The 44,328-nt window shown below is 68.1% G+C and carries 42 protein-coding genes and 1 pseudogene; 34 read left to right on the top strand and 9 right to left on the bottom strand.

All coding sequences use genetic code 11. The annotated features are described in order from the left end of the window. Positions 1-50: 50 nt before the first annotated feature. A complete protein-coding gene (locus A5624_RS12260) occupies positions 51-491 on the bottom strand; it encodes a nuclear transport factor 2 family protein (RefSeq protein ID WP_066866527.1) in 441 nt (146 codons plus the stop codon). Between the two features lie 148 nt (positions 492-639). Between A5624_RS12260 and A5624_RS12265 the strand changes: the two genes are divergently transcribed. The 5 genes from A5624_RS12265 (at position 640) to A5624_RS12285 (ending at position 5,399) form a co-directional block, all read left to right on the top strand. Then, positions 640-873 (top strand): general stress protein CsbD, encoded by a 234-nt coding sequence (locus A5624_RS12265; protein ID WP_066866528.1) that lies wholly within the window; start codon positions 640-642, stop codon positions 871-873. A gap of 97 nt (positions 874-970) precedes the next feature. Beyond that, positions 971-1,396, top strand: a complete 426-nt coding sequence (locus tag A5624_RS12270) for a PPOX class F420-dependent oxidoreductase (protein ID WP_066866456.1) — start codon at positions 971-973, stop codon at positions 1,394-1,396. Between the two features lie 52 nt (positions 1,397-1,448). Then, positions 1,449-3,680 (top strand): molybdopterin-dependent oxidoreductase, encoded by a 2,232-nt coding sequence (locus A5624_RS12275; RefSeq protein ID WP_066866458.1) that lies wholly within the window; start codon positions 1,449-1,451, stop codon positions 3,678-3,680. 97 nt (positions 3,681-3,777) lie between these two features. Beyond that, positions 3,778-4,881 (top strand): type III polyketide synthase, encoded by a 1,104-nt coding sequence (locus tag A5624_RS12280; protein ID WP_082990552.1) that lies wholly within the window; start codon positions 3,778-3,780, stop codon positions 4,879-4,881. Positions 4,882-4,895: 14 nt separating this feature from the next. Next, positions 4,896-5,399, top strand: coding sequence for an isoprenylcysteine carboxyl methyltransferase family protein (locus A5624_RS12285; RefSeq protein ID WP_066866530.1), 504 nt, complete (start codon positions 4,896-4,898; stop codon positions 5,397-5,399). A 24-nt stretch (positions 5,400-5,423) separates the two neighbouring features. Here A5624_RS12285 and A5624_RS12290 read toward each other — a convergent pair whose 3' ends face one another. Next, complete coding sequence (locus tag A5624_RS12290) at positions 5,424-6,269, bottom strand: SDR family NAD(P)-dependent oxidoreductase (RefSeq protein ID WP_066866460.1); 846 nt, start codon at positions 6,267-6,269, stop codon at positions 5,424-5,426. A gap of 206 nt (positions 6,270-6,475) precedes the next feature. Between A5624_RS12290 and A5624_RS12295 the strand changes: the two genes are divergently transcribed. Beyond that, positions 6,476-7,519, top strand: a complete 1,044-nt coding sequence (locus A5624_RS12295) for an alpha/beta hydrolase (RefSeq protein WP_082972047.1) — start codon at positions 6,476-6,478, stop codon at positions 7,517-7,519. A 161-nt stretch (positions 7,520-7,680) separates the two neighbouring features. After that, a complete protein-coding gene (locus A5624_RS12300; RefSeq protein WP_197518952.1) occupies positions 7,681-10,263 on the top strand; it encodes an ATP-binding cassette domain-containing protein in 2,583 nt (860 codons plus the stop codon). Positions 10,264-10,273: 10 nt separating this feature from the next. On the opposite strand, the gene A5624_RS28600 is transcribed toward A5624_RS12300, so the two are convergent. Then, a complete protein-coding gene (locus tag A5624_RS28600; RefSeq protein WP_165827963.1) occupies positions 10,274-10,438 on the bottom strand; it encodes a hypothetical protein in 165 nt (54 codons plus the stop codon). 261 nt (positions 10,439-10,699) lie between these two features. On the opposite strand from A5624_RS28600, the gene A5624_RS12305 reads away from it, so the two are divergent. From A5624_RS12305 to fadD1, 8 genes are read left to right on the top strand one after another with little or no spacing between them, the layout of a single operon-like run. After that, positions 10,700-11,878 carry an acyl-CoA dehydrogenase family protein gene (locus tag A5624_RS12305; RefSeq protein WP_066866464.1) on the top strand — a complete coding sequence of 393 codons (1,179 nt, stop codon included), beginning with the start codon at positions 10,700-10,702 and terminating at the stop codon, positions 11,876-11,878. Between the two features lie 21 nt (positions 11,879-11,899). After that, the gene (locus A5624_RS12310; protein ID WP_066866466.1) at positions 11,900-13,015 is read left to right on the top strand and encodes an acyl-CoA dehydrogenase family protein; all 1,116 of its coding nucleotides are present in this window, start codon (positions 11,900-11,902) and stop codon (positions 13,013-13,015) included. Further along, positions 13,012-13,512: a MaoC family dehydratase N-terminal domain-containing protein gene (locus tag A5624_RS12315; protein ID WP_066866532.1), complete on the top strand. Its 501-nt coding sequence runs from the start codon at positions 13,012-13,014 to the stop codon at positions 13,510-13,512. Before A5624_RS12310 ends, A5624_RS12315 begins: the two co-directional genes overlap by 4 nt. Before the next feature lie 17 nt (positions 13,513-13,529). Further along, positions 13,530-13,976, top strand: a complete 447-nt coding sequence (locus tag A5624_RS12320) for a MaoC/PaaZ C-terminal domain-containing protein (protein ID WP_066866468.1) — start codon at positions 13,530-13,532, stop codon at positions 13,974-13,976. After that, entirely contained in the window at positions 13,973-15,175 is a 1,203-nt protein-coding gene (locus tag A5624_RS12325; RefSeq protein ID WP_066866470.1) for a thiolase family protein, read from the top strand. Before A5624_RS12320 ends, A5624_RS12325 begins: the two co-directional genes overlap by 4 nt. A gap of 2 nt (positions 15,176-15,177) precedes the next feature. Further along, positions 15,178-15,579 (top strand): Zn-ribbon domain-containing OB-fold protein, encoded by a 402-nt coding sequence (locus A5624_RS12330; RefSeq protein WP_066866472.1) that lies wholly within the window; start codon positions 15,178-15,180, stop codon positions 15,577-15,579. Then, the gene (locus A5624_RS12335; protein WP_066866474.1) at positions 15,576-17,192 is read left to right on the top strand and encodes an NAD(P)/FAD-dependent oxidoreductase; all 1,617 of its coding nucleotides are present in this window, start codon (positions 15,576-15,578) and stop codon (positions 17,190-17,192) included. The genes A5624_RS12330 and A5624_RS12335 overlap by 4 nt, the downstream gene beginning before the upstream one ends. Before the next feature lie 24 nt (positions 17,193-17,216). Next, on the top strand, positions 17,217-18,836 hold the full coding sequence (fadD1, locus tag A5624_RS12340) for a fatty-acid--CoA ligase FadD1 (RefSeq protein WP_066866476.1): 1,620 nt from the start codon (positions 17,217-17,219) through the stop codon (positions 18,834-18,836). 8 nt (positions 18,837-18,844) lie between these two features. Here fadD1 and A5624_RS12345 read toward each other — a convergent pair whose 3' ends face one another. After that, positions 18,845-19,717, bottom strand: coding sequence for a DMT family transporter (locus tag A5624_RS12345; RefSeq protein ID WP_066866478.1), 873 nt, complete (start codon positions 19,715-19,717; stop codon positions 18,845-18,847). A 213-nt stretch (positions 19,718-19,930) separates the two neighbouring features. On the opposite strand from A5624_RS12345, the gene A5624_RS12350 reads away from it, so the two are divergent. From A5624_RS12350 to A5624_RS12395, 10 genes are all read left to right on the top strand, one after another. After that, positions 19,931-21,028 (top strand): ferredoxin reductase, encoded by a 1,098-nt coding sequence (locus A5624_RS12350; RefSeq protein WP_066866480.1) that lies wholly within the window; start codon positions 19,931-19,933, stop codon positions 21,026-21,028. A 28-nt stretch (positions 21,029-21,056) separates the two neighbouring features. Continuing rightward, positions 21,057-22,451 carry an acyl-CoA desaturase gene (locus A5624_RS12355; RefSeq protein ID WP_156748997.1) on the top strand — a complete coding sequence of 465 codons (1,395 nt, stop codon included), beginning with the start codon at positions 21,057-21,059 and terminating at the stop codon, positions 22,449-22,451. Between the two features lie 105 nt (positions 22,452-22,556). After that, the gene (locus tag A5624_RS12360) at positions 22,557-23,873 is read left to right on the top strand and encodes a molybdopterin-dependent oxidoreductase (protein ID WP_082990553.1); all 1,317 of its coding nucleotides are present in this window, start codon (positions 22,557-22,559) and stop codon (positions 23,871-23,873) included. Then, a complete protein-coding gene (locus A5624_RS12365) occupies positions 23,866-24,372 on the top strand; it encodes a hypothetical protein (protein ID WP_066866484.1) in 507 nt (168 codons plus the stop codon). Before A5624_RS12360 ends, A5624_RS12365 begins: the two co-directional genes overlap by 8 nt. A gap of 85 nt (positions 24,373-24,457) precedes the next feature. Continuing rightward, positions 24,458-24,757 (top strand): hypothetical protein, encoded by a 300-nt coding sequence (locus A5624_RS12370; protein WP_066866486.1) that lies wholly within the window; start codon positions 24,458-24,460, stop codon positions 24,755-24,757. A 36-nt stretch (positions 24,758-24,793) separates the two neighbouring features. Continuing rightward, complete coding sequence (locus A5624_RS12375) at positions 24,794-26,416, top strand: class I adenylate-forming enzyme family protein (protein WP_066866488.1); 1,623 nt, start codon at positions 24,794-24,796, stop codon at positions 26,414-26,416. Beyond that, the gene (locus A5624_RS12380; protein ID WP_066866490.1) at positions 26,403-27,176 is read left to right on the top strand and encodes a class II aldolase/adducin family protein; all 774 of its coding nucleotides are present in this window, start codon (positions 26,403-26,405) and stop codon (positions 27,174-27,176) included. The genes A5624_RS12375 and A5624_RS12380 overlap by 14 nt, the downstream gene beginning before the upstream one ends. A 110-nt stretch (positions 27,177-27,286) precedes the next feature. Continuing rightward, a complete protein-coding gene (locus tag A5624_RS12385) occupies positions 27,287-28,555 on the top strand; it encodes an amidohydrolase family protein (RefSeq protein WP_066866492.1) in 1,269 nt (422 codons plus the stop codon). 276 nt (positions 28,556-28,831) lie between these two features. Further along, on the top strand, positions 28,832-29,302 hold the full coding sequence (locus tag A5624_RS12390) for a GbsR/MarR family transcriptional regulator (RefSeq protein WP_066866496.1): 471 nt from the start codon (positions 28,832-28,834) through the stop codon (positions 29,300-29,302). Continuing rightward, positions 29,299-30,120, top strand: coding sequence for a class I SAM-dependent methyltransferase (locus tag A5624_RS12395; RefSeq protein ID WP_066866498.1), 822 nt, complete (start codon positions 29,299-29,301; stop codon positions 30,118-30,120). Before A5624_RS12390 ends, A5624_RS12395 begins: the two co-directional genes overlap by 4 nt. A gap of 4 nt (positions 30,121-30,124) precedes the next feature. Here the strand turns inward: A5624_RS12395 and A5624_RS12400 are convergent, their stop codons facing one another. Beyond that, the gene (locus A5624_RS12400) at positions 30,125-31,144 is read right to left on the bottom strand and encodes a nitronate monooxygenase family protein (RefSeq protein WP_197518953.1); all 1,020 of its coding nucleotides are present in this window, start codon (positions 31,142-31,144) and stop codon (positions 30,125-30,127) included. 116 nt (positions 31,145-31,260) lie between these two features. Between A5624_RS12400 and A5624_RS12405 the strand changes: the two genes are divergently transcribed. Continuing rightward, positions 31,261-32,862: an arylsulfatase gene (locus A5624_RS12405; protein ID WP_066866536.1), complete on the top strand. Its 1,602-nt coding sequence runs from the start codon at positions 31,261-31,263 to the stop codon at positions 32,860-32,862. A 28-nt stretch (positions 32,863-32,890) separates the two neighbouring features. On the opposite strand, the gene A5624_RS12410 is transcribed toward A5624_RS12405, so the two are convergent. Genes A5624_RS12410 through A5624_RS12420 form a run of 3 tightly spaced genes read right to left on the bottom strand, consistent with a single transcriptional unit; the run spans position 32,891 to position 35,039 of the window. Next, positions 32,891-33,556, bottom strand: a complete 666-nt coding sequence (locus A5624_RS12410) for a class I SAM-dependent methyltransferase (RefSeq protein WP_066866501.1) — start codon at positions 33,554-33,556, stop codon at positions 32,891-32,893. Between the two features lie 38 nt (positions 33,557-33,594). Then, positions 33,595-34,434 carry a sugar phosphate isomerase/epimerase gene (locus A5624_RS12415; RefSeq protein ID WP_066866503.1) on the bottom strand — a complete coding sequence of 280 codons (840 nt, stop codon included), beginning with the start codon at positions 34,432-34,434 and terminating at the stop codon, positions 33,595-33,597. Continuing rightward, positions 34,431-35,039 (bottom strand): preprotein translocase subunit SecD, encoded by a 609-nt coding sequence (locus A5624_RS12420; RefSeq protein ID WP_197497863.1) that lies wholly within the window; start codon positions 35,037-35,039, stop codon positions 34,431-34,433. The genes A5624_RS12415 and A5624_RS12420 overlap by 4 nt, the downstream gene beginning before the upstream one ends. Positions 35,040-35,256: 217 nt before the next feature. On the opposite strand from A5624_RS12420, the gene A5624_RS12425 reads away from it, so the two are divergent. From A5624_RS12425 to A5624_RS12460, 8 genes are all read left to right on the top strand, one after another. Further along, positions 35,257-35,940 carry a TetR/AcrR family transcriptional regulator gene (locus tag A5624_RS12425; RefSeq protein ID WP_066866513.1) on the top strand — a complete coding sequence of 228 codons (684 nt, stop codon included), beginning with the start codon at positions 35,257-35,259 and terminating at the stop codon, positions 35,938-35,940. 249 nt (positions 35,941-36,189) lie between these two features. Continuing rightward, positions 36,190-37,392 carry a cytochrome P450 gene (locus A5624_RS12430; protein ID WP_066866515.1) on the top strand — a complete coding sequence of 401 codons (1,203 nt, stop codon included), beginning with the start codon at positions 36,190-36,192 and terminating at the stop codon, positions 37,390-37,392. Beyond that, positions 37,392-38,228 (top strand): mycofactocin-coupled SDR family oxidoreductase, encoded by an 837-nt coding sequence (locus A5624_RS12435; RefSeq protein WP_066866517.1) that lies wholly within the window; start codon positions 37,392-37,394, stop codon positions 38,226-38,228. The genes A5624_RS12430 and A5624_RS12435 overlap by 1 nt, the downstream gene beginning before the upstream one ends. A gap of 29 nt (positions 38,229-38,257) precedes the next feature. Continuing rightward, a complete protein-coding gene (locus A5624_RS12440) occupies positions 38,258-39,226 on the top strand; it encodes an enoyl-CoA hydratase/isomerase family protein (RefSeq protein ID WP_066866519.1) in 969 nt (322 codons plus the stop codon). Positions 39,227-39,245: 19 nt separating this feature from the next. Further along, positions 39,246-41,597 (top strand): CaiB/BaiF CoA-transferase family protein, encoded by a 2,352-nt coding sequence (locus tag A5624_RS12445; protein ID WP_066866521.1) that lies wholly within the window; start codon positions 39,246-39,248, stop codon positions 41,595-41,597. Further along, complete coding sequence (locus A5624_RS12450) at positions 41,594-42,355, top strand: SDR family NAD(P)-dependent oxidoreductase (RefSeq protein WP_066866522.1); 762 nt, start codon at positions 41,594-41,596, stop codon at positions 42,353-42,355. Before A5624_RS12445 ends, A5624_RS12450 begins: the two co-directional genes overlap by 4 nt. Before the next feature lie 19 nt (positions 42,356-42,374). Beyond that, positions 42,375-43,652, top strand: a complete 1,278-nt coding sequence (locus A5624_RS12455) for a hypothetical protein (protein ID WP_082990554.1) — start codon at positions 42,375-42,377, stop codon at positions 43,650-43,652. 127 nt (positions 43,653-43,779) lie between these two features. Beyond that, positions 43,780-43,962: an excalibur calcium-binding domain-containing protein gene (locus A5624_RS12460; RefSeq protein ID WP_066866538.1), complete on the top strand. Its 183-nt coding sequence runs from the start codon at positions 43,780-43,782 to the stop codon at positions 43,960-43,962. 67 nt (positions 43,963-44,029) lie between these two features. On the opposite strand, the pseudogene A5624_RS12465 reads toward A5624_RS12460, so the two are convergent. Beyond that, positions 44,030-44,328 (bottom strand): annotated as a pseudogene (locus A5624_RS12465) (hypothetical protein); the annotation flags it as partial.

Here is a 44,328-nt window from a genome sequence, read left to right on the forward strand (position 1 = left end):
GGCCTACCTGCTGGTTCGGCTGACCATCGGGGCCAGCGATCGCGGTGCCGCTAGGGCCGGCGGGCCATTGCGGAGTCGGGAGCCGCCCAGTCGGTCGAGACCTTGCGGTGCTTGATCAGCCAGGCGCCACCGTCGGGAACCAGGATGTCGCGGTACCGGCCGTAGTGGTCCAGGCCGATGTGGGTGACCACGGTGAAGTAGCAGTCGACCCGGGCGCGGTCGGGTGTCACCTCGGTGAACAACACGTTTGCGACGTTATGGCGCACAATCGGTTTGACGTCGGTGTCGACGGCGATCCGGCCCGTGACGCCGCCCAGGAAGGCCGCGATGTCCGACCGCCCGTGCAGTGGCTCGAAACCCCGGATCTCGAGGACGCCGTCGGCGCAGAACGTCGCCGCCAGGTCGTCGAGGCGGCCGGCGTCGCCGGACCAGTTGTAGCGCGCCAGGGTATCCCGAATCCGCTCGCGGGCGACCAGTTCCCACATCTGCACCGTCACGACTCCTCGCCCCGCCGACCCTTCTGGGTCAACAGCGTAGGCGTATTGCACGGTCTGGCCGAAGTTTCGAGAATCCGCCCGTTGGGCAATAAGGGAGTCGATTGCACGACACGGGCGCGTGCACGCCATGGAGGGAGAACGCATGTCGGACAAGAGTGGTCCCGCGGAGGCCGTCGAGGGCATCGTCGAGGGCATCAAGGGCAAGGTCAAGGAAGTCGCCGGCGCGGTCGCCGGCCGTGACGACCTGAGGCGCGAGGGCCAGGCCCAGCAGGACAAGGCCGACGCGCAGCGTGAGGCGGCCCAGAAAGAGGCCGAGGCCGAGAGCGCCCGCAAGGCCGCCGATATCAACGAGGCTCGGCAAAAAGCCGAACAGTAGCAACGTCTGAGGGTGGCCCGGTCACAGGCGTGGCCGGGCCGCCGCGTGTGAGCAGCCGATTGGGAATGAAATTCCGCGCCTGGCTGTATAACCACGCATGAAGCTCAACGATGCCGCGCGCGGCCTCATCGGCAAGGGCGCCGATGCGACCCTGGTCACGATCAATCCGGATGGCAGCCCCCAGGTGAGCGTGGTCTGGGTGGCGCTGCGGTCGACACCGGACGGTGACGAACTCGTCAGCGCCCACCTTTCGGAACACAAGAAGGTCCGCAACGTGCGCAGGGATCCCCGGGTGGCCGTGACGATCGTGTCGCTGGACGCTGCGGGGCAGGGGATGCGGCCCTACCTGTCCATCGCGGGCACCGCCCGGATCACCGAGGGCGGCGCCCCCGAACTGCTGACGGAGCTCAACCCGGTGCTGGGTGATCCGAACGCGAAGTTTCCGCCGGACAACGCGCCGCCCGGCTACCTCACCCACATCCGCATCGACAGGGTCGGTGGCATCGGGCCCTGGACGGCCTGACCCCGCACATTCTCCACTTCCGCTACCCGCGGTAGCGGAATACAGTGGGTGAATGAAACCCGGCGAGGACGGTACCCACCTGCGCACGTGTCCGTTGTGTGAAGCCATGTGCGGCTTGGCGATTGACGTCAAGGACGGCCACGTCACCGGCATTCGCGGCAACCGTGACGACGTGTGGAGCCGCGGGCATCTGTGCCCGAAGGGCACCTCGCTTGCGGCGCTGCACGACGATCCGGACCGCATCCGCGCGCCGATGATCAAGGTCGACGGCCAGTGGCGGGAAGTCAGCTGGGACGCGGCGTTTCGCCGTTGCACCGAGTTGCTGACCCCGGTGATCGAGAAGTACGGCATCGGCGCGGTGACCGCCTACACCGGCAACCCGCTGGCGCACTCGTTCTCGCTGGCCCGCTATGCCGGCGTGCTGATGGGGATGTCGGGCATGCCGGTCACCTATTCGCCGGGGACGGTCGACCAATGGCCGAAGAACCTGTCGTCGCATCTGATGTACGGGCTGTGGTGGAACTTCCCGGTGCCCGACATCGAACGCACCGACCTGCTGGTGATCATGGGCGCCAACCCGGCGGCATCGCAGGGTTCACTGTTGGCCGCACCCAACGTGATGGGCCTGATCGATGGGATTCGCAAGCGCGGCAAGGTGATTGTGATCGACCCCGTGCGCACCCTGACCGCCGCGCGCGCCGACGAGTGGCTGCCCATCGTGCCCGGAACCGACGCGGCGCTGTTGTTGGCCGTCGTGCACACGCTCTTCGACGAGGGGCTGATCAATCCCGGTCCCCATGTCGACGGTGTCGACACCATGCGGGCGGCCGCGGCGGAGTGGGCGCCGGAGCGGGTCAGTGCCGTCACGGGCATCGGTGAGGACCGCATCCGCCGGCTGGCCCGCGAGCTCGCGGGTACGGAGAGATCGGTGGTCTACGGCCGAATCGGCCTGTGCAACCAAGAGTTCGGCAGCCTCGCCAGCTGGCTGGTCGACGTCATCAACATCCTCACCGGCCATTTCGACACCCCGGGCGGGGCGATGTTCCCCGCTCCGGCGGCCTGGTCCATCACCACCGCACCGCTGCCCGGATTGGAAGACGGCGCACCGGAATTCGGTCGCTGGCACACCCGGGTGCGCGGCGCCAAGGAGGTGCTCGGTCAGGCACCGGTGTCGTGCATGGCCGAGGAGATCGCCACACCGGGCGATGGGCAACTCAAGGCGCTGATCACGGTGGCGGGCAATCCGGTGTTGTCCACCCCCGCCGGCGACCAGCTCGACGAAGTGCTGCCGATGCTGGAAGCGATGATCTCCGTTGATCTTTGGCTGAACGAGACGACGCGGCACGCCGACGTGCTCCTGCCCGGGCTGTCCCCGCTCGAGCAGCCGCACCACGACGATCTGATCCTGCTCTTCGCCATCCACAGCATCGCGAATTATTCGGCCCCGGTGTTCGATCCGGGCGATCGCCCGCACGAGTGGGAGATTTTGATCCGGCTGACCGGCCTGTGTACCGGCACCCCGGCCGAGGACGTGGACGTCGCGGCGATCGACGACGGCTTCTTCGACTACCTGGCCTTCACCCGCGGCCTCGACGGGGCGCAGATCCGCAAGCTCTACGAGCACGGGGGACCCGAGCGAATGCTGGACCTCACCCTGCGAACGGGGCCGTTCGGCGACCAGTACGGCAAGAATCCGGGCGGACTCACGCTGGACCTGCTCAAGGCCAACCCAAACGGAATCGACTTCGGACCCATGGTGCCGCAGCTGCCCGACCTGCTCGCCACCTCCGACAAGAAGATCCGTCTCGCCCCGCAATACCTGCTCGACGACCTGCCGCGGCTGGCCGCCCGCATGCAGCGGCCCGCCGAACCGCTCGTCCTGGTGAGTCGCCGCCACCTGCGATCGAACAACACCTGGCTACACAACGTGCCGGCGCTGATGAAGGGAAAGGACCGGTGCACGTTGCTGATCCATCCCGACGACGCGGCCCGGTGCGGCATCGCCGACAGCGACATCGTGACGGTGAAATCGGAGGCCGGTGAGATCACGGTGCCCGTCGAGGTCACGGACTCCATCAAGCCCGGTGTCGTCTCGATGCCGCATGGCTGGGGGCACGGCAAGCCGGGCACCCGGATGTCGGTGGCCAACAACTCACCTGGCGCGAACACCAATGTGCTCTCCCCGCCGACGTTCATCGACGAGCCCTCCGGCAACGGTGTGCTCAACGGCATCCCGGTCACGATCATCGACGGTCAAGCGCGATTCCGGCCCGCGCCAACCTGACCGTCTCCTGGTTAACGGGCGATGTCGCGCTGTGGTTCACCTCACCCCGGCACCGATCCGGTGAACCATATGCGGGGTGGGCGTCGTCCGCATAGGCATGACTACAACAACGTATTCCACTTCCGCGCATCGGGACGCGGGCCGAGGGTGCGGCGCTCCCCGGATCGCCGGTACCGCGGTGGCTTTCACGCCGCACCGCTACAACCAAGACGAGGTGGCGCGCGAACTCACCGAGTTCACCGATCCGGCATTCGTGCGCTTCGCCCAGACCGCCGGCGTCGACCAGCGCAGCCTCGCGCTGCCGCTGGCGCGGTATCCGCGCCTGAGCGGATTCACCGAGGCCAACAACGCCTACCTCGAAGTCGCCGTCAATCTCGGTGAGCGGGCGGTCAATTCGGCGCTCGAGGACGCCGGCGTGGCTGCTCACGAGGTCGACTGCATCGTGGTGGTCTCCAGCACCGGAATCGCCGTGCCCACCATCGACGCGCGACTGATGACGCGAATCGGGCTGCGGCCCGACGTCAAGCGCGTCCCGCTGTTCGGGCTCGGCTGCGTGGCCGGCGCCGCCGGCATGGCGCGTGTGCACGACTACTTGCACGGTTACCCCGGCCATGTGGCGGTGCTGCTGTCGGTCGAATTATGCTCGCTCACTTTGCAGCGCGACGACACCTCGATTCCCGCCCTCATCGGCGTCTCGCTGTTCGGCGACGGCGCCGCCGCTGTCGTCGTGGCTGGGGGAGGCCGAATTCCGTTGGGGGACAGCGCTACCGGTCCGCACATTCTGGCGACCCGCAGCCGGGTCATCCCGGATTCCGTTGACGTGATGGGCTGGAACGTCGGTTCGAGCGGGTTTCAGCTGGTGATGTCGCGCGAGGTCCCGAAAATGGCCGACGACTACCTGCGCGACGAGGTCGACGCGTTCCTGGCCGGCCACGGGCTGACGGTCGCCGACATCTCGGCGTGGGTCTGTCATCCCGGGGGTCCAAAGGTCCTCGAATCGATCGAGAACGCGCTCGGCCTGCCGGCCGACGCGCTGGATGATAGCCGAAACTCCATGCGGGAGAACGGGAACGTATCGTCGGTCTCTGTGCTGGACGTGCTGCGCCGCACGGTCGCGCAGCCGCCGCGCGACGGCGCCTTCGGCGTGATGCTGGCGATGGTCCCGGGCTTCTGCTTCGAGCTGCTGCTGCTGCAGTGGTGACGGGGGGCAACGCGATGTACTACTACCTTTTCATCCTCGCAATAGCCGCCGAACGTCTGGGGGAGCTGGCGGTCGCCCGGCGAAACGCCAGGTGGTCAATGTCGCACGGCGGCAAGGAGTTCGGGCGCGATCACTACCCGGCGATGGTCAGCATGCATGCCCTGCTGCTGATTTCGTGCGTCGTCGAAACCTGGAGCCTGAGCCGGCCGTTCATCTGGTGGCTGGGCTGGCCGATGCTGGCCGTCGTCGCGTTCAGCACGGCCGTCCGCTGGCGCTGCGTCAGCGTGCTCGGCAAGCGCTGGAATCCGAGGTTGATCGTCATCGGTGATGCGCCGTTGGTTACCGTCGGGCCGTACCGCTGGATGCGTCACCCCAACTACGCCGCGGTCGCCGCCGAGGTGGCCGCGCTGCCGCTGGTGCATTCGGCGTGGCTGACCGCGATCGTGTTCAGCGCGGCCAACGCCGCGGTGCTGCGCGTGCGCATCCGCGCGGAGAACGCCGCGCTGGGCTATGCCTGATCATGGGCCTGATCATGGGCCTGATCATGGCGCGATGGGCCGATTGGTCCACTGGCGGTCGGGGCGGCGCGCCGAGCGGAACCATCCGCCGGCCGCGCCGGTGCCGCCGTCGGTGGGGATGGTGTGGCCGGTGACGAACGCCGAGAGGTCCGAGGCCAGGAACAGGATCGCCCGGGCCTGATCCTCGGGCTGGCCCATCCGCCCGACCGGCACCCACTGTGGCCACTGCGCCTGCTCCTCGGCCGTAAGCCATTGCGAATACGGCACTTGTAGGGACTCGGTGACGTCGGGGGCGATCGCGTTAACCCGCACCCCGTCGTTGCCGACCTGGACGGCCAGGCTGCGGGTGAATGCGATGACGGCGGCCTTGAAAGCGGCATAAACCGGATCCTCGGGATAGCCACGCAGCCCCTCGACCGACGAGACGTTCACGATCGCACCCGTGTGCCGCTCAACCATGGCCGGCAGGAACGCACGGCTGACCAGGAACACGTGGTGCAGGTTGATTCGGTAGAGGTCATCCCACAGCTGCGGGTCGGTGCCGGCGAAGCTGCCGGGGTGCCGCAGCCAGTGCCCCACGTTGTTGACCAGCACATCGACCCGGCCGAACCGATCGTGGACCGCCCGGGCCAAGCGAGTTACCTGATCGGGATCACGAACGTCGGTGCCGACCGCCAGGGCCGAGCCGCCGGATTCGCTGATCGAGGCGGCCGTCGCGCCGGCCAGGTCGGCGTCGATGTCGGCGATGATCACCTGCGCACCGTTTGCGGCGAACAGTCGCGAGGTCGCCGCGCCGATACCTCCCGCGCCGCCCGTAACGACCGCGACCCGGTCGGCCAGCAACGGCTCGGGGAGCTTCGCGTGTGTCATCGGTCATATCTTCGGCCATGCGATGGGCCGGGCAACAGCCGGTCCGGCCGGATCGAGCCCGCGCGAGAACCGCGCAAGAGTTAGCGCAGTGGTACCCATCTCCTGGCACAGCAAACGTGACGTACCCGACAATTGTCGTCTGTTCTTCTGCAATTAATCTGGCGCGGCGGCGGGTACCCGCCCTCCACTTAGGAGGTTGAAACCCAATGGTGAGTACAACCGAGCCGGCCCACATACTGCCGAGCGTGGCGATCACGCGGCGCGTGCATCACCGCCACAGCCCGCAGTCGGTCGCAGTAGGGCTCGCCAGCCGCCTGATCATCAAGAACACCGTTCGCGCGTGGGCCATGACGCCCAACCTGCGCTGGCCGTTCGAGTACGTCGACGGCGTCGCGGGGCTGGTCCCGCGCATCGGGTCCGGCGCAAAGATCGACTCGGTTCGGCTGGACAACTGCGCCGCCGAATGGGTTCGCGCGCCCGGCGTATCGGGGGAGCGGGCGATCCTGTATTTGCACGGGGGCGCCTTCCTCACCTGCGGCCTCAACACGCATCGCTCGATGGTGGCCCGCCTGTCGAAGGCGGCCGATGCCGCCGTGTTGACCGTCGCCTACCGGAAGCTGCCCACCCACCAGATCACCGATGCCATCGACGACGGGATCAGCGGCCTGCGCTGGCTGCAGGATCGCGGCTTCGATGGCGACCAGATCGTGGTGGCCGGCGACTCGGCCGGCGGCTACCTGGCGTTCATGACCACCCTGCTGGCGATCAGTGACGACATCATGGAGCCGGCCGGCGTGGCGACCATCTCGCCGTTCACCGACGCGGACCCGGTGCGCAAGCTCAAGCACCGTAACGCGCGCAAGTGCTCGATGTTCACCCGCCGGGCGTTCTCGATGTTCGCTCAATACCTCAGCAAGGCACAGGTTTTGGAAGGCCGGGGTGACAACACCGTCGCGTCGCCGGTGGACGCCGACCTGTCCTCGATGCCGCCGGTCACCATTCACGCCAGCTCGGACGAGTTGTTGCTCGCCGACGCCGAATTGATGGCGAAACGCCTGGAAGCCAGCGGAATCCACTGCGATCTGCACCTGTGGGATGGACAGATTCACGACTTCCCGATAGCGGCCGACGTCTTGCCCGAGGGCCGGCGGGCCCTCAAGTACATCGGCGATTTCGTCAAGGACGTCACCGCCGCCCGCACCAAGATTCCCAGCGTGCGCAGCCTGCGCAACGCCGCGGTAGCGGGTTGAAGGCTACGAAAGTAATTGCGCCGCAAGCCGGTTCGTCCGTCGTCTGCGATCTCTCGCTGCGGTGGGTCCGCAGGGTCGCGCTCGCCGGGAGCGGGTGCGAAACGGTGCCCGCCGGTGAACCCGGCGGATAAGCCCCGCCGCTGCCATTACAGTTGGTCTCGATGAGCCCACCAGCACCGCCCGCGCTGACCGTGCGGTACGAGGGAGCCGAGCGCACCTTCGCGCCGGGTAACGACGTCGTGATCGGGCGTGACCTGCGCGCGGACGTCCGCGTCGCCCACCCCCTGATCTCCCGCAACCACCTGATCGTGCGATACGAGCAGGGCCGCTGGATCGCCATCGACAACGGCAGCCTCAACGGCCTTTATGTGCACAACAGCCGCGTCCCGGTCGTCGACATCCAGGACGGCCTGCGGGTCAACGTCGGCAACCCGGACGGCCCGGCGCTGACCTTCGAGGTCGGCCGTCATCAGGGTTCGGCCGGGCGGCCGCCCCTGACCACGTCGATACCGATCGTCGGCAACCCCAGCGAACCGCTGGCGCGTGCTGCGCAGAGCCAGCAGCCGGCATCGGCCTCGTTCCGCCACCCCGTTCATCCGCCCACCGCCGCGCAGCCGCGATACCCGACCGGCGGCCTCCCGAGCGCGCCGCCCAGCGGATCCCAGCCCGCGCCGCAGATCTACCGGTCACCGTCGGCGCACGCGGCGCCGCCGACCACGGCGCAGCCGGCGGCGCCCGCAACGGGCCGCATCGGCGGCGACTCGTCGATCCTCGCGACGTCGATGATGAAAATCCTGCGGCCGGGCAGGGCCGGGCCGGACGTGCCGGGCGCGATCAAGATCGGACGCGCGAACGACAACGACATCGTCATTCCCGAGGTCCTGGCCTCGCGCCACCACGCCACCCTGATCCCGACGCCTTCCGGCACCGAGATCCAGGACAACCGCAGCATCAACGGCACCTTCGTCAACGGCGTCCGGGTCGATTCGGCCGTGCTGCACGACGGCGACGTGGTCACGATCGGCAACATCGACCTGGTCTTTCACGGCGGCAACCTGGCCCGCCGCGACCAGGCCGCCACCGCGACGCGCGGCGGCGGCCTCGACGTGCGCGGCGTGACCTGGACGATCGAGAACAACAAGACGCTGCTCGACAACATCTCGCTGACCGCCCTTCCCGGCACGCTGACGGCGATCATCGGACCCTCCGGCGCCGGCAAGTCCACCTTCGCCCGCTTGGTCGCCGGATACACGCACCCGACGACCGGAACCGTGTCGTTCGAGGGCCACAACATCCACGCGGAGTACGCCTCGTTGCGCAGCAGGATCGGGATGGTGCCCCAGGACGACGTGGTGCACGGGCAGCTGACCGTGCAGCAGGCGCTGATGTACGCCGCCGAACTGCGGCTGCCGCCGGACACCACCAAGGACGACCGTGCCCAGGTGGTGGCCCGCGTGCTCGAAGAACTCGAGATGACCCAGCACCTGCACACCCGGGTGGACAGGCTGTCCGGAGGACAGCGCAAGCGCGCGTCGGTGGCGCTGGAGTTGCTCACCGGGCCCTCGCTGCTGATCCTCGACGAGCCGACCTCCGGCCTGGACCCGGCGCTGGACCGGCAGGTGATGACCATGCTGCGGCAGCTGGCCGACGCCGGGCGCGTCGTGCTGGTGGTCACCCACTCCCTGACCTACCTGGACGTTTGCGATCAGGTGTTGCTGCTGGCCCCCGGCGGCAAGACGGCGTTCTGCGGGCCGCCCAGCCAGATCGGTGCCGCCATGGGCACCACCAACTGGGCCGACATCTTCAGCACCGTCGCCAGCGACCCCGACGGCTCCCGCGCCCGCTATCTGGCCCGCACGGGCCCGCCACCGGCCCCACCGCCCGCGGAGAAACCGGCCGAACTGGGCGATCCCGCGCACACCAGCCTGGTCCGGCAGTTCTCCACCATCGCCCGGCGCCAGATGCGGCTGATCGTCTCCGACCGCGGGTATTTCGTCTTCCTCGCGCTGCTGCCGTTCATCATGGGGTCGTTGTCCATGTCGGTGCCCGGCGATGTCGGGTTCGGCATCCCGAACCCGATGGGCGCCGCCCCCAACGAGCCCGGCCAGATCCTGGTGCTGCTCAATGTCGGCGCGGTGTTCATGGGGACCGCACTGACCATCCGCGACCTCATCGGTGAACGCGCCATCTTCCTGCGCGAACAGGCGGTCGGGCTGTCCACGTCGGCGTACCTGCTGGCCAAGGTCTGCGTGTACACCGTCTTCGCGATCGTCCAGTCGGCGATCGTCAGCGTCATCGCGGTGCTCGGCAAGGGCGCCCCGACGCAGGGCGCCGTGGCGCTGGGCAAGCCGGGCCTCGAGTTGTTCGCCGACGTCGCGCTGACGTGCGTCGCGTCGGCGATGCTCGGGCTGGCCCTGTCGGCCGTGGCCAAGTCCAACGAGCAGATCATGCCGCTGCTGGTGGTGGCGGTCATGTCGCAGCTGGTGTTCTCCGGCGGGATGATTCCGGTGACCGCGCGCATCGGGCTGGATCAGATGTCGTGGGCCACGCCGGCGCGGTGGGGCTTCGCGGCGTCGGCGTCGACCGCCGACCTGACCAAACTGGTGCCCGGCCCGCTGACCCCGAAGGATTCGCATTGGCGGCACACCCCGGCGACGTGGTGGTTCGACGTCGGCATGCTGTTCGCAATCAGCGCCGTGTACCTGGGGTTCGTGCGCTGGAAGATCCGCCTCCGCGGCGGCTGAGCGCGCCTGTTCAGGCGCCCTTGCGGACCATCTGGTCGGCCGCGGCTCGCATGCGGTCGGACAGTTGCAGCAGACCGTGCTCGCCCACGCCCATTGGCAGCGTGTACGCGAGCTGCCGCAATTCGACGGCGTAGTTGCGCAGGTCTTCGCGGAGGCGCATCTCAACAGTGGGCATGACTTCTCCCTCAGGCCGGAACTGGGCGGCGTCCCTGGTCCGCGTCGACCAGCCGATCCGAGAATCTTCGCAGCCCGCCCGCGTATCCGCGAGAGCGCCGATGTGTTTTAACGGGAGTTTGACAGCGCGTTTACAGCGGGGCCGTCGACCGGCGGGGGGCCGCCCAGCGTAACGCTACGGCGAAATCCCGGGCGCATTCTCGCCGTGGCGTTACGCTGGCGCTGCTTGGTGTAAGGCTGGCAGAAGGGCACAGGCGCCGGAATGGATTTCGAACTCGACGCGGGGCAGCGCGCCTGGCTCACCGAGATTCGCGAATTCCTGCGCGAGAACGTGACCCCCCAATTGCGGGCCGAGCTCGCCGAGCACGACCTGGAATATCCCCGGGGCGAGGTCGCCCGGTTCCGGCGCAAGATCGGCGAGCGGGGCTGGTTCGGGCTGAACTGGCCGCGTGAGTACGGCGGTCTGGGGCTGGGCGCGATGCACCTGCACCTGCTGATGAGCGAATTCGAATATTGGGGAGTGCCCGGCCCGGACCTGACGGTGACGTCGGTGGCGCCGATGATCATGCGGCACGGCACCGAGCGCAACAAGACCGAGTGGCTGCCCCCGATCGCCCGCGGCGAAATGATCTGCGCCGTCGGCTATTCCGAGCCCGAGGCGGGGACCGACCTGGCGGCCCTGCGGACCAGCGCCACCCGTGACGGCGACGAATGGGTGATCAACGGCACCAAGATCTGGAACAGCGGCGCCCAGCGCGCGACACACGAATGGCTCTGTGTCCGCACCGATCCCGGCGCCGCCCGGCATCGGGGCATCTCGGTCATCATCGTGCCGATCGACAGCCCGGGCGTCGAAATCCGCCCGCTCTACGCCTGGTCGGGATACCGCACCAACGAGGTGGGGTTCCGTAACGTGCGAGTGCCGGCCACCAACCTGATCGGCGAGGTCAATCACGGCTGGACCTACATCACCGGCGCGCTCGATCTCGAACGCGGCGCGCTGACCAACGCCGGCGACCTGCGTCGCGCCGTCGAGGAGTTGCGCGAGCTGGCGGGCAGCCCGCGCCGCGACGGCACCGTGCCCGCCGACGATCCGTCGCTGCGCCGCCGCCTGGCGCAGGCGGCGGCCGACGTCGCGGTGGCCACCCTGATGGGCTACGAGGCGGCGTCCATCCTCGACAGCGGCGTCATCCCCACCGTCGAAGTGAGCGTCGAGAAGGTGTTCACCAGCGAGCTGCGCCAGCGCATCGCCGACCTGGCGCTCGACCTCCTCGGCCCGGACGGCCTGTTGGCGCATCGCAGCCAACAGGCCCCGCTGGCCGGCAAATTCGAGCGGCTTTACCGGGCCGCCCCGCTGATGCGCTTCGGCGGCGGTACCAACGAGGTGCTGCGCGACATCATCGCGCAGCGCGGGCACGCGATGCCGTCCTACGGACGCTGATTTGGGCCTCGCGCAGCACCGATGAAGACGATCCCCACCGCCGAGCAGCGCGCGTTCGCCGCGGCGCTGCGCGCGCTGCTGGCCGCCGAAAACCCGATCACGCTGGTGCGCGCGCTCGGCGAACCCGGCGCCGAGCGCAGCACCCCGGCGCTGTGGAAGGCGCTGGCCGACGCGGGCGTCTTCGGCCTCGCCATCGGCGAGGAGTACGGCGGGGCCGGCGGCTCCCTCGACGATCTGGCCGTCTTCTCCACCGAGGCCGGCCGCGCCCTGTGCCCGACGACGGTGCACAGCAGCGTGCTCGCCGCGCTGGCCGTCGACCAACTCGGCTGCCCGGAACTCAAGGCGCGCTGGCTGCCGCCGCTGGCGTCCGGGAGCGTGCGGGGCACCACCGCGCTGCACAACGCCCGCGACGCCGCCGTCGTCACCCCGGTGCTGCGCGCCGATCCCGACGCGCACCGCTGGCGGCTCACCGGAACCGCGGACTACGTCCTCGATGCCGACGTCGCCGATGTCCTAGTGGTGTCCGCCGCGGCCGCCGCGCGCACGCTGGCCTTCGTCGTCGACGTCCGGGCCGGTGGTGTCGGCGTCGAACCGCTCGACATGGCCGGCGGCGTCCGCGCATTCACCGTGCGCTTCGACGACGTGCGGGCCGACGCGGCGCTCGACGGGATCACCGCGGCATCGCTGCGCCGGCTGGCCAACACCGCCGTGGCGCTGGGATCACTCGACCTGGTGGGCGTCGGACAGGCCGTGCTGGAGCGCACCGTCGACTACACCAAGCTGCGCCACCAATTCGGCCGGCCCATCGCGTCGTTTCAGGCCGCCCAGCATCTCGTCGCCGACATGCACATCGCCCTGGCGGCCGCGCGACTGGCCGCGCACGCGGCGGTGTTCTGGCTGGGGCGCGGACGCGTCGCGAGCCGTGAGACGGCCATCGCGCGCATGCACGCGGCCACCGCGGCGCGGCTGATCACGCTGGACGCCCACCAATTGCACGGCGGCATGGGCTATGTCACCGAGACCGACCTGCATCTGTTCAGCGAGCGGGCCAGGCTGGGCTCGACATTCGGCGGCGGGGCCGACGTCGCCGCGCGCTGGCTGCAGCGCAGCATGGACGACGAAGGGGAGTGCGGTTGAGCGAGGACAGTTTGATCGATGCGGAATCGGTGGCGCGGGTGGGCACCGTCGCGGCGTCGGCGACCGGTGAGGTGAACCGGCGCGACTGGCAGCGTTGGGCGGCGGCGGTCGGCGACCACAGCCCGCTGTATTTCGACCCGGATTACGCCCGGGCCAACGGATACCGCGACATCATCTGCCCTCCGTTGTTCCTGCAGTACGCCATCCTCGGCGTCTCGCCGCTGCAGTCGCTGCGTCCCGACGGGTCGTCCGGCGCGGTCTCCGGCAGCCTGGCGTTCCCGCGCGCCCCCAAGCGGATGGCCGGCGGCGAGAGCTTCACGTTCCACCTGCCCGCCTATCACCGCGACGAGATCGAAATGGTGCGCACCATCTCCTCGATCGTCGAAAAACAGGGCCGCTCCGGCAGATTCGTCCTCGTCACCTGGCACACGGTGTACCGCAACCAGGATCGCGACCTGCTGGCCGAAGCGTCGACCTCGATGATCGCCCGCCCGTAGAAAGGCCCCGGTGCGCCATGACCGATCAGCAACCGTTTTTCGACGACATCGCCGTGGGCGAACACATTCCCGCGCTGACCGTCACCGTCGACGAAACGCAGATGTTCTTCTTTTCCGCCGCCACCTACAACGGCCACCGCATTCACTACGACAAACAGTGGGCGCGCGACACCGAGGGCTACGACAACGTCCTGGTGCACGGCCCGCTGCAGGCGGCGCTGCTGGCCCGCGCCCTCGGCGACTGGATCGGCGGACGCGGCCGGCTGGTGTCCTTTTCGGTGCAGAACCGGGCGATCGCGTATCCCGGCGAATCGCTGAGCTTCGGCGGCGAGGTCACCGGTAAACGGCTGAGCGACACCGGGACCGGGCTGGTCGATCTCGTCATCGCCGGGCGCCGCGACGACACGATCCTGATGCCCGGCATGGCCACGGTCGAGTTGCCGATCCGGAGAACCGAGCCGTGACCGGGCTGCGCGGTGAGGCCGCCATCGTCGGCATCGCGGAGTTGCCGGCGCAGCGCCGCCCCACCCGGGCGCCGCTGTTCACCCTGGACCAGTACGCGGTGCTGGCCAAGCTGGCGATCGAGGACGCCGGGGTGGATCCCGGCCGTGTCAACGGCCTGCTGACCCACGGCATCGCCGAATCGGCCATGTTCGCGCCGGCCACGCTGTGCGAATACCTAGGCCTCGCACTAGATTTCGGCGAGCGAGTCGATCTGGGCGGGGCGACGTCCGCCGGGATGATCTGGCGCGCCGCGGCGGCCGTCGAACTCGGCATCTGCGAGGCGGTGCTGGCCGTGGTGCCCGGGTCGGCGGCGGTGCCGCGGTCCGAGCGGCGACCCGCGCCCGACCCGAATTGGTATGGGGCGTCGTCGAACAACTACGGCTCGCCGCAGGCCGAGTTCGAGATCCCCTACGGCAACGTGGGCCAGAACGCGCCGTACGCACAGATCGCTCAGCGCTACGCGGCCGAATTCGGCTACGACCCCGCCGCGGTCGCCAAGATCGCCGTCGACCAGCGCACCAACGCGGGCGCGCACCCCGGCGCGGTTTTTCACGGCACCCCCATCACGGTCGGCGACGTGCTGGACAGCCCGATGATCGCCGACCCCATTCACATGCTGGAGACGGTGATGCGGGTGCACGGGGGAGTGGGCGTGCTGATCGCCAACGCCGACCTCGCCCGCCGCGGCCGCCACCGCCCGGTGTGGATCAAGGGCTTTGGCGAACACATCGCCTTCAAGACCCCGACCTACGCCGAGGACCTCCTGTCCACCCCGATCGCGCGCGCCGCCGACCGGGCCTTCGAAATGGCCGGGCTCGACCGATCCGACGTCGACGTCGCGTCGATCTACGACTGCTACACCATCACGGTGCTGATGAGCCTCGAGGACGCCGGATTCTGCGCGAAAGGACAAGGCATGTCGTGGGTCAACGAGCACGACCTGACCTACCGCGGCGACTTCCCGCTCAACACCGCCGGCGGCCAGCTGTCCTTCGGGCAGGCCGGCATGGCCGGCGGCATGCACCACGTGGTCGACGGCGCGCGCCAGATCATGGGCCGGGCCGGCGACGCGCAGATACCCGACTGCCACACCGCGTTCGTCACCGGCAACGGCGGCATCATGAGCGAACAGGTCGCGCTGCTCCTGCGGGGGGACTGAAGATGAGCCGGCCCATCCCCGAGCCCACACCCGTCTCGCAGCCCTTCTGGGACGGCCTGGCCCAGCACCGGATCCTGGTGCAGTACTCGCCGTCGGCACGGCGCTACGTGTTCTATCCGCGCACCCTGGCCCCCGGAACCCTGGCCGACGACCTGGAATGGTGCGAAATCGACGGTGCCGCAACGCTGTACACGTTCACGATCGCCCGCCGGCCCACCGGCCCACCATGGGCCGACGCGCTCCCGCAGCTGCTCGCGGTGGTGCAATGGGATGCCGGACCGAAGTTCAGCACCGAGTTGGTCGACGTCGACCCGGGCGACATCCGCATCGGGATGCGGGTCCAGCCGGTGTTCTACGATCTGCCTGAAGGGGGCATCACCCTGCTGAAGTATCGGCCCGCATGACCTCGACGGTGAGGTCGGAGGTGCACATGGACGACGTCATCGTCATCGGCGCCGGGTTCGCCGGGCTCTACGCCGTGCACCGGGTCGCCTCCTCGGGCCTGTCGGTCACCGCCCTCGAGGCCGCCCCCGACGTGGGCGGCACCTGGTACTGGAACCGCTATCCGGGTGCGCGCTGCGACGTCGAAAGCGTGGACTACTCCTACTCATTCGACGAAGAACTGCAGCGGAGCTGGCAGTGGAGCGAACGCTTCGCCGCCCAGCCGGAGATCCTGGCCTACCTGCGCCACGTCGCCGACCGCTTCGATCTGCGCCGCCACTACCGATTCGGGGTCGACGTCATCGGTGCCACCTTCGACGGGGGCCGCTGGCACGTCGACACCGCGACCGGCGACAGTTACGCCGCACAGTTCCTGGTATGCGCGACCGGCTGCCTGTCGGCGCTGAATCGTCCCGATATCCCCCGCGCCGAGGACTTTTCGGGACAGGTTTACTTCACGGCCGCGTGGCCGCGCGAAGACCCGGAGCTGCGTGGCAAGCGGGTGGGCCTGATCGGCACCGGATCGTCCGGCATCCAGGTGGCCCCGATCATCGCCGCCAGCGCCGAAAACCTGGTGGTATTCCAGCGATCCGCGAATTACACCATCCCGATGCCGAACCGGCCGTGGTCGGCCGAGGAGCAGCGAGAAATCCAGGAGCGGTATCCCGAGCGCCGCCGGGCCTCGGCCTACGCGGCGGCGGGCACCCCGCACGGCACCTACCACAAGAACGCCCTCGACACCGAACCGCACGAGCGCAACGAAGCGCTGTGGCAGCGTTGGCGCGAAGGGGGCGTGCTGTTCGCCAAGACCTTCCCCGACCAGACCAGCGACCTGGCCGCCAACGACATCGCGAGGACGTTCGCCGAGCAGCGGATCCGCGAGATCGTCCACGATCCCACCGTCGCAACCGATCTCATCCCGGTCGATCACCCGATCGGAACGAAACGCATCTGCACCGACGACGGCTACTACGCCACCTTCAACCGCGACAACGTTCGGCTGGTGAACCTGCGCCGCGAGCCCATCGAGGCGATCACCGCCGAGGGCGTGCGCACCAGCGCGACGACCTACCCGTGCGACGTGCTGATCTTCGCGACCGGCTTCGACGCCATGACCGGCGCGCTGACCCGAATCGATCCGAAAGGCCCCCGGGGACAACGACTGCGCGACATCTGGGCCGACCGCCCGGTCACCTTCCTCGGCCTGATGGTGCCCGGTTTGCCCAACCTGTTCACCATCAGCGGGCCGGGCAGCCCGTCGGTGCTGGCCAACATGGTGCTGCACGCCGAGGTCCAGGTCGACTGGGTGGTCGATCTGGTGCGGGCCGCGCGGCGCCTCGGTGTGGCCGAGGTCGTGCCACGCCACGACGCGGCGATCGCCTGGACCGAACACGTGGCCCAAGCGGCCGAGCGCACGCTGTTCCCCAGGGCGGCATCGTCGTGGTACCTGGGCGCCAACATCGAGGGCAAGAAGCGGGTCTTCATGCCCTACATCGGCGGTTTCGGCACCTATCGGCGGCACTGCGACGAAGTGGCCCAAAACAACTACGCGGGGCTGGTGTTCACCAGCCGATGACGACGTCGAAGAGGAAGTGAACCCGTGGTCGAGACGGTCCAACAGCTACTGCGGCAACGTCGCCACGACGAAACCCCGGCGCTGGTTCACGGCGAGCGGACCTGGACCTGGCGCGAGCACCTCGCCGAAGCCGAGGCGGAGGCCGCCGCGCTGATCGCGCTCGCCGACACCGCACGGCCGCTGCATGTCGGCGCCGTACTGGGCAATTCCCCGGCCATGTTGCGCGCCATGGCCGCGGCCGCGCTGGGCGGCTACGTGTTGTGCGGGATCAACACCACGCGGCGCGGGCCGGGATTGCTGGCCGACATCCGGCGCTCCGACTGCCAGCTACTGCTCGCCGACCCGGAGCACCTGGAACTCCTGAACGGGTTGGACCTCAACGGCATTCAGGTGATCGATGTGGCCGGCGGCCGCTACGCCGACGCCGTCGCTTCCGCGCCACCGCTGGTTGCGCATCGCGAGGTGACCGCCGCCGACACCCTGATGATGATCTTCACCTCGGGCACCAGCGGTGACCCCAAGGTGGTGCGGTTCGCCCACGGCATGGCGATCATGTGCGGTGCCAGCCTGATCTTCCAGTACGACGTCACCGCCGACGACGTCTGCTACCTGTCGATGCCGCTGTTTCACTCCAACGGCGTCGCCGCCGGCTGGGCGGTCGCCATCGGCAGCGGGGCCACCATGGTGCCGGCGCGGTTTTCGCCGTCCCGCTTCCTCGACGACGTCCGTCGCTATCGCGTCACCTACCTGAACTACGTCGGCAAGCCGCTGGCGCTGATCCTGTCCACGCCCGAGCGCCCCGACGACGCCGACAACACCCTGCGGGTGGCCTTCGGCAACGAGGCCACCGACCGCGACATCGCCGAATTCGCAAGGCGTTTCGGGTGCCGGGTCGTCGACAGCTTCGGTTCGAGTGAATTCGCGGTGATCGTGGTGCGCGAAGACGGCACCCCACCCGGCTCCATCGGCAAGCCGTACCCGGGGGTAAGCATCTACAACTCGACGACACTGCGGGAATGCGAGCCCGCGAAGTTCGACGCGCACGGGGCGCTGACCAATTTCGACGAGGCCGTCGGTGAACTCGTCAACACCCATGGGGCGGGGCCCTTCGCCGGCTACTACAACGATCCGGGCGCCACCGCGGAGCGGATGCGGCACGGGATGTACTGGTCGGGCGACCTGGCCTATCGCGACGACGACGGCTGGATCTACCTGGCCGGGCGCACCGCCGACTGGATGCGGGTGGACGGGGAGAACCTGGCCGCCGGGCCGGTCGAGCGAATTCTGGCGCGACTGCCCGACGTCAGCCAGGTCGCCGTCTACGCCGTTCCCGACGACCGGGTCGGCGACCAGGTGATGGCCGCCCTGGTGCTGCGGCCCGGTGCCCAGCTCAGCCCCGACGACTTCGCGAAATTCCTTGCCGCGCAGCCGGATCTGTCACCGAAGGCGTGGCCGCGCTACGTGCGGATCAACGATCAGCTGCCCGCGACCGCGACCAACAAGATCCTCAAGCGGGCGCTGATCGCCGCGGGTGTCACCGCACAGGACGGGTTGTTGTGGACGCGCGCCGCACGCGGCACCAGTTATGCGCCGGTGAGCGAAAACGCCGTCGGTCGTGCGGCCCCCAGCGTCTCAGGCGCATGAACCGGGCCTCAGCCCGCTTCCTCGACGGGCGCGGGCTGGGGTGCCTCCCCGAACCGCGCCAGCACCAGCGTTGCGGACACGGCGACGGCGAACCCCGCGATCACCAGCCAGCCCAACCCGGCGCGCGCGGTGTCGCCCAACCACACCACCCCGACGAACGCCGGTGCCAGCGTTTCGCCGACCACCATGCCGGCGACGGCCGTTGTCACCGATCCGCGGTGCAACGCGGAGGTGAGCAACAGGAAACCCGCGGCCCCGCCGGCGGCCGCCGCGTACAGCGCCGGGTTGGTGTAGAAAGCCCGTTTGGTGGGATCGATCGCCTCGATCAGCCGCACACCCACCTCGACGACGCCGAAGCCGCTTCCGGCGGCCAACCCCAGCGCGAGGGCTCGCGCGCGGTCGGGCAATCGCCCGGCCGCCGCGCCGCCGATGAAGATCGCGGCCACCACCCCCAGCAGCGCCCAGCCGAGCCCGGCCGGGGCGTGCCGAAAGTGGCCCGGCCCGGCGGCCAGGGCGAGGACGACCAGGCTGAGGCAGACCACCCCGACGGCCGTCCATTCCGCCGGCGACAGCCGCGCCGACAACACCCAGGCGGCCACCACGCCGGTGACCGCGATCGAGGCGGCCAGCGCCGCCGCGACGACATAGATGGGCACCAAGCGCAGCGCGGCGACTTGGAGCGCAAACCCGGCGACGTCGAGCCCGACCCCGGCCAGATAGCGCCACTGCCGCACGGCGCGCAACAGCAGGACGGCGTCGACACCCGAGCCGCTGCCGGCTTCCACGGAGCGGGTTCCGGCCGCCTGCAGCACGGTCGCCGTCCCGTAACAGAGCGAGCAGCCCAGCGCGAGGAGGAAGCCGATCAGCACACCCACCGACACTAGGCGCCGCTGCACAGCCGAACAAACGTTTGGGCATCGCGCACCCGGGGCACCTCAGAGGTATCTGACACAACAGCCCTAACGCGAGTACACCGCAGCCAGTGAACGGCTATGTCTGGCCTATGCGCGCGTTTGGCACATGTTTAACCATGTGCAACAACAGAATTCAATTTGATGTTTGGTGTCGGTGTACAACTGTGTACTCTAGGGGACATGGCTGAACGCGGCGCGGAGCCCAACGTCCCATGGGGGCGGCGGTTGTTCCTGCGCGCGGTGCGACGGTTGTTCAGCCCGTTGCAGCCCGACGACTACCTCGAGATGATCAACCCGCTGTGGACCACCAAGGAGCTGCGCGGGAAGGTCGAAGGCATCGAGGCGCAGGGCTCGGAAGCGGCCAGCGTCCTGATCCGCCCCGGATACGAATGGCCCGGCCACAAGCCCGGTCAGTACGTGCGGCTCGGGGTGGTGATCGACGGCGTCTACCATTGGCGCGCCTACTCGCTGACCTCGGATCCCAGGCCGGAAGACGGCCTGATCAGCGTGACGCCGAAGAGGGTCGACGGCGGCGCCGTGTCGCCGTATCTCGTGCACAAGATTCAACCGGGCGACCTGGTGCGGCTGGGCGAAATCGAAGGCGTGTTCACGCTGCCCGAGCCCCTGCCGGACAAGATGCTGTTCATCAGCGCGGGCAGCGGTATCACGCCGATCATCAGCATGCTGCGCGACCTCGATCATCGCGACGAAATGCGCGACGTGCTGGTCATTCATTCCGCGCGGACCCGCGAGCAGGCGATGTTCCTACCGGCGCTGGAAGAGCTCGAGAAACGCCACGAGGGGATGCGGCTGGATCTGCGCCTCACCTCCGAGCAGGGCCGATTCACGCCCGGCGACCTGGACGAAGCGTGCCCAGACTGGCGTGAGCGCGAGGCATTCTGCTCGGGGCCCGGGGAAATGCTCGACGCTCTGATCGAACATTGGGAAGAGCACGGCGACTGCGACCGCCTGCACTTCGAGCGGTTCCAACCGAAGATCGGCGGCGACGCCAACGCCGGCGAGGGCGGCGTCGTCTGCTTCCTCGACAGCGACAAGGAAGTCGAATGTGACGGCGGCACATCGATTCTCGAGGCCGGCGAGAAGGCCGGTCTCAACCTTGCCTATGGCTGTCGCATCGGAATTTGCCATACCTGCGTCGGGACGCTGAAGTCGGGCAAGCTGCGTGACCTGCGCTCGGGTGACGTGATCGAACCGACCGGACAGGACGTCCGAATCTGCATCAACACCGCCGAGGGCGACGTCGAACTCGAACTCTGATCGAAAGGAGCGGCTCGTGACAACTGCCGTGAAGAATGCCGCTGACAATCCGCTCGGCCGCTTGAGCGAACAAGAACTGGAAAAGCTTGCCAAGGAATTCGACGCGATTCACGACGAAGTGTTCGCCGACCTCGGCGACCGCGACCGCCGCTACATCAAGAACGTCATCTCGGCGCAACGACAGATCGTGGTGGCCGGCCGGATCTTGTTGCTGGCATCCCGGTCGAAGACCGCGTGGCTGCTGGGCACCGCGTGTCTGTCCATGGCCAAGATCCTGGAGAACATGGAGATCGGCCACAACGTGATGCACGGCCAGTGGGATTGGATGAACGATCCCGACATCCACTCCTCGGTGTGGGACTGGGACACGGCGTCGACTGCGGAGTCGTGGAAGCACTCGCACAACTACATCCATCACACCTTCACGAACATCCTGGGCAAGGACAAAGATCTCGGCTACGAGATCATGCGGATCGACCCCAACCAGAAATGGGCGCCGCGGTATCTGGGCCAGCCGATCTACAACCTGCTCCTCACGCTGCTGTTCGAGTGGGGCGTGGCGGTCCACGACATGGACATCGATGCCATCCGCAAACGCGAGAAGCCGTGGTCGGAGGTGCGCAAGGACCTGAAAGGCATCGGGGTCAAAGCCCGGGCGCAGATCGTCAAGGACTACCTCGGCTGGCCGTTGATCAGCGCCGGGGCGTTCGGGCTCACCCAGTTGGCGTTGGGCGGCCGGCTCGAACAGCCGTCGCAGTCCCGCATCGCCAGGAGGCTTCGGCGGGTGTCCACGGGCGGCCGCGCCGGCGCCGCCGCGAGCTTCCTCGACAAAGTCGCACCCGGCGTCGAAAGCACCTACCTGCGCACGCTGGCCGCCGACGCCCTGGCCAATGTCATCCGCAACATTTGGGCACACGCGATCATCTTCTGCGGCCACTTTCCCGACCAGACCTACACGTTCACGCAGGAAGAGACCGAGAACGAGTCACGCGGCGGTTGGTATGTGCGCCAATTACTCGGCGCCGCGAACATCGACGGCAGCCCGCTGTTCCACCTCATCAGCGGTAACCTCGGCTACCAGGTCGAGCACCACCTCTACCCGGACATGCCGAGCAGTAGATACTCGGAGATCGCGCCGCAAGTCAAGGACATCTGCGAGCGCTACGAGCTGCCGTACAACTCCGGCCGTTTCTCGAAGCAGTGGGGGACGGTGCACCGCAGCATCTTCCGCCTGGCTTTCCCGGGCGGAAAGCCCCGGCCGAAGCCCGGTCCCTACCACGGGAATGTCCATCGGCCCGATCCCGAGCGGCAGAGCGAGGGCACCCGGTTCCGTGACCGGGTGCCCGCCGAGCATCCCTCCGCCGGTCCCGAACACGACTCCGGTGGCGTCGAGGTGCAGCCGCCGCCGCGGGGCAAGGACTGACCCGCACCCACCGCGCGCCGCCGAACTGAACCCAATGCGCTGCCCCGTCGTGGATCATCATCGATGGCACGGTAAACGCGGTCGGTGACCGCGGGTGAGGGGCGAATGAAGCCGACGCGCACGACCGGCACACCCGCCACCGATGACCTCGAAGCGACGAGAGATCCGGGCGGCCCATGCGCCCGGCTGTGGCGCAGCCCGCTGCGCGGACCCTGGCTGACCTCGGTGTTCGGTTCGGTGCTGTTGATGACGCTGCCGATCGTCATCCTGACCGGGCTCCTGTCCTACATCGCCTACGGGCCGCGGCTCGGCCAGGCCATCCCCGCCGACGTCGGCTGGCTCAAGCTGCCGACCTTCGATTGGCCTACCCGTCCGTCGTGGTTGTATCGCCTGACCCAGGGGCTGCACGTCGGGCTCGGGCTGGTTCTCATCCCGGTGGTGCTGGCCAAACTGTGGTCGGTGATCCCGCGGCTGTTCGTGTGGCCGCCCGCCCGGTCCATAGCCCAACTGCTGGAACGGGTTTCGCTGCTGATGCTGGTCGGCGGCATCCTGTTCGAAATCGTCACCGGCGTGCTGAACATCCAGTACGACTACATCTTCGGATTCAGCTTCTACACCGCGCACTATTTCGGTGCCTGGGTGTTCATCACCGGCTTCGTCATGCACGTCGCGATCAAGGGCCCGCGGATGTGGGCCGGCCTGCGCTCGATCTCACCGCGTGACGTCCTGCGCACCGGACGTGCCGGCACCAGAGCCCAGGCATTTGAACCGGACGGGCTGGTCGCCCCGGAACCGCGCCCCGCGACCATGAGCCGTCGGGGCGCTCTCGCGTTGGTGGGCGGTGGCGCGCTGTTCATGGCGGTCATCACGGCGGGCCAGACGCTGGGTGGCTATGCCCGGCCGGCCGCGCTGCTGCTGCCGCGAGGGCGCACCCGCGGGTCCGAGCCCAACGGCTTCGAGGTCAACCGGACGGCGGCCGCCGCCGGCATTTCCGCCCGGGACACGGGGGATGGCTGGCGGATAACCCTGACCGGCGGCCCCCGGCCGGTGGCGCTGGATCGCGCGGCCCTGCTGGCCATGCCGCAGCACACCGCCGTGCTGCCGATCGCCTGCGTCGAAGGCTGGTCGACCACCCAAACCTGGACCGGCGTGCGACTGGCCGACCTCGCCCGACTGGCCGGCGCGCCCGCACCGGACTCCGCGCGAGTGTCCTCGCTGGAACGATCCGGCGCCTTCGCCGCCGCCACACTGCAACGCAACCAGGTGCTGCACCCGGACGCGCTGCTGGCGCTGCGGGTGAACGGCGCCGACCTGTCCCCGGATCACGGCTTTCCCGCGCGCATCGTCGTGCCCGCGCTGCCCGGCGTGCACAACACGAAATGGGTGGCTTCCATCGCTTTCCGGGCGGCCGGGCATGCGTAGCGCGTTCACCAGGATCTACGGATCGCACCCGCTGCACCTGCTGACCATGATCGCCGGCTTTGCGCTGTTGGGCTACGTCGTCGTCGTCATCAGACCGGCCACCCTGTGGAACCCGCACGTCTGGTGGCAGTCGATCATCGTCTGGTTCGCCGCGGCGATCGTCGCCCACGATCTGGTGTTGTTTCCCGTCTACGCCTGCGCCGACCGGCTGCTGTCCCGCGGCCGCGCCCAGGCCTCACCGCAGCGTGCCGACGCCGGGGTGCCGGTGCTCAATCATCTGCGGGTACCGGCGCTCGGTGCGGGCCTGACGCTGCTGGTGTTCCTGCCCGGCATCCTCGGGCAGGGCGCCTCCACCTACCGGGCCGCCACCGGTCAGACCCAAGACCCGTTTTTCGGCCGGTGGCTGCTGTTGACCGCCGCGATGTTCGCGGTCAGCGCCGGGATCTACGCCGCGCGCCTGGCGATGGGCCGCCGGCGGACGCGGCCACGCCGCGTCTAGCCGCCGAGACGCTGCCCCGCCGGTTCCGCGCCGAGGTAGCCGCGCGACCTGCGCGATCACCGGCCGCCAACTACTGTTCTGCCCTGTGGGCACCCCGGGCGCCAAGACGCGAGCCGCGCTGTGCGGTTGTGTGACCGCGCTCGTCGTCGCGGTGGGTTTCTCGCCCGGCGCCGCGCCGGCCGCCAGCGCCTCGTCGTCGGTCGTGACGCCCGCGCCGCCGGCTCCCGGCGGCGCCCTGCCGGTGCACCCCATCGGGGGAGGCGGCGGCTGCATCATCGGCCTCAATTGCGGCTGCGCGCGCAACGCCACCTGCCCCTCCCCACACCCGCGCCGCCCGAGCGCCGACAAGAACCAGCACGCCGCGCCCGCCCCGCCGAATCCCTAGCGCCGAACCCGCGGGTGGCTTTCCTATCATTTGGTGATGAGCGCCGGTGGGCTGAAACCCGTGGGTTCGCCGGCATTTACCGACGAGGAGTCGGCCCGCTTTCATGCCGCCGGCTGGTGGAGCGGGTCGACACTTTCGGATGCGGTGCGGCGAAACGCCGAACGCACCCCGGAGCGCCACGCCTACGTCGACCATGGCGGTCCGGCGTTCACCTGGCGCGAATTCGACACTGCCGCAACCAGTTTGGCTGAGACGCTGGCCGGAATCGGCGTGGCCCGCGGCGTGCGCGTGGCGGTCTGGCACGGCGACTGCGCGGCTATCCACGCGCTGTTCGTCGCGATCGAACGATGTGGGGCGGTGGTCGTCGGCATCGGTGCGCGGGCCGGCACCCGGGAGGCGACGGCGATTCTGCGCACCGCCGGGCCGAAAATCCTCATCAGCGATCCGCCCCGCGCCGGGGCGGCCGCGGACGTGGCGAGCGAACTGCGGGTGCCCCGGCTGGTGTTGGGCCACGAGGGCGGGACGCTTCGCCTCGACGTCGACGCAGAACCCAGGGCGCTGGACCGAGACGCCCAACTCGGTCCCGACGACGTCTTCCTGATCAACTCGACGTCCGGCACTACCGGGCTGCCCAAGTGCGTCGTGCACACCCAGAACCGTTGGCACTACTTCCACCAGAAAGCCGTCGCCAATGGGCGACTGACGCCCGACGAGGTGTTCCTGCCCGTCATTCCCACCCCGTTCGGGTTCGGGCTGTGGACCAGCCACACCACCCCGATCCACCTCGGCGCCACCGCGGTGCTGCTGGACCGGTTCACCACCGCGGCCACCTGCGAGGCGATAGCCCGGCACCAGGTCACCGTATTGTGTTGCGTCAGTACCCAGTTGACGATGCTGATGGCCGATCCGGCCAGCCGCGGTTACGACCTCAGTTCCCTGCGCGTGGTGTACACCGGCGGGGAGGCGTTGCCGTACCGGCCCGCGGCCGAGTTCGAGGAACTCACCGGCGCCAAAATCCTGCAGTTCTACGGCTCCAACGAAACCGGGATGCTCAGCGCGACAACCCTCGACGATTCGCGCGAGCACCGGCTGCGCACCGCGGGCCGGCTCATCCCCGAAATGTCGGTCCGGTTGTTCGACGGGGACCGCGACGTCACCGCCACACGGCGCGGCCAGCCCGCCTGCCGGGGACCGGCGACGAGCCTGGGCTACCTCGGCGGCACCGACCACGACAAGCTGTTCACCCGCGACGGGTGGATGCGCATGGGGGACATCTGCGAGATCGACGCCGACGGTTACCTGCGGGTCACCGGGCGTACCTCCGATTTCATCGTGCGCGGCGGCAAGAACATCAGCGCGAGCCAGGTCGAAGACGTCGTCATGACCCATCCCGCCATCGCGATAGCGGCCGCGGTCGCCATGCCCGACCCGGTGTTCGGCGAAAAGGTCTGCCTCTACGCCGAACTCACCGACTCCGCGTCCGTCGACCTGCTGGGGCTCGTCGAACACCTGCTGGCGCTGGGGGTTTCCAAGGAACTGCTGCCCGAACGCCTGATCGTTCTGGGCGAACTGCCCCGCTCATCCGGCGGAAAGATAGCCAAAGGCCGCCTGCGCGAGGATATTGGAGCCAGAATGGAGGCCGGTCATGAACGCTCCTAACGCGCGGCGCGGCGGATTGGAAGTCTGGGCGCCGTCGGTGGTGCCGCCCATCGGCGTGGACCTGTCCAGCGAGCAGGCGTTGGCCATCGCCTTCCGCCACCTGGCCGGCATCGGGTTCGCCGAGAACATGGCCGGGCACATCACCTGGCAGCTCGACGGCCAAACGGAGATGTTCGTCAATCCATGGGGGCTGTGGTGGCAGGAGATCGCCGCGTCCGACATCTGCGTCGTCGACGCCGACGCGCGCGTGATCCGCGGACGCTGGGACGTCACCCCCGCCATCCACATCCACACCGAGCTGCACCGGGTGCGCGACGACGCCCGCGTGGTGATCCACAACCACCCGTACCACGCGTGCGTGCTCGCCGCGCTGGGCCGACTGCCCGAACTGGTGCACCAGACGGGGTCGCTGTTCCTCGACGACCTGTGCCTGGTCGACACCTACGACGGCGAAATCGACAGCCCCGCGCGCGCCGCGGAACTCGCGGCGCGGATCGGCGGCGCCAACCTGACCATCCTGGCCAATCACGGCGTCATCGCGACCGGCCGCAACCTGCCCGAAGCCGTCTACCGCGCGGCATCCATCGAACGCGTCTGCAAGCTGGCCTACGACGTCATGCTCACCGGCAACGAGACGGTGGCGATGAACTGGTCGGACATGGCGGGCATGCAGCGCTCGCTGATCGAACGGGCGGCCGATGTCTACTGGGCCGGGGCCGCGCGCATGACCATCAAGGCCGACCCGAGCGTGCTCACGTGACCGTCGAGTGTGCACTCACGGCGGCGACACGCCGGCACACGCCGCCCCCACCGCACGCTGAACACCGTCAGTTCACACTCAACAACGCCGCGCCGCAGGGGGATTGACGCGTGAAATCGATCGACGAGCTGGCCACCGACCTGAACTTCACCACGGCCAAAACCGGCGCCCAGCGCTCGGTCACCTTCCTGCCGGACCCGCCGCGGGCACCCCGGCGCTACACGGTGATCTCGGTGGACGATCACATCGTCGAACCCCCGGACACCTTCACCGGCCGGCTGCCCCGCAAGTTCGCCGACCGGGCGCCGAAAGTCGTCGAGACCGACAGCGGGGGACAGACGTGGGTCTATGACGGCAAGGAACTGCCCAACGTCGGCTTCAACGCCGTGGTTGGACGGCCGGTGGCGGAGTACGGCTTCGAACCGGTCCGGTTCGACGAAATGCGGCGGGGCGCATGGGATATCCACGCCCGCATCAAGGACATGGACCTCAACGGCATCTACGCCTCGCTGAACTTCCCGTCGTTTCTGCCGGGCTTCGCCGGGCAGCGGCTGCAGCAGGTGACCGGCGACCGCGACCTGGCGCTGGCCTCGGTGCGGGCTTGGAACGACTGGCATTTCGACGTCTGGGCGGGGTCGTATCCGGACCGGATCATCCCCTGCCAACTGCCGTGGCTGCTCGATCCCGAGCTCGGCGCGAAGATGATCCGCGAGAACGCCGAGCGCGGCTTTCACGCCGTGACGTTCAGCGAGAACCCGGCGATGCTGGGGCTGCCCAGCATCCACACCGACCACTGGGATCCGCTGATGGCGGCCTGCGCCGAGACCGGCACCGTGGTGAATCTGCACATCGGGTCGTCGGGGTCGTCACCGTCCACCACCGCCGATGCGCCGCCGGACGTGCAGGGCGTGCTGTTCTTCGCCTACGCCATCTCCGCGGCGGTCGACTGGCTGTACTCCGGGCTGCCCAGCCGGTTCCCCGACCTCAAGATCTGCCTGTCCGAGGGCGGCATCGGCTGGGTGGCGGGGCTGCTCGACCGCCTCGACCACATGCTCAGCTATCACGCCATGTACGGCACCTGGCAGGCGCTCGGCGAGACCCTGACCCCCGCCGAGGTGCTGACCCGCAACTTCTGGTTCTGCGCGGTCGAGGACAAGTCCTCGTTCGTGCAGCGCGACCGGATCGGCGTCGACAACATCATGCTGGAGGCCGACTACCCGCATTGCGACTCGACCTGGCCGCACACCCAGCAGACCATTCACGAACAAATCGGTGATCTGCCACCCGACGTCATCCGAAAGTTCAGCTGGGAGAACGCCTCTCGGTTGTACCGGCACCCGGTGCCGGCTGAGGTGCAACGGGATCCCGAAGCGTTCTGACCAGTCCGCGCGGGCGCCCGAGCACAATGCGCAAAAGCCGAAAATCGCCCGTTGCGTGGGTATCGCGCACAAGCGAGCCATCGCCCGTATCGCTTTCGTAACTTCGATCGTAACGAGGTGCCGGGACCTTAATCGGCATCGCCACCGGTCGCGATCGACAGCGTGCTGGGCATGCGGGCCGCCGCGGCCCAGGGGGCGGCCAGTTGACCTCACACTGGCCGACCCGACGCCGTATAAGCTACGTTTAGTACGTACTGAACGTGGTTGGGAGTTTTGATGGCGCCGGACGAGGCCGAGTTCGTCGACCGCCTCGGGCTCTTCTTCGAGCTCCTCGGCGCCACCCGGACCATGGGCCGGGTGTACGGGTGGCTGTTGATCTGCGATCCGCCGCAGCAGTCGTTGACCCAGCTGACCGAGGCGTTATCGGTGAGCAAGGCGTCGATCAGCACCGTCGCCCGGCAACTGCTGGATGGCGGCATGGTGGAGCGGTTGCCCAGCCCCAACCGTCAGCACGTCTACCGCGTCAGGCCTGGCGGCTTCACCAGCGTCCTGGCGACTCAGCTGTCGCTGATGCGGTTGGGCATCGAACCCGCCGAGTACGCGCTGTCGATGCTGGGCGAGGACCGCGCCGAACAGCGGCAGCGCGTCGAGGATTTCCGCGATTTCTGTGAGTTCTGCACCCAGGCCTACGGCGAGCAACTCATGCGCATGTGGACCGAATACCGGGCGAAAAGGAAACAACCATGACCGCGACGGACAAAGTCGACTTCAGTTCCGTGTCCTGGGGTTCGGTGGAGTGGACGAATCTCGTCACGCTCTACCTGCGTGCCCACGAAAGCCGTTCGGAGCGGCCGATTCTGGGGGACAAGGCGGCCGCCGAAGCCGTGGACCGCATCGACTACGACTTCAAGCGAATCCATCGGATGTCGTGGCCGGCGGCCAATCAGTACCTCGTCGCGCTGCGGGCCAAGCAGCTCGACAATTGGTGCGCCGACTTCCTCGGCCGCCATCCGGACGCGGTCGTCCTGCACCTGGGCTGTGGTTTGGACGGGCGCGCGTTTCGCCTCGGTGTGCCGCCGTCGGTGACCTGGTTCGACGTCGATCAGCCGAGCGTGATCGGGCTGCGCAGCAGGCTTTACGACGACACCGAGGGCTACCGGATGATCGGCTCGTCGGTGACCGAACTGCAGTGGCTCGATCAGGTCCCGACCGGCCGTCCGACGCTGATCGTTGCCGAGGGCCTGCTGATGTACCTGCCCGAGGACGACGTCCGGCGGCTCCTGCAGCGGCTGATCGACCGATTCGCCGGCGGCGAAATGCATTTCGACACGCTGTCTGCCCTGGCGCCGCTGATGTCGAGGATCTTCACCCGGGGAATCATCAAATGGGGAATCCGCGACGCGCGCGAGATCGCGACGTGGAATCCGCGGCTGCGCTTCCTCGGGCAGACACCCGTGCTGGCCGATTACCAGCGAATCCCTTCGGCCGCGGTGCGGTTGATCTACCGGGTGACGTGGCTGACCGCCGGCCGTCACTACGACGTGCTGAACCGCTTCGAGTACTGATCGGTCACAGGTCGGAGGCCAGCCGGCGCAGGATGTCGGCGGCGGGTTCCGCGGTCGCGTGCCGATATCCGGTGCCCGCCCAGAGGTGGACGTAGTCCGGCTTGCCCGCGGCCGCGGCGGCCTTGCGCAGCGGGCTGGTTAGGTAATGGATGGCGGGGTAGCCCGGTGGCGCCTCGGCTTCATGGGCCTCGATGAACGCGTTGCGCAGGCCGCGGGCGGGCCGGCCGGTGAAGGCCCGGGTCAGCACCGTCTCGGTGTACGCGGGATCGATCAGGGCCGCTTGATGAGTGGCCGAGGCGCCGCTCTCGGTGGCGCGCAGCAGCACGGTGCCCACCGCCGCTGCGGTCGCGCCGGCGCGGATCACCTCGGCCACCGCGGCGGGGGTGGCCAGCCCGCCGGTGGCCAGCACGGGCAGGGGCACCCGCGCGACGACCTGCCGGACCAGGTCGACGATCGGCACCGGCGTCAACGGCCGCTGCGGCGAGAGGGTGCCGGAGTGCCCACCGGCGTCGGCGGCCTGCACGGCGAGCATGTCGACGCCGGCGTCTAGCGCCTGCGCCGCCTCGTCGGCCGTGGTGACCGTCTGGACCACGACGCTGCCCGCCCGTCGCAGCGCGGCGATCACGTCGCGCGACGGTATGCCGAAAGTGAACGACACCATCGGAACGGGGTCGTCGAGCAACAGCGCGATCTTCTCGTCGAATTTGTCGTTGTCCTCGATGGGTTCGGGCGGCAGCGTCAGCCCGAACTGGTCGGCGTCGGCCTGCACGATCGCCGCGTAGGCGCGGTAGCGTTGCGGATCGACCGGCACCGGATTGGGCGCGAAGACGTTGACCCCGAACGGGATTCCTTCGGCGCGAACGGTTTTGATCTCGGCCTCGATGGCCTCGACGGTCTTGTATCCGGCCGCGAGCAAGCCCAGGGCGCCGGCGCGGTTGGCGGCCGAGACCATCGCCGGGGTGGTCGGGCCACCCGACATCGGAGCCGCCACCAGCGGGATGGACATTCCAAACTGCGTCAACATCTTCATGTCCCTTCGCTGTTCGCAGTGCGGGCGGATAGAGCCCGCCTCGACAGTATCGACGTCGAGCGGGTGCATATCATTCCGCCATGGCGACCGACCTGGCAGGATGCTTGAGCGTGACGCGCCCCAACTTCCTCGTCATCGTTGCAGACGACCTCGGGTTCTCCGATCTCGGCGCATTCGGCGGCGAAATCGAGACGCCCAATCTCGACCGGCTGGCCCACGCCGGTGTCCGGCTCACCGATTTCCACTCGGCCCCGGCCTGCTCGCCGACCCGGGCCATGCTGTTGACCGGGACCGACCACCACATCGCCGGCATCGGCACGATGCTCGAGGTCGCTTCCCCGGACTTCCGCGGCGCACCCGGGTACGAGGGCTACCTGAACGACCGGGTCGTCGCCCTGCCCGAACTGTTGCGCGACGCGGGATATCTGACGCTGATGTCGGGCAAATGGCACCTCGGCGCCACCATCGAGACCTCGCCGTGGGCGCGCGGCTTCGAGCGCTCGTTCGCCCTGCTGCCGGCCGGCGCCAGTCACTACGGCGGAGCGGGAGCGCGCGGATTCTCGCCCGTGCCAACGCTTTACACCGAAGACGACCGGTTCGTCACCGTCGGCGACGACTTCTATTCGTCGGACGCCTACACCGACACGCTGTTGCGGTATCTGGATGAGCGCGACGCAGACGACGACCGGCCGTTCTTCGCCTATCTGCCGTTCCAGGCTCCGCACTGGCCGCTGCAGGCGCCCGACGAATCCATCGCGAAATATCGGGGCCGCTACGACGCCGGGCCGGACGCGCTGCGCGAGGAGCGGCTGGCCGCACTCAAGCGGCTCGGCCTCTGTGCGCCCGACGTCGTCGCACACCCGGTGGTGGCCGACGGCGCGCCCGAGTGGGCCGACATGACCGACGAGCAGCGCGCGCGCTCGGCGCGCAGCATGGAGGTCTACGCCGGGATGGTCGACCGGATGGACCACAACGTCGGCCGGGTCATCGACTACCTCACGGCCAGCGGCGAACTCGACAACACCGTCGTCATCTTCCTGTCCGACAACGGCGCCGAGGGCGCGATCGTGGAGGCGATGCCACTGCGCGGCCCCCAAATCGCCGCACAGATCGAAAAGCATTGCGACAACAGCCTGGAGAACCTGGGCCGGCCCACGTCGTTCATCTGGTACGGCCCGCGCTGGGCGCAGGCCGCCACCGCGCCGTCGCGCCTGCACAAGGCGTTCACCACCCAGGGCGGGATCCGCGTGACCGGCTTCGTCACCTGGCCCGGCTTCGCCCGCCAGCAAGAGATCGGCACCGCGTTCAGCACGGTCATGGACATCGCGCCGACCCTGCTGGAATTGGCCGGCACCACGCACCCGGGCACGTCGTACGGCGGGCGCGAGGTGGCGCCCATGCGCGGCCGCTCACTGGTGGATTACCTGACGGGCGCCACCGAGACCGTGCACGACGCCGACACCGGCACCGGCTGGGAGTTGTTCGGCCGCCGCGCCATCCGCCAGGGCGACTGGAAGGCGCTGTACCTGCCCGCGCCGTACGGGCCGGGCGACTGGCAGCTCTACGATCTGTCCGCCGATCCCGGTGAGATCGACGATCTGGCCGCCTCCCGGCCCGACAAGCTGGCCGAGCTGCTGGCGCTGTGGGATCGCTACGTTGAGGAAACCGGCGTGATCCTCGACCCCATCTCGGTGTACGACCTGCAACTCTGAGGACGCTGACCGTAACGTTCGCTAGGGATCACCCGCTGGGTCTTCGGGCCTCGAACAGCTCGACCGCACCGCTGTGCCGTGCCGCCAAGACTTCGAGTCCCGCGTCCGCCAGCCAGCGTTGCACGTCACCGGCCCGGGGCGTATCGCCGAAAAAGCCCGCCGCCCGCAGCGCGGTCACAAAACGATCCTGGCGCCAGCCGCGACCGCGTACACAGGTGCTCCCGCGAAGAATCCCACCCGGCTTCAGCACGCGGGCGAGTTCGACGACCGCCGCTCGTGGGTCGGGAAGACAGTGCAGACCGTTGAACGTCAAGGCCAGGTCGAAGGTGTTGTCCGGGAAGGGCAGATCCGTGATATCGGCATCGGTGAACTCCATCAGGTCGGCCACGTCCAGCTGAGTTGCCCGACGGCGTGCCCGCCCGAGCATGTCCGAGGAAATGTCGGCGGCCACGTAGCGGCAATCCTGCCCGGGGCGCAGGCCGCGAAAGGCAAATCCGCCACCGCACGGGATGTCCAGCACACGGGCGCCGGCGGGAGCTTCACCGACGCGCCGAACCACTTCCAGCAGCTCATGTAACGCCAACCCCCACAACGCTTTTGCGCCCACCGCAGCGACGCTGTCATGCATTGCGGCCGTGTTGTACAACGCCGATGCCACCCGAGCCGCACGCCAGCGCTCCGTTACCTGCCCCATCCGCTGACCCTAACCGGAAACTCGGGGCTACCGCTGCGTTACCCGGCCTGAACCTCCGACAGCAAGCGGCGTGCGGCCTCGACGCACGGACGTAGGCGGTCCAGCGGGCTCACCCCCGCCAACGCCAACGATCGCCGCGGCACTTCGATTTCGAGCACCGTATCGGCGGGAAGCGCGGCAAGCAGGTCGTGCAGCGGAAGTTCGCCCTCACCGGGAACCATGCGCTCGAACATGGCCTCCTCCAGGTAGTTGTCGATGCGCGGCCGCAGCGTCGTGTCGTTGAGTTGGGCGTAGCCGATGCGATCGGCATCGATAGCGGCCAGTTCGGCGGCGCCGGAGCCCGACCGCACCAAGTGCATGGTGTCGATCAACAAGCGGAATTCGCGGCGTGCGACGTATTCCGCGGCGGCCAGGGCGGCGCTCAGGTCGCCGATCGTCAGGCCGGGCACCGGTTCGACGACCGTCTCGATATTGCGCTGCGCCGCAAGCTCGGTCAGTGCGGCGAACTGGTCAAGGGTCCGGGCAAGGTCGGGGTCCACGCTGACCACATTGATTCGGGGGACACCGAGCTCGGCCATCACGTCGAGATCACCGCGCAGGGCGCTGACGTCGGCGCCGGGCACCACCAGAAACCCGTCGCCCAGCGAGATGCTCACGCCCCGATCGCGCAGCGCCGCGAGCAGGTCGCCGCGCAGCGCGGCGTCGTCCCTCAACGAGAAACGAGGATAACCCAGCGGTACCAGCGGCATCCCCTGCACGGCGACCGAGATGTGGCGGCATCCCAGCTTCGCGGCGAGACCCACCAATTCGATTGGTGGCAGCCCGAATACGCTGAGCATGCCGATGCCGAGGCGGTACGCCCGCCCCGATGGTGTCATGCGGGGCGGCCCACAAGTTGCGCCAATTGCGCAGCGCCCTGGGCCGTTTGGGTGGTCAGCACGATCCGCCCCGAGGTGGCCGGTTGCTCGATGATCGGCGCCTCGAGCACCATGTTGTCCCGGATGAAGGCCATGTGGTCTTGCAGATGCTCGCCGGTGAATGCGGCCCAGGCGGCCGTCGACGGGGGATCCAGCACAAGGGTCAGTTCGTAATAGTCCGCAGTCAACGATTTCGGCGGGTCCACGTGCACGAGGCCCAGTTGCATGGTCTCGGGGCCCAACGTGTAGACGGTGGTTCGCCCGATGTCACAGGTGGTCAGGGTGTCCGTCGGCTTGGTCGGGGCGTTCGGATCGGTGGCCGGGCACTTGACGGCGGGAGTCGTGGGCTGCGACTTCGTCACCGGCCGCACCGGCAATGGGGCGATCTTGACCACCGGTGGGGGTGGCGGTGGCGGGGGCGCGATGGTGCTCGGCGGCGCGGTGGTCGATGAGCTGGACGGTGCGGGCCGGTGCGCGTGCTGGCAGCCGCTCATCGCGGCGGCGAGCAGGCCGAGCGACCCGAGCCAGGCGGCGGCATTGCGCACGCGCAAACGACGGTGAATCATCCGAACTGACTCTACTCGCCGGCCATTGGTTTTCCGTCCGACGGGAAGCCTTGCACCGCAATTTCTTTGGTGTGTATCAGCGTGGAACGTCGAATTCGGACACCCCGAGTCGGCGCCGTCGTCGGGGATGAGCTGCCTTTATCCGACACCCTGGCGCGGTGGAGAATGTGCCCTTTACCGACACTATAAATATAGAGTATGGTCGCGATTCAAGCTCATGGACAGACGACGAAAACCCAATCCCGCCGAGCGCCGCCGCGACCTATGCGACGCGGCAATTCAGCTGTTGGCCGATGACGGGGCCAAGGGATTGAGCCATTTGAAGGTCGACCGCAAGGCCGGAGTGCCGGACGGAACGACCTCGTTTTATTTCCGCACCCGATCGGCGTTGCTGCGCGCGGTGGCCGAGCGCTCCGCCGAGCTCGACCTCGCCGAGCTGCAGGCGATCGCGGACAGCTCCGATGCCGACGCCGCACATCGCGCACCGTCGCGGTTGTCGCAGGTCGTCATCCAGGCCGGCAGCGATCCGCAGCTGTACCGAACCAGGGCCCGTTACGAGCTCACCATGCAGGCCACCCGCGACCCCGCATTGGCCGCGATCCTGCAGCAGGCCACCGACGAGTTCACCAAGCTGCACCGGGAAATCCTGGTGCAGCTCATGCCGCACGGCGCCGACCTGGATCCAGCCGTCGTCGAGGATCTGAGCAACGTCACCCTGACGTTCATCAACGGTCTGCTGCAGCGGTTCGCCCACGGCGACCGGATCATCGACAGCGCCGAACAGCTCGACGGGATCCTCTCGGCGATCGCCGCCGGGATTTTGAGGAGTTCGGACAAGGGGCGGCTCACCCAGACGGGTGGTCTGCGGCTGTTGGGCCGCGGGGCGGCCGGGTCGGGATGAGGGCGCCGACCGGACACGGCGCACCGGGCTCTGGCTCTTGCCAGGGCGTCCGCTGTATGGTTCTCTACGACAATAGAGTAAGCCCACGTTCATGCGTCGTTTTCTCCCGCGCTCGCGCAGCAGTGACAGCGACGCAATTAAGCGGAGTGTATAAATTGCCCGGACCGAATCCAGCGCTGCAACGCTGGCAGCGCTAGCCCTGGTGCAGGTAATGCGGGTACCGAAAAGTGCAGCGGTAGGAGGGTTTTCGTGACGGCGAGCACCGACAGCAGTGTTCGGTTCGATCCATACGATGTCGGGCTGATTGCCGACCCGTATCCGATGTTCGCGCGATTGCGCGAAGAGGCTCCGCTTTATTTCAACGCCGAATACGACTTTTACGCGGTGAGCCGTTACGCGGATGTCAGCAAGGCGCTCGTTGACCATGAGACGTACAGCTCCGCGCGGGGCGCCATCCTCGAGCTGATCAAGGCGAACCTCGAGATCCCGCCGGGCATGTTGATCTTCGAAGACCCGCCGATTCACGACGTGCACCGCAAGCTGCTGTCGCGGATGTTCACCCCGCGCCGGATCGCCGCGCTCGAGCCGATGATCCGCGACTTCTGCGCGCAACTGCTGGATCCGCTGGTGGGATCCGGACGCTTCGACTTCGTCACTGACTTGGGTGCGCAGATGCCGATGAAGGTGATCAGCATGTTGCTCGGCATCCCCGAAGACGACCAGGAGTACATCCGCGACCGCGGCAACGCCCAGCTACGCACCGAGGCCGGCAAGCCGATGGACGCCGCCCAGCATGGCCTGTCCGTGGGCGAGCAGTTCGAGGCCTACATCGACTGGCGCGCCGAGCATCCGTCCGACGACATCATGACCGAACTGCTCAACGTCGAATTCGTCGACGAGACCGGTACCACCCGCCGGCTGTCCCGCGAGGAGATCCTGGTCTACCTCAACGTCGTGGCCGGTGCCGGCAACGAGACGACGACACGGCTGATCGGTTGGTCCGGAAAGGTTCTCGCCGAACACCCCGACCAGCGTCGCGATCTCGTGGTCAATCCCACTCTCATCCCGCAGGCCATCGAGGAGTTGCTGCGCTACGAGCCGCCCGCCCCACACGTGTCGCGGTATGTCACCCGCGACGTCGTGGTGCACGACGAGACGGTGCCCGAAGGCAGCGTGATGATGATGCTCATCGGGTCGGCCTGCCGCGACGAGGCCCAATTCGGGCCCGACGCATCCGAATTCAACATTCACCGCGCGGTCCGCCCGCATCTGACCTTCAGCATGGGCACGCACTTCTGCCTGGGCTCGGCGCTGGCCCGCCTGGAGGGCCGCATCGCCCTGGAGGAGATCCTGAAGCGATTCCCCGAATGGGAGGTCGACCTGAACAGTGCCACCCTCAGTCCAACCTCCACGGTGCGGGGCTGGGAGTGTATGCCGGCGCTGGTGCCGTGATGACCGGCCGGGTCGAGGGCAAGGTGGCTTTCGTCAGCGGTGCCGCCCGCGGACAGGGCCGCAGCCACGCCGTGCGGCTGGCGCAGGAGGGCGCCGACATCATCGCGGTCGACGTCTGCGGGCCGATCGAGCACCTGGCTTATCCCCACTCGACACCGGAAGACCTCGCCGAGACCGCGGATCTGGTCAAAAACCTCGACCGGCGCATCGTCACCGCCCAGGTGGACGTCCGCGACTACGACGCGCTGAAGGGCGCGGTGGACGGCGGGGTGGAACAGCTCGGTCGCCTCGACATCATCGTCGCCAATGCCGGCGTCGGGACCGACGGCAGAAAGCTGCACAAGATCCGCGAGGATGTGTGGCAGGACATGATCGACATCAACCTCAGCGGTGTCTGGCACACGGTCAAAGCCGGTGTGCCACACATCCTTTCGGGCGGACGCGGCGGGTCCATCGTGCTCACCAGTTCGGTGGGCGGCCGCAAGGCCTACCCGAACACCGGTCACTACATCGCCGCCAAGCACGGCGTCATCGGCCTGATGCGAGCCTTCGCCGTCGAGTTGGGCCCGCACCTGATCCGGGTCAACTCCGTGCTGCCCACCCAGGTCAGCACCACGATGGTGATGAACGACAACACCTATCGGCTCTTTCGTCCCGATCTGGAAAATCCCGGACCCGACGACTTCGCCCCGATCTCGCAGATGATGCACACACTGCCGGTGCCTTGGGTGGATGCCATCGACATCAGCAACGCTGTCCTGTTCCTCGCCTCTGACGAATCTCGTTATGTCACCGGCGTTTCGCTTCCCGTCGACGCGGGCAGCTTGCTCAAATAGGCGCTAACCCCCAGTGAAAGAAGAAGCCCATGCCTGAATACGACTACGAAAAGCTGAAGAAGGAAGCCGAGCAGTACATCAAGTTCGAGAAGGACAAGAAGAACCGGATCGCCTACATCACGTTCAACCGCCCGGAAGAGCTCAACTCGACCACGCTGGGCATGCGGCAGAACTACGCGGACCTGATCCACAAGTGCAACGTGGACGACGACGTCAAGGTGGTCGTGATCCGCGGCGAGGGCCAGGACTTCGGCAGCGGCGGCGACCTACCCGAGCAGCGCCCGATGCTGGAGAACCCGGGCCTGCCGCTGCACCACGAGTTGGCGATCAACGACGACGACGTCAAGTACCCGCCGGGCGGCTCGTACCGGTACCTGTCCACCGTCACCGACTTCTACGCCAAGGCCCGCGCCGGAAACCGCCCGCTGCAGGAGCTTCGCAAGATCAGCATCATCGAGGCCAAGGGCTACTGCTACGGATGGCACTTCTATCAGGCCGGCGACGCAGACCTGGTGATCTCGTCCGACGACGCGCTGTTCGGGCACCCCGCCTTCCGTTACGTCGGTTGGGGACCGCGGCTGTGGTGGTGGGCCGAGACGATGGGCCTGCGCAAGTTCTCCGAAATGCTGTTCACCGGACGGCCGTTCAGCGCGAAGGAGATGTACGACTGCGGATTCGTCAACAGTGTGGTGCCCCGCGACCAGCTGGAGGCCGAGACGGAGAAGTACGCGCTGGCATGCTCGAAGTCGCGTCCGACCGACACCGTCGCGGTGCAGAAGACGTTTCTCGAGCTCTACAAGCAGCACAAGGGCGAGTACTTCGGCAGCCTGCTGACCGGCATGGTCGAGGGCATGTTGCCGATGATCAAAAACGACGCGGAAGAGGTCGACCTGACCGGGGGCACCTTCGAAAAGGGTCTGAACAATGTGGTCAAGGACAACGACCTCAACTTCCCGCCGGAGTGGCGCCTGAGCCGCTCGGGACGCGCGAAGCCCTGACCGATTTGGCGGGGCGTACATGTCCGCGCTGACGGGTATCAGGATCGTCGAGTTAGCCGAATCCGTCGCGGGCGAGTATTGCGGAAAGCTGCTGGCCGACTTCGGCGCCGAGGTGATCAAGATCGAGGCGCCGAAGCGCGGCAGCGCGACCCGCGCCATGGCGCCCGTCGTTGGCGACGGTTGCGAAGGCAGCGCCCTGTTCGCCTACCTCAACACCAACAAACGCTCGGTCGTTCTCGATCTCGGCTCGGCGGCCGACATCGAGCGGCTGCACCGGCTCATCGACACCGCCGACGCGGTAGTCGAAGGCCGGACCGCGGGCTGGTCCGCACAACACCCGTCGGTGGTCTGCTGCTCCATCACCCCGTACGGCGAAGGCGTGGCCGCCGAGTTCGACAATGCTCGCAGCATCAATGTCTTTCACGCCAGCGGCTGGGGATATCACACGCCGAGCCACCCCGACCCGACCAAGCCGCCGCTGCAGGGTCCCGGCCGCTTCCTGGCCGACTACGAGGCGGGGCTGGAGGCGGCGCTGTGCGTCGCGTCGTCATTGTGGGGACGTCTGCACACCGGGAACGGCGAGTTCATCGACATCTCCGAGCAGGCCGTGCTGGTGTCGCGCGCCGATTGCATCCTGGGCCGCCTCGTCACCGGCGAGGTGCCGGCCGACGGTGAGCGCGGCGATTACGATCAGGCGGGGCCGGCCTCGTTCTTTGCCTGCACCGACGGTTTCGTCTACTTGTACATGACCAGCCGGTCCCACTGGGCCGGGGTGAAACGCCTGATGGGACAACCGGATTGGCTCGACGGGTTCGAGGACGACTGGCTGGAGTTCTCCGTCACCGCCGAGAAGGTCACGGCTTTTCAGCGCGGCTTCGCCGCATGGGTCGCCGGCCTCGCCAAGGAGGAGGCCTCGGAACTGGCGCAGCGGCTCGGTGTGCCGCTGGTGCCCGTCAACGGCGCCGCGGACCTGCACCAGTCGCCGCAGTACCGCCATCGCGGTTTCTTCCAGCGGGTCCGCCATCCGGTGCTGGGTGACGCGGCGTATCCCACGGTGCCGTATGCGTTCAGCGCATCGCCCGCCCGGATCACCGGCGCCGCACCGCGGCTCGGCGAACACACCCGCGCGGTCATGGACAGCATCGACGCTCCGCGCACCCGGCCGGCGGTCAGGCCGGCCCAACTCAAGCCACCCAAGAACCCGCGGGGTGGGCCGCTGGAAGGGGTGCGCGTCGTCGAGCTCACCAAGGTGTGGGCCGGCCCGTACGCCGGAAAGCTGCTGGCGATGCTAGGCGCCGAAGTCATCAAGATCGAGACGGCCGACAGCCCCGAGGAGATGCGTGCCTACGGCGGCACGGACATCAACCATGCGCCCTACTTCTTGAGCATCAACCCCGAGATCCTCAGCGTTGACCTCGATATCAAATCGGCCGACGGGATGGCACGGCTGCGGGAGCTGATCGCCCGCAGCGATATCGTCCTCAACAACCTGCGCCCCGGCGCCATGGAACGCCAAGGCCTGGGGTACCGACAGCTCACCGAGATCAAGCCCGACATCATCTCGGTGTCGATCAAGATGTGGGGCAACGACGGGCCGCTGGGCCACCAAACCGGTTATGCGCCATGCTTTGCCGCGCTGGCCGGACCGGCAGCGCTGGTCGGCTATCCCGGCGGCCCGCCGCTGGGGACCAGCATGCGCTACGGTGATTCGACGGTCGGGGCCGCCGCGGCCTATGCCGCCGTGGTGGCATTGCTGCATCGCGAGTTCAGCGGCGCAGGGCAATTCGTCGATCTGTCGGCGGTGGAGACGCTCTCCTCGATGATCGGTGACTGCCTGTTGGAGCAGTCGCTGACCGGCCGGCAGCTGGGTCCGGCCGGCAACAACCATCCCGACATGTGCCCGCACGGCTGCTACCCGTGTGCCGACGGCGCTTGGGTCACGGTAGCGATCGCGACCGACGCCGAATGGCTCCGGTTGTGCGAGGCGCTCGACGCCGCGACGCTGGCCGACGATCCCCGCTACGCGACGAGCGATTCGCGACACCGGCACGCCCGGGCGCTCGACGCGGACCTCGCCCGGCTCACCCGAGACCAGGACGCGGAGCGGCTCGCGCAGCGGCTGCGGGCCGCCGGGGTGCCGGCCGCCAAGAGCGCCACTTCGGTGGATGTGATTGGGGATCAACGGTTGTGGGACCGGGAGCTGTACCGGTTCGTCACGGATCACCGCGAAGGTCAGCGGCCGGTGCTCGGGCCGTCCTGGCGGATGGCGCGTTCCCCCGCGCGGATCGTGCGCGGCGCGCCGGACCTCGGCGAGGACACCGACTACGTTTTACACGAGATACTCGGCACGCAACCGACGGGCGGAACATGACGACACTGGCGCGCGCAGCGGCCCTGGTCACCGGCGCCAGCAGCGGCATCGGCGCGGCGACGGCCCGAGCGCTGGCGGCGCAGGGCGCGGCGGTCGCCTTGCTGGCGCGCCGGGCCGACCGGCTGGAGGAGCTGAAGGCCGAGATCGAATCCGTCGGTGGGACAGCGCTGGTCGTGGCGGCCGACGTCACCGATGCCGAACAGGTGGCGTCCGCGGTGCGGCGCACCGTCGCGGAGCTGGGACGCCTCGACATCCTGGTGAACAACGCGGGCCTGATGCAGTCGGCGCCCGCGACCGAGGCGTCGCTGCGTGATTGGGACCAGATGGTGTCGGTCAACGTGCAGGGCGTCCTCTACGCCACGCGCACGGCGCTTCCGCACCTGATCGAGGCGGCCGCCGACGCACCGCGCGGGGTGGCCGATCTGGTCACCATCAGTTCGACCGCCGGCTGGGTCGCGCGGCCGAACACCGGGGTGTATTCGCTGACCAAATTCGGGGTGAACGCCTTCAGCGAGGGCCTTCGCCAAGAGGTGCTGGGTAAGCGGGTCCGGGTCGGGGTGGTGGGTCCCGGAACCGTGGACACCGAGATCTTCAGTCACCTGGCCGAATCGTCGCGGGAGGCGTTCGAACGGCAGACGGCCGGCATGGTCATGCTGCGGCCCGAGGACATCGCTGATGCCGTGTTGTTCATGGTGACGCGCGACCGCCGGGTGGCGGTCAATCACATGTTGGTGCGCTCGGCCGAACAGACCTGGTAACGGCGTGGCTTCGGACTGGGTGATCGGTGACCACCACGGACTGCCGTTCCCGGCCGACCCCGCGTCGTTGCGCAGCGGCGGGGCGGGGTTTTTGACCGAGGCGTTTCGGGCCTCCGGGGTGCTGGATGGCAACGGCGTGGCCCGGATCGGCGACTTCCGCGAGATCAGCGGTGGCAGCACCGGACGCAAGGCGGTGCTGTCGGTCGAATATGAAAGGCCCGCAACGGGTCTGCACACCGACCTGTTCGTTAAGTTTTCCCGCGATTTCCACGACCCGGTGCGCGACCGCGGAAAGACCCAGATGCAGGCCGAGGTTCGGTTCGCCTCCTTGGCGCGAGCGCCCGGATTCCCCATCGCGGTGCCCAGCCCGCAGTTCGCGGACTACCACGGTCCGACCGGTACCGGGATATTGATCACCGAACGAATCCGCTTCGGCACTAACGGGATCGAGCCGCAATACCACAAGTGCCTCGACTACGAGATGCCCAATCCGCTGGAGCATTACCGTGCGCTGCTGACCGCGCTGGCGCGGCTTGCGGGCACGCACCGGTCCGGCCGGCTGCCCGCGGACCAGACCGCGCACTTTCCGCTGGATGTGCAGGCCGCGACGGTGGGGGAGCGGGTGCTGCTACCGGCGGGCAAACTGGAACGGCGGATCGACCGGCTGGCCGAGTTCATCCGTACCCATCCCGGGCTGGTGCCCGCCGGCACCGGCTCACCGGAATTCCTGGCGCGCATGGCCGATGAGGCGCCCCGATTGGCGCAGTATGAAAACACGGTCGCCGATCACCTGGCCGCCGACGCCGACTACGTTGCGCTGTGCCACTGGAACGCCAACATCGACAACGCGTGGTTTTGGCGAGACGCCGACGGCACGCTGCGCTGTGGATTGATGGACTGGGGATGCGTCAGCCAGATGAATCTCGGCATGGCGTTGTGGGGAGCCATGTCCGGCGCCGAAAACGACATGTGGGACACCCATCTCGACGACTTGTTGGAACTATTTGTCGCGGAGTTTCAACGCTATGGCGGTCCGCACCTGGAGCCGGACAGGTTGCGCCGGCACACGCTGCTGTATGCGGCCGTGATGGGTGTGGCCTGGCTGTTGGACGTTCCGGCGTTGCTGCGCAGGCGATTCGACGCCGCGCCGAGCAGCCGCACGGACCCGCGGATCAGGGCCGACGAGAGCGTGCGGGCGCCCCTGCAGATGCTGTCGAACCTGCTGTTGCTGTGGCAGCGGTACCGCATCGGAGACCTGCTCGACGAGGCACTCGCCGAAGGTGTTCGACTGAGCTAGCGCCCGACCTCGGGCGCCGGTCCAGATCATGCTTCAATTCGCCTCCGAAATGTAGTGCTCACGATAAAATCCATCCGCACACAGGAGGATTGAGCTACCAATGATGACTCGTCTGGTTATGGCGGGAATGGCCGCAACCGCCATGTTTGTCGGCATCGGCGCGACCATCGCGCCCCCTGCACAGGCAGGTCCGCCCTACAGGAACTGCAGCGAAGCCCGCAAAGATGGCCGGTACAACATCCCCAGGGGCGATCCCGCTTACCAGCAGAAGCTGGACCGCGACAACGACGGTATTGCTTGCGAGTCGTAGCACTGCCGGTCAGCGCACCTCGGAAAGGCTCCACCGCACCCTGCACTTGCACAACGAGTTTCGTGTGCTACGGCTCACCGTCGTCTCCGTCGCGCAGGAGTTTTTCGGGGTGGTGGAAGGTGTTGGTGCGGGGTTGGCCGGTGTCGAGGTGTGGGGGTGGGATCCATTGGGTGTCGCCGTGGGTGTTTTTTCGGGTGGTCCAGCCGCCGGGGCGTAGTAGGCGGTGGTGGGGGCCGCAGGCGAAGGTGAGGTTGTTGACGTCGGTGGTGTGGCACTTGCTGTAGTCGGTGACGTGGATGCTCCTATGCAGCGTCAAGTGTGTCGAGTGATGGGTTGAGGTCGGCTTGGAGGGCTCGGTAGAGCTCG

This window comes from Mycobacterium sp. 1482292.6 (assembly GCF_001672995.1).
Lineage (GTDB): Bacteria > Actinomycetota > Actinomycetes > Mycobacteriales > Mycobacteriaceae > Mycobacterium > Mycobacterium europaeum_A.

Excerpts from the sequence above, each read along its gene's own strand:
- A5624_RS12295 (WP_082972047.1), top strand. The coding sequence starts at position 6,476 with ATGGTGAGTACAACCGAGCCGGCCCACATACTGCCGAGCGTGGCGATC.
- A5624_RS12310 (WP_066866466.1), top strand. The coding sequence starts at position 11,900 with ATGAAGACGATCCCCACCGCCGAGCAGCGCGCGTTCGCCGCGGCGCTG.
- A5624_RS12395 (WP_066866498.1), top strand. The coding sequence starts at position 29,299 with ATGACCGCGACGGACAAAGTCGACTTCAGTTCCGTGTCCTGGGGTTCG.
- A5624_RS12365 (WP_066866484.1), top strand. The coding sequence starts at position 23,866 with ATGCGTAGCGCGTTCACCAGGATCTACGGATCGCACCCGCTGCACCTG.
- A5624_RS12275 (WP_066866458.1), top strand. The coding sequence starts at position 1,449 with ATGAAACCCGGCGAGGACGGTACCCACCTGCGCACGTGTCCGTTGTGT.
- A5624_RS28600 (WP_165827963.1), bottom strand. The coding sequence starts at position 10,438 with ATGCCCACTGTTGAGATGCGCCTCCGCGAAGACCTGCGCAACTACGCC.
- A5624_RS12335 (WP_066866474.1), top strand. The coding sequence starts at position 15,576 with ATGACCTCGACGGTGAGGTCGGAGGTGCACATGGACGACGTCATCGTC.
- A5624_RS12445 (WP_066866521.1), top strand. The coding sequence starts at position 39,246 with ATGTCCGCGCTGACGGGTATCAGGATCGTCGAGTTAGCCGAATCCGTC.
- A5624_RS12420 (WP_197497863.1), bottom strand. The coding sequence starts at position 35,039 with ATGATTCACCGTCGTTTGCGCGTGCGCAATGCCGCCGCCTGGCTCGGG.
- A5624_RS12435 (WP_066866517.1), top strand. The coding sequence starts at position 37,392 with ATGACCGGCCGGGTCGAGGGCAAGGTGGCTTTCGTCAGCGGTGCCGCC.
- A5624_RS12265 (WP_066866528.1), top strand. The coding sequence starts at position 640 with ATGTCGGACAAGAGTGGTCCCGCGGAGGCCGTCGAGGGCATCGTCGAG.
- A5624_RS12440 (WP_066866519.1), top strand. The coding sequence starts at position 38,258 with ATGCCTGAATACGACTACGAAAAGCTGAAGAAGGAAGCCGAGCAGTAC.
- A5624_RS12330 (WP_066866472.1), top strand. The coding sequence starts at position 15,178 with ATGAGCCGGCCCATCCCCGAGCCCACACCCGTCTCGCAGCCCTTCTGG.
- A5624_RS12280 (WP_082990552.1), top strand. The coding sequence starts at position 3,778 with ATGACTACAACAACGTATTCCACTTCCGCGCATCGGGACGCGGGCCGA.
- A5624_RS12360 (WP_082990553.1), top strand. The coding sequence starts at position 22,557 with ATGAAGCCGACGCGCACGACCGGCACACCCGCCACCGATGACCTCGAA.
- A5624_RS12285 (WP_066866530.1), top strand. The coding sequence starts at position 4,896 with ATGTACTACTACCTTTTCATCCTCGCAATAGCCGCCGAACGTCTGGGG.
- A5624_RS12305 (WP_066866464.1), top strand. The coding sequence starts at position 10,700 with ATGGATTTCGAACTCGACGCGGGGCAGCGCGCCTGGCTCACCGAGATT.
- A5624_RS12400 (WP_197518953.1), bottom strand. The coding sequence starts at position 31,144 with ATGTTGACGCAGTTTGGAATGTCCATCCCGCTGGTGGCGGCTCCGATG.
- A5624_RS12320 (WP_066866468.1), top strand. The coding sequence starts at position 13,530 with ATGACCGATCAGCAACCGTTTTTCGACGACATCGCCGTGGGCGAACAC.
- A5624_RS12290 (WP_066866460.1), bottom strand. The coding sequence starts at position 6,269 with ATGACACACGCGAAGCTCCCCGAGCCGTTGCTGGCCGACCGGGTCGCG.
- A5624_RS12460 (WP_066866538.1), top strand. The coding sequence starts at position 43,780 with ATGGCCGCAACCGCCATGTTTGTCGGCATCGGCGCGACCATCGCGCCC.
- A5624_RS12450 (WP_066866522.1), top strand. The coding sequence starts at position 41,594 with ATGACGACACTGGCGCGCGCAGCGGCCCTGGTCACCGGCGCCAGCAGC.
- A5624_RS12415 (WP_066866503.1), bottom strand. The coding sequence starts at position 34,434 with ATGACACCATCGGGGCGGGCGTACCGCCTCGGCATCGGCATGCTCAGC.
- A5624_RS12380 (WP_066866490.1), top strand. The coding sequence starts at position 26,403 with ATGAACGCTCCTAACGCGCGGCGCGGCGGATTGGAAGTCTGGGCGCCG.
- A5624_RS12410 (WP_066866501.1), bottom strand. The coding sequence starts at position 33,556 with ATGGGGCAGGTAACGGAGCGCTGGCGTGCGGCTCGGGTGGCATCGGCG.
- A5624_RS12270 (WP_066866456.1), top strand. The coding sequence starts at position 971 with ATGAAGCTCAACGATGCCGCGCGCGGCCTCATCGGCAAGGGCGCCGAT.
- A5624_RS12350 (WP_066866480.1), top strand. The coding sequence starts at position 19,931 with ATGGCTGAACGCGGCGCGGAGCCCAACGTCCCATGGGGGCGGCGGTTG.
- A5624_RS12425 (WP_066866513.1), top strand. The coding sequence starts at position 35,257 with ATGGACAGACGACGAAAACCCAATCCCGCCGAGCGCCGCCGCGACCTA.
- A5624_RS12375 (WP_066866488.1), top strand. The coding sequence starts at position 24,794 with ATGAGCGCCGGTGGGCTGAAACCCGTGGGTTCGCCGGCATTTACCGAC.
- A5624_RS12300 (WP_197518952.1), top strand. The coding sequence starts at position 7,681 with ATGAGCCCACCAGCACCGCCCGCGCTGACCGTGCGGTACGAGGGAGCC.
- A5624_RS12390 (WP_066866496.1), top strand. The coding sequence starts at position 28,832 with ATGGCGCCGGACGAGGCCGAGTTCGTCGACCGCCTCGGGCTCTTCTTC.